The sequence below is a fragment of the Burkholderia sp. Tr-20390 genome, from assembly GCF_017104595.1.
Lineage (GTDB): Bacteria > Pseudomonadota > Gammaproteobacteria > Burkholderiales > Burkholderiaceae > Burkholderia.
This window is the reverse complement of record NZ_JAAGPC010000008.1, coordinates 1-57,164: the sequence shown is the minus strand read 5'-3', so window position 1 is coordinate 57,164 and position 57,164 is coordinate 1. Positions and strand designations below refer to the sequence as shown.

Below are 57,164 nucleotides of genomic sequence, written 5' to 3'. Positions count from 1 at the left end.
CGTCGAAAATCAGCAGGATGTCGTGCGCGGTACAGATGTCGCGCAGGCGCTTCAGATAGCCCTTCGGCGGCACGACCACGCCCGCCGAACCGGAGAACGGCTCGACGATCACGGCCGCGATGTTCGATGCGTCGTGCAGCGCGATCAGCTCGAGCAGGCGGTCGGCCAGCTCGGCGCCGTGCTCGGGCATCCCGCGCGAGAACTTGTTTTCGGCGAGTTGCGTGTGCGGCAGGAAGTCGGCATCGAGGCCCTGGCCGAACAGCTTGCGGTTCGGCCCGATCCCGCCGACCGAGATGCCGCCGAAGTTCACGCCGTGATAGCCCTTCTCGCGGCCGATCAGGCGCGTCTTCGTGCCCTTGCCCTTCGCGCGCCAGTAAGCGCGGGCCAGCTTCAGCGAGGTATCGGCCGCTTCCGAGCCCGAACCCGTGAAGAACACGTAGTCGAGGCCGGCCGGCGTCAGGTCCTTGATCTTGTTCGCCAGCTCGAACGATTTCGGATGGCCGAACTGGAATGCCGGCGCGTAGTCGAGCTGCGCGACCTGGCGGCTCACGGCTTCGACGATTTCCGTGCGACCGTGACCGAGGCCCGTGCACCAGAGCCCCGACAGGCCGTCGAAGATCTTGCGGCCTTCGGCGTCCGTGTAATACGCGCCCTTGCCCGACACGATCATGCGCGGATCGGCCTTGAACTGGCGGTTGGCCGTGAACGGCATCCAGTGCGCGTCGAGCCACGCGGCGTCGGTGCGGAGGTTGGTTTCGTCGTGCTGGGCGGTGGTGATGTCGGTCATGTCGGTCGGCGCGGGGCGCCCCTCCTCCTTATGTTGATATTGCGCATTGTCGGGAGGCCAATTAGTCTTTTGAATATCGCAATATCAATGTTCACTTGCGCATCTATGCAAGCAAAGCAACCGAAGAGTCGCGCGCTGCTCGGGCAGCTCAGCGACATGGATCTCCGCCTGCTGCGGGTCTTCAAGGGCGTCGTGCAGTGCGGCGGGATGGCCGCGGCCGAACTGGAACTGAATATCGGCATCTCGACCATCAGCCGGCATGTGAAGGATCTGGAAACGCGCCTCGGCCTCGTGCTGTGCCGGCGCGGCCGCGCGGGCTTCACGCTGACGCCCGAGGGCCAGACGGTGTACGAGGAGACGTTGCGGCTGCTCGCGTCGATGGAAGCATTTCGCAGCAGGATCGACGGCATTCACGACCGGATGGGCGGCGAACTGCACATCGCGGTATTCGACAAGACGGCCACCAACGCGAACGCGCGGCTCGGCGACGCGATCCGCCAGTTCGCCGACGAAGCGCCCGACGTCGCACTGAACCTGCATGTCGCGTCGATCAACGAGGTCGAGCGCGGGATCATCGACGGCAGCTATCAGGTCGGGATCATTCCCGCGCACCGCAACTCGGGCAGCCTCGTGTATTCGGAGCTGTTCGACGAACGGATGCTGCTCTATTGCGGCCGCCAGCATCCGCTGTACGATGCGCCGCACGGCAAGCTCACGTGGACGACGATCCGCAATCATGCGTTCGCGGGCCTCGGCTTCCATTCGCCGAACATGGAGCTGAGCCATCGCGCGAAGCTCACGCGCAGCGCGACCGCGTCGGACCAGGAGTCGATCGCGACGCTGATCCTGTCCGGCCGCTATCTCGGCTTCCTGCCCGACCATTACGCGGAAAGCTTCGAAAACAAGGGGCTGATGCAGCCGATCGCGCCGCACCGGTTCAATTACCGGTGCCGGTTCGTGAGCCTGCTGCGGCGCTCGCCGCGGCCGTCGCGGGCTGCGTTGCTGTTCCAATCGTGCCTGGAAGCCGCGCATGCTGCGGCGCGGCCGGCGGCGTAACGACTGCCGCGGCTGAGTGGCTGAGCGGCTGAGTGGCTGAGTGGCTGAACGGCTGAGTGGCTGAACGGCTGAACGGCTGAACGGCTGAACGGCTGAACGGCTGAACGGCTGAACGGCTGAACGGTCGGGCAGCCTACGTCGGTTTCACCGCCGGTCAAGCGCCATCGCCCGGGCCCGCCTGCGCACGCATCCGCTTCATGAAATGCGTCGCGACGAGCGCCGCGGCAAAACCGGACATCGCGCCGACACCGAGCGCCCAGCGCGGGCCGAGATGATTCGCGACCCAGCCGGCCACCGGCGCGCCGATCGGCGTGCCGCCGAGCGCCACCGCGAGACGCAGCGCCATCACGCGGCCACGCATCGCCGGCTCGGTCGATAGCTGCACGAGGCTGTTGGTCGAGTTCATGAAGGTGATCGCGGCGATCCCGGTCAGCACGAGCGCGGCGCCGAACAGCCAGTAACCCGGCGCCAGCGCGGCCAGCGTGCAGCCGAGTCCGAACAGCGCCGCGCCGATCCACAGATGCCGGAAACGCGGCCGGTCGCGGCGCGCCGCGAGCAGCGCACCGGTAATCGTGCCGACGGCCATCATCGACGACAGCACGCCGAAGCCGCGCGCGTCGACGTGAAACACGCTGGCCGCCATCGTCGAGATGAACAGCTGGAAATTGAGCCCGAACGTGCCGATCAGGAACAGCATCACGAGGATCGCCTTCAGGTCCGGGCGCTGCCATACATAGCGGAACCCGTCGAGCAGGCTCCCGCGCGTGCGGTCGGCTCGCGCATGCGCGCGCAACTCGTCGGCACGCAGCATCGACAGCGACGCCAGCACCGCGACGAAGCTGAGCCCGTTGAGCAGGAACGCCCAGCCGGTGCCGACCGACGCGATGATGAAGCCGGCCGCCGCCGGCCCGATCATCCGCGCCGCGTTGAACGACGTCGAGTTGAGCGCGACGGCGTTCGCCAGTTCCCGATCGGCGACCAGCTCGGCAACGAACGTCTGCCGCACCGGCGCATCGAACGCCGACGCACAGCCGAACAGGAACGCGAACAGATACACGTGCCACAGCTGCGCGACGCCGGTCACCGTCAGCAGCCCCAGCAGGAGCGCGAGCCCGCCCATCAGCGCCTGCGTTGCCATCAGCAGCTTGCGCTGGTCGAAACGGTCGGCCGCGTAGCCCGTCCACGGCAGCAGCAGAAGCTGCGGGCCGAACTGCAGCGACATCACGATGCCGACGGCCGACGCGTCGTGATGCGTGAGCTGCGTGAGGACGAGCCAGTCCTGCGCGGTGCGCTGGATCCACGTGCCGATGTTCGACACCAGCGAGCCGATCGCCCACACGCGATAGTTGAAGCTGCGAAGCGAGCGGAAGACGCCCGCCGCCGGCACGCTCATGGCCGCTCCCGGTCGGGCTCGTTGCCGCCGTGCAGCTCACCGAAGCGCCGCGCGAGGAACAGGCCGAGCGCGAGAATGCCGAGGCCGAACGCCGCCGCGTCTGCCGTGATGCGGAGATCGAAGTCGCCGACCCTGCACACCAGCACGTAGGCAATCACGAGGTTCGCGACACCCCACAAGACATTCACCGTGGACGACGACAACCCGCGCCCGGGCGGATTCGCGAACGGCGTCTGGAACGGCTCGCCGCGCAACCCGCTGACGAGATGCGGCACGACGTTCGCGAGAAACGCGCCGCCGAAGAAATACGACACGAGATGCGGGAGATTCATGTTCGGGCTGTCCTTTCGGCGAGCGGGGCGGTTTACGGACGCGGCGGTTCCTGAAATTCGGCGAGCCGCTGCAGCAGTTTCACGGCCGACGCGAGCTCGGCCTGCTCGGCCTCCGACAGTTGCGCGTGCAGCGCGCGGAACAGCCAGTCGTCCTTGGCCGCGCGGTTGGCCTGCAGCGCCTTGCGGAAACCGGGCGTGAGCGCGATCAGCGTCTGCCGGCCGTCGGTGGGATCGGGCTCGCCGCTGACGGCGCCCAGCGTCTCGAGCGTCGCGACCGTCACGCGCATCGACTGCGGCCGCACGCTTTCGGCGCGCGCGAGCGCCGACACGGTCGCGGGGCCGTCGCGGTCGAGCCGCAACAGCACCGATTTCTGCGATGACGTGAGGTCGTTCGGGTGGACCTGTTCCCGCATCCGCCGCATCAGCTTGCCGACCGAGATGCGAAGTTCGCCGGCGAGACCGGCCAGTGGGAGCGCTTCGGAAGGAGGCAATGGCGTGTTCATGAATTCAAGATAGCAGATATACAGTCAAACTGTACAGTTTAGCTGCATATTTCAAGCTGTAAGGATCGCCGCGTCGCATGTGCTCGAAAGCCCACGCTATACGTCCCGCTCGGCTGCACAAGCCGTGCTCTGCGATAATGCGGGCTCCCCATTTCCGCTCCGCCGCCCGCCATGACGCAGCCGTCCGCCCCGCTCTCCACCGACCTGCCGCCGATCTCGTGCCTGCCCGGCGACGCGCTGCCGTGGCTGCCGATGAGCGCCGACCTGCCGGGGCTGGCGATCAAGTACCTGCACATCAATGCGGCCGAAGACACACTCACCGCGCTGCTGAAGATGCCGGCCGGCGGCACGCTGCCGCGCCACCGTCATGAAGGCGAGGTGTTCGTCCATACGTTGCAGGGGGCGTGGCGCTACCGCGAATACGACTGGGTGGCGCACGCCGGCTCGACGGTGCTCGAACCGGCCGGCTCGGTGCATACGCCGGAAACGCTCGGCGCGCCGGGTGAGGACGTGATCACGCTCAACGTGATGCGCGGCGATCTCGTGCTGCTCGACGATGACGGCCGCGAGACCGCGCGCGAGAACTGCCGCGTCGCGCTGCTGCGCCAGCGCAAGCATGCGCGTACGGCACCGGACGACGCCGCGCCGTTCGTCACGCGCTAAGGCAGGCGCCACCGTCGCGTCACGATCCGCGTGGCGCCCGCACTCCCTGTCGACCGGATGGCCGCCGGTGCGCGTCGCCGGCCGCCCCGATCGTCACCGAAAGCGCCGGAAAAACGTCCGAATATCGTCGGCCAGCCGATCCGGCTCTTCCATCGCCGCGAAATGGCCGCCGCTCGGCATGTCGGTCCATTGCACGACGTCGAACACGCGTTCGAGCCAGCTGCGCGGCGGACGGCTGATTTCCTTCGGAAAGCGCGCGAACGCGACGGGCACCGTCACGCGTTGCCCGGCCGCGAAGCGCATGGGCTGCAGGCGGTTTTCCCAATACATCTGCATCGATGAGCCGATGCAGCCGGTGAACCAGTAGAGCGAGATGCCGGTCAGCAGCGCATCGTGCGAAAACCGCCGTGCGACGTCGCCGTCGCAATCGCTCCACGCGCGGAATTTCTCGGCGATCCAGGCGGCCAGTCCGGCCGGCGAATCGTTGAGCGCGACGGCCAGCGTCTGCGGCTTCGTCATGTGCACATGCGCGTAGCCGCCTTCCAGCGCGGCCCACTCGCCGCGCTGCGTCACGAAGGCCCGTTCGTCGTCGGTCAGCGGCACGGCCGCGTCGGCCGGAGGTTCGTAGCTGCCGGGCAGGTAGTTCAGATGGATGCCGTCCACCCGGTCGGCATGCCGCGCGCCGAGCGCGATCGACACGCCTGCGCCGAGATCGCCGCCTTGTGCGCCGAAGCGTCGATAGCCGAGGCCGGACATCAACGCCGCCCAGCAGTCGGCGACCCGCAATGCCGACACGCCGGGTGCCGTTGGCGCGGGCGAGAACAGGAAGCCGGGCAGCGACGGGACGACGACATCGAACGCGTCGTCAGGATCGCCGCCGAATGCCGCCGGATCGCACAGGCGCTCGATCAACGCGGCGAATTCGAACACGGAGCCCGGCCAGCCGTGCGTGATGACGAGCGGATAAGGTTTCGGTCCCGCCCCACGCCGATGGATGAAGTGCACGCGCTGCCCGCCTGCGTCCGCGACGAACTGCGGCAACCGGTTCAGCGCACGTTCCACCGCACGCCAGTCGAAGCGCTCGGCCCAGTAGTCGGTCAGTTCGCTCAGCCACGCGCCGTCCACCCCCTGCTGCCACGGCTCGGCGGGCGTGAGCAACGGCGGGCGGCGGGCGCGCAGGCGCCGGCGCAGGTCATCCAGCGCGTGATCGGGTATCGCAATCTCGAACGGCTCGGCGTGCATGGTGTCTCCTCGCGAAACGTGCCGGAGATTCTGCGCGATTTTTCCGACGCGCGCTGGCGTCCCGCGCCCGCGGGCATCAGCCCGCTTCCCGCTCGTCCGCACGCGCGTCGCGCCGCATCGCCTGCGGCGGGACGCCGAACCCGCGCACGAACGCCTCGCGCATGTGGCGGCGGTCGCGAAAGCCGTTTTCCTTCGCGATCACGTCGAGCGAATGGCGGCTCTGCTCGATCATCAGTCGCGCGCCCTCCAGCCGCAGCCGCTCGATCGCCTTCGCCGGCGACTGCCCCGTTTCGAGCGTGAACACGCGGCTGAACTGGCGCGGGCTCAGGTGGACGGCTTCGGCGAGATCCTCGACGGTCAGCGCGCGGCCGAGATTCTGCCGCGCGTAGTTCAGCGCGTTCTGGATCCGGTCGGATTTCGGCGCGAGCTCCAGCATTTCGGAATGCTGCGACTGGCCACCGGCGCGCCGCTGGTGCATCACGAGCTTGTGCGCGACCGAGCGGGCCGCATCGGCGCCGAGATCCTTTTCCACCATCGCGAGTGCGAGGTCGAGGCCGGCCGTCATCCCGGCCGACGTCCAGATCGGGCCGTCGACGATGTAGATCCGGTCGTCCTCGACGCGGATCTCCGGATAGCACCGCTGCATGTCGCGGCCGAACGCCCAGTGCGTCGTCGCGCGGCGCTGCACGAGCAGCCCGGCTTCGGCCAGCACGAACGCGCCCGTGCAGATGCCGGCGATCCGCCGCGCGCGTGCGTTGGCGCGGCGCAGGAACGCGACGACGCCGGCCGGCGCCGGCGAAGCGAGCGGATCATTGACGCCCGCGACGATCCACGTATCGACGGCGATCCGCCCGCGCAGCGCGTGCGTGGCGACCGGCAGCCCGAGCGACGAGCGCACGTCGCCGCCGTCGACGGAATAGATGGCCATCCCGTAGAACGGCTCGCTCATGCCCATGTTCGCGTACTCGAACACCGATTGCGCGGCGAGCGCCATGATCTGGAAGCCGTCGCTGATCAGAAAGCCGATGCGGTGCATGTGGGTTCTCCCGTCCCGGGCGAAGGGGTCGACCCGATGTCCTGAATCATACCCATCTACGTCATTTGTGTCGCAACGATTCGGGACCAGAATGGCTTCACGCCATCCGGCCATTTCCCTCGAAACGGAGCACATCATGACGCAAGCACATCGCGGTACCGCCCTCATTACCGGCGCCTCGTCGGGCATCGGCGCCGTCTACGCGGACCGCCTCGCGCGCCGCGGCTACGACCTGATCCTGGTCGCGCGCAATCGCGACCGCCTGGCCGCCCTCGCCGACCGCATCACGAACGACACGCAGCGCAGCGTCGAGATCATCGACGCCGACCTCAACGACCGCGCGGCACTCGCCGCCGTCGAGGCGAAGCTGAAGCAGGATGCGAGCATCACGCTGCTGGTGAACAACGCGGGCATCGGCACGCACACGCCACTGCTCGACAGCGACATCGATGCGATGACGCGGATGATCGACCTCAACGTGACCGCGCTCACGCGCCTCACCTATGCGGCGGTGCCCGGCTTCGTCGCCCGCGGCAACGGCGCGGTGATCAACATTTCGTCGATCGTCGCGATCTCGCCGGAAACGCTGAACGGCGTGTACGGCGGCAGCAAGGCGTTCGTGCTCGCGTTCAGCCAGTCGCTGCATCACGAACTCGCCGACAAGGGCGTGCAGGTGCAGGCCGTGCTGCCCGGCGCGACCGCCACCGATTTCTGGCAAACGGGCGGCCTGCCGCTCGAGCACCTGCCGAAGGAAATCGTGATGTCGGCGACCGACATGGTCGACGCGGCGCTGGTCGGCTTCGATCGTGGCGAACTCGTGACGATCCCGTCGCTGCACGCGGGTGACGAATGGGCCGCGTACGAGGCCGCGCGCCGCACGATGGCACCGCACCTGTCGGCCGATACGCCCGCGCCGCGTTATTCGACGGCGGGCTGACCACGCGACGCTCGCAGGTCGAAAGCAATAGCCGCGTCGAACCCCGGGAGGTGCTGCGGAACACGGTGATACGTGGCGAATCGCCCGTCATCATCCGAAGTTCGGCGGCACCTTTCCGGGCATCTGCGGATTGATGAATTCGTCCGCGGGAACGCACACCGGATTGTTTCCCGATCTGCCTGGCGTCCCGCCGCCCCGTTGCTCGACATATTCGGGACGGATCGTGTAGGCTGGCGCCCCTGCCCCTACACACCCCGACTCGCCATGGACAATGCCAAACGAACCGCGCGCATCGCGTCAGTTCTTCTCGTCGTCGCGCTCATCGAGCTGCTGGCGCTGCTGTTCGGCTACGGGTTCGCCAGTTCGATGGACGATCCGTACATGGGCCTTCGCGTGTTCATCACCGCGCTCTTCTGGGCGGCAGGCCTGTCGGTCATCGGGGTCATGGCGGCGATCGCGTGCCTGTCGATCGACCAGCAGGCGCGCGGCGGCACGATCAGCTGGGCGCTGGCGCTGCACGGGCTGATCGTCCTGCCCGGGCTGTTTATGTACTTCAACTGAACCGCACCGCCGAACCACGCCGCCGCCCGCGTCACGCCGATTCCGCACGCGGCACCGCCCGCACGCCCAGCAGCATCGCGACCGCGCATGCCGCCAGGAGCGCCGCGATCATCAGCATCGCCGGGTCCATGCTGCCGGTTCTGGTGCGGATCAGCCCGACGAGCCACGGCGTGATCATGCCGCTCGACACGCCGATGCTGCTGATCAGCGCGATCCCGCCCGCCGCGCCCGCGCCGGAGAAATACGCGGACGGCACGGCCCAGAACACCGGATGCGCGGCGAAGATCAGCATCGCCGCGACCGACAGCAGCGCCATCATCGCGACGATGCTCGACAGGTGCAGCGTCAACAGCGCGAGCGCCACCGCGCCGCCAAGCGCACATGCCGCGAAGTGCCAGCGCCGTTCGCGCTTGCGATCGGAGCGCCGCGCGATCGCGATCAGGCCGGCCGCGCCGATCGCGTTCGGCACGACCGACAGCAGGCTGATCTGCACGACGTCGTGAATGCCGAATTCGCGGATCATCAGCGGCATCCAGAACAGCAGCATCAGGAGCGCGGTGGTCAGCGAGAAATAGATGAATGCGAACAGGTAGGTGCGCGGTTCGGCCAGCACCTGCCGCAGCGAATGCGGCGCCGGCGTCCCGGCACCGGCGCGGTCGGCGGCGAGGTCGGCCGCGAGCCGCTGGCGGTCGGCGTCGGACAGCCAGCTCGCCTGCTCGGGGCGATCGCACAGCCAGAACCAGGCCATCACGCCGAGCAGGATCGCGGGCGCGCCTTCGATCGCGAACATCCACTGCCAGCCGTGCAACCCGAGCACGCCCGACATCCCGCGCATCAGCCAGCCCGACAGCAGCCCGCCGACCATCCCCGCCACCGCGACGCCCGCGTAGAAGATCGACAGCACCGACGCGCGCCGGCGTGCCGGATACCAGTACGTCAGGTAGAACACCACGCCCGGAAAGAACCCGGCCTCGAACAGCCCGAGCAGGAAACGCAGCACGTAGAAATGCTTCGCGCTGTCGACGGTGATCATCGCGACCGACACCGCACCCCACAGGAACATGATCCGCGCAAACGTGCGGCGCGCGCCGAAGCGGCGCAGCAGCGCGTTGCTCGGCACCTCGAACAGCACGTAGCCGACGAAGAACAGCACCGCGCCGAGGCTGTACATCGCGTCGGTCAGGCCGAGATCCTGCCGCATCTGCAACTGCGCGAAGCCGATGTTGCTGCGATCGAGGATCGACACGATGTAGCAGACGAACAGGAACGGCACGATTCGCGCACCGATGCGGCGGTACAGCGCGTCGTCGTCCGTTGAAGCGATACCGGACGCGACGGCACGCGCGGCGTCCGCTTGAAGAGGGGCTGACATCGATCGTCTCCTCGCTGGGTTCGGGTACGGGACTCACACGTCGTGCCAGTCGCCACCGCCCGCGAGCGGCGACCGGCCGTGGCTCGCTCAGTCGCGCGGCGCGGCTTCGCCTTTCACGCCGAGCATCAGCGCGACGCCGCTCGCCACCAGCAGCGCGGCCAGCAGATACACGGCGAGATCCATGCTGCCGGTGCGCGTGCGGATCATCCCGATCACCCACGGGCTGACGATCCCGCTCGTGATCCCGATGCTGCTGATCAGCGCGATCCCGGCCGCGGCGGCGTTGCCCGACAGGTAGCGGGTCGGCACCGCCCAGAAGATCGGCAATGCGGCGAAGATCAGCGTCGCCGCGACCGACAGGCACGCGAGCATCGCCGCGAAGCTGTGCAGATGCAGCGTCAGCGCCGCGAGCGCGAGCCCGCCGCCGATCGTGCAGCACGCGAAGTGCTTGCGCCGCTCGCCGGTGCGGTCCGAACGACGCGCGATCAGGATCAGCCCCACCGCACCGACCGCGTTCGGCACGACCGTGTACAGGCTCACGGCCACGACGTCGGTCACGCCGAAGTCGCGGATCATCAGCGGCATCCAGAAGTTGAGCGTCAGCGACGCGCAGGTCAGCGAGAAATAGATGAACGCGAACAGGTACACGCGCGGGTTCGCAAGCGCCGCCACGAGGCTGCGCCCGTCGTGCGCGTGGCCGTGGCCGCCGCCGTCGGCGCACAGCGCGGCGACCCGCGCCTTTTCATCGGGCGTGAGCCACGTGGCGTCCTGCGGCCGGTCGACGAGCAACGTGAACGCGGCGAACGCGAGCAGGATCGCCGGCGCGCCTTCGATCGCGAACATCCACTGCCAGCCGTGCAGCCCGAGCACGCCGCTCATGTCGCGCATGATCCAGCCCGACATCAGGCCGCCGAGCACGCCGGCCACCGCGACGCCCGCGAAGAACACCGAGATCGCGGCCGCGCGCCGGTTCGCGGGGAACCAGTAGGTCAGGTACAGCACGATGCCGGGAAAGAAGCCCGCTTCGAACACGCCGAGCAGGAAGCGCAGCACGTAGAAATGCGACGGCTGCGACACGAACATCATCCCGGTCGACGCGATGCCCCACAGCAGCATGATCCGCGTGAAGGTGCGGCGCGCGCCGAAACGCGCGAGCAGCAGGTTGCTCGGCACTTCGCAGAACACGTAGCCGACGTAGAACACCGCGGCGCCGAGGCCGTACATCGCATCGCTGAAGCCGAGATCGTGCTTCATCTGCAACTGCGCGAAGCCGATGTTGATGCGGTCGAGGAACGAGATGACGTAGCAGAGGAACAGGAACGGCACGATCCGCCACGCGATCTTGCGGAACAGCAGCGCGTCGTCCCTGGCGGCGGAAGCGGAAACCGAAGCGCTCGCGTGCGCGAGCGTCGCTTCGGCGGGAAGCGATTGGGGCATGTCTCTCTCCAAACAGGCTGCGCGATTCGAGCGCGCAGCCGTCTCCCAGGGCGTACGTGCGCCCTGCTTTCTTGTGAGATCGGATACGGTGGACGGAAAGCCGGCAGGAAGCCGTGGCCCGTCGCCGCGTCAGAAAAAAGGCGGAGCGCCCTGCCGGACACCCCGCCTGTGCAAGCCGCTCAGTCCTGCAGCGCGGCCCACATTTCCTTGTCACGCTGCGCGGTCCAGATGCGCGGATGCGTGATGCCGCTCGCTTCGTCGAAGGCACGCGACACGTCGAACGGCAGACAGTGCTCGTAGATGAACACGTGGCCGAACTTCGGATCCATCGCTTCGCGCGTGAGCGCCATCGACGCCTTCAGGTCGAGCTTCTGCTCGACGGCCTTGCGGCCCTGCGCGAGCAGCGTCGTGACGAAATCCTTCGTGTAGTCGAGGCCCTTGTTCACGTCGGCCGGGTTCAGCAGCGCGGGGCCGCGGCCCGGCACGAGCTTCTCGGCGCCGAGCGCGCGCAGCGCCTCGAGCGTGGCCGGCCATTGTTCGAGCTGGGCGTCGCCGCAGTAGCACGCAGCGTCGTATTCGACGAGGTCGCCCGAGAACAGCACCTTCTGCGACGGAATCCAGACGATCGTGTCGCCCTTCGTGTGGCCCGAGCCGACGTGCATGATCTTCACTTCGAGCTTGCCGAGGAACAGCGTGATCTCGCGCTCGAACACGAGCGTCGGCCAGGTCAGGCCGGGCACCGTCTCGACACCCGCGAACAGGCGCGGGAAGCGTTCGATCTCCGACTTCATGTCGGCCTCGCCGCGCTCGACGATCATCTCGTACGTGCCGCGGCTCGCGATCACGTGCTGCGCGCCTTCGTCGAAATACGCGGACGCGCCGAGCACGCGCACCGCGTGGTAATGCGACAGCACCACGTGCTTGATCGGCTTGTCGGTCACGCTGCGGATCTTCGCGATCAGGTCCTGCGCCATCGCGGGCGTCGCGGTCGTGTCGACGATCAGCACGCTGTCGTCGCCGATGATCACGCCCGAGTTCGGGTCGCCTTCGGCGGTGTACGCGTAGGCGTTCTCGGACAGCTTCGTCCAGGTGACTTTCTTCTCTTCCAGATCGGCTTGGGAGGCGAATGCTTTGGCCATGTTGCGTTCCGTGGCTGCGAGCCATGTGTTGAGGGGAGTGAGCGGATCATCTTCCCGCGCCGAATATTTGTCAATGACAAAGTCACTTGCTATTGTCTAATACGGGTAAACCTGCGGGCTGGCGCGATAAATGGCGTCGGATACCATGCGGGGTTTCGTCAACGGAAGAATCATCGCGTGCAGAACCACGAAGTCAGCGCAGACGACGCGCCGCCCAAGGCGCAGCGCGGGATCCAGAGTGTCGAGGTCGGCGGCCGGCTGCTCGACGCGCTCGCGCGCCGGCGCAAGCCGCTCGGCCTGTCCGAGCTGGCCGCGGCGGCCGACCTGTCGACCGCGCAGGCGCACACCTATCTCGTCAGCCTGACGCGGCTCGCGCTCGTGAAGCGCGATGCGATCACCGGCAACTACGAGCCGGGCCCGTTGTCGCTGCGGCTCGGGCTGATGTCGATCGAGCGCCAGCCGGCCTATCGCGCGGCGCTGCCGCACGCGGCGCGGCTCGCGGAAGCGGTCGGCCTGAGCGTCGCGCTGTCGGTGCCGGGCGTGCTCGGGCCGACGATCGTGCGCATCGAGCACGGCGGCTATCCGCTGCACGTGAATCTGCATGTGGGTTCGGTGATGTCGCTCGACACGACGGCCACCGGCCGCGTGTTCCGCGCGTTCGGCGATCCCGCGCAACTCGATGCGATGGCGGCCAGCCAGGCCGGCGCGGGCGCCACGCTCGCGGGCGCCGAGCACCCCGCGCCGGACGCCGGCGTGCCGCAGGCGGAACTCGACGCGATCCGCGCACGCGGTATCGAGCGCGGCGTCGACCTGCCGAGCCCCGGCGTCAGCGCGATGTGCGTGCCGGTGTTCGACGCGCAAGGCACGCTGCAACTCGCGTTGACGGTGATCGGTTCGACGGGCTCGATCGACGTCGACTGGGACGGCCCGATCGCGGCGGCGTTACGCGACGCGGCTCTTCAGGCAACTGCATCGCTCGGCGCGGCGCACGATGCGCCTCCGCCGGCGTCCACCTCGACGCCGACCGCCCCGCGCGTGCCGCCCGCACTGGCCGACGATATGAAGACGCAGCGCGGGATCAATGCGCTCGACAGCACCGGCGAGCTGCTGCTCGCGCTGGTGTCGGCGGGCCGCGCGCTGCCGCTGCGCGATCTCGCGGCAGCCGCCGGCATGCCGGCCGCGAAGGCCTTTCCGCATCTCGTCAGCCTGCAGAAGATCGGCCTGCTGAGCCGCGACGACGCCGGCTGCTTCGGCGGCGGCCCGCTCGGGCAGGCGCTCGGCCTGATCGCGATGCAGCGCGTGTCGCCGACACGCGACGCGGAAGCCGAAATCGTCGCGCTGGCCGGCGCGACCGACATGAGCGTCGCGGCCGCGACGCTCGGGCCGCTTGGCCCCACGGTAATCCGCCTGGAGGAATCGGCACGACCGCAGCACGTGAGCCTGCAGGTCGGCACGGTGATGTCGCTCGTCAATACGGCGATCGGACGAATCTTCGCGGCCGGCATGTCCGACGACGTGCTGGCCGACCTGCTCGCCAACGAGCCCGTGCGCCTCGCGGGCCGCGCCGCCGCGCCGGTCGACGCGGCCTTCCGCGCGCGGCTCGCCACGATCCGCGCGGACGAACTCGATTTCGCATTCGACGCGCCGGTGCCGGGCATCGGGACGGTCGCCGCGCCCGTGTTCGATCACACCGGCAGCATCCGGCTCGTGATCGCGATCATCGGCTCGTCGCGCGGCTTTCCGCGCGGGCCGGACAGCGACCTCGCGCAGGCGCTGCTCGCCGCGACGCGACGGCTGTCGTGGCGGTTCGGGTGGATCGGCGGATAGCCGCCCCCCTTTTTTCTCTTCTTCCCCCCGCCAGACCGCGCCGCGAGGCGCAGCCTCGTCACGCCCGCGCGCCAGGCCTTTCCGGGGCGGGATGGCCGTACTAAATGACATCGCTATGAACCCGTGTGCGACCACCGTTCATGTTGCATCGCGGCAACATAAACTGTCAGGAATTCTCATATAACGAAATCGCATTTCACAAAGCGGAGGTGTTTCGCTATGATTAGGGTTATCCCTAACTCGCCACCTATATGGGGCATCGTCATGCAAACGTCTAACACCTCCGACCGTTCCACCGAATCCGCTGGCTGGCTCGCACGTATGGGCGAGCTGATTGCAGAAGCTTGGGCACTCCACCTCGAGAACTGCGAAGTCATCGCTGAAGCACACGCACGCCTGCCGCGCTGAGCGCGGAATGGCCGGCCGCCAGCCGGTTGGCCCCACGATACCCTGCCTGATCCGCTTGCCCGGACGCGCGCCATGAGGCCGCCGCGTCGGGCAACGGATTGCAAGGCAAGTCGTCGGAAACAGGCCGGGTAGTCCCGTTGAATGCGCGCCGTGTTTCAGGCGCGCTTTGAAGCTGCTCTGAAGTTGCTTTAAAGCCGACGCCGGCGCCGCGATCAACCTCGGCGCGGTTTTGTCTGCCGGTTGCCCGGGCAGGCAGTTGTTATCTCGCCAGCGCGAGCGGAAGATTCATCCGCGTTGCGGACCCAGGCGCCGAACCCCGCCTGATGCCTGCCCCCTCTCCCGATTGCCGGCTTGCTCCGCGCAAACGCGCAGCCTCATGCGCCGTCGTTTCAACGACGGCCGCACACGCTTCCCCGTCCCCCATCACACCTGAATCGACGGCACGTCCTTCATGCAGCGCAGTGCGAACATCGAGCGGCTGTGACGGATGCTCGAAATCTTGTACAGCTTTTCGCGCAGGAACCGCTCGTAGCCGGCCGTGCCGTCCACCGCGACCTTGATCCAGTAGTCGTACTCGCCCGACACGAGATAGGCCTCGAGCACCTCGGGCAGCGCCGCGAGTTCCTCGCCGAAGCGCGCGAGCGCGTCGTCCTCGTGGCGATCGAGCGTGACTTCGAGGATCACGATGTCCGCATAGCCCAGCTTGCGCTGATTGACGAGCGCGACGTAACCGTCGATGTAGCCGTCCACCTCCAGTTGCCGCGTGCGATTCCAGCACGCGGTGGTCGACATGCCGATCTGTTCGGCCAGTTCGGCGTTCGACAGACGCGCATTTTTCTGCAGGGCGCCGAGGATCTTGCGGTCCTGGCTATCGAGCGTTTTCGGCGAGCGTTCACGTGTGGCCATGGCAAAAAGAATCATCTACTGGAAACCGGGATTCTATCTGAACGACATTCCGGATATGTGTCGGTTTGTGTGGAAAAGCGGAAGCCTTTTAATCCGGCCCCTTGATATATTTTTACCCATGCCTGCTGTCCGGCACGTTCCCGCGACAACCCTTCGCACCGGGACGCACGGCCGCAATCACGAGTTGCGGTGCCGGCCGGCAGGCATGCGATTCCCCGCCGCCCGCGCGCCTATCCGGCCGCGCGGCTTCGGCGCCCGTGTTCCTGTTCCTGCCCTACCCGTCATGTCGTTCAGGCTTTACCTGTCGTTTCTCGCGGCTTCCGCCGTTCTCGTCTACGCCCCCGGCCCCGTCAACCTCCTCACCATGAACCAGGCGCTACGCGCCGGCTGGCGCCGCGCGCTGCCGTGCGTCTGGGGCGGCACGCTCGCCGTGCTGCTGCAACTCGCGCTGACCGCGCTGTGCCTGAATTCGCTCGTGCATCTCGACGAGCGCGCGCTGACCGTACTGCGCTGGGCCGGCGCGGCCTACCTCGTGTGGCTCGGCTGCAAGCAATGGCTCAGCCGTACGCCGGCTGGCGCACCCGCCGCCTCGGCAGGGCCGGCCGGAACGGCCACGCCGGACACCGACTCGCACCGCGCGCTGTTCTGGCGCGGCGTGGCGACCTCGGGCCTGAATCCGAAGACGCTGCTGTTCTTCCCGTCGTTCTTTCCGCAGTTCATCAGCCCGAGCGCCGACTGGAGCCTGAACCAGCAGTACCTGCTGCTCGCGGCGACGTTCGCGGTGCTGTTCGCGGGCGGCGTCGCGTCGATGGCGCTGTTCTCGCACCGGCTGAGCCGTGCGCTGCAGCGGCCCGCTCGGATGCGCGCGATGAACCGCGTCACGGGCGGCCTGCTCGTCGGCATGGGCGCGATCATGGTCGGCTGGAACTGAAGAAAACGCAAATTCTCTTATCAACATTTCAATCGGCACGACCTTGCCCGGATAAATCGACATCTTTAAGAAAACTTCCTTAAAATACACACTTACTTTCTTTTTTTCTCAATCAAATGCACCTCAACCTTAAACCCCATCCTCCCTATGCGCTCCGCGATCGGCTGAAAGCTTACTTTGCTAAAAAATGGCAAATCCAATCCCTTTGACCTCGCCTTTTTTGATACATATGCGGTCCGCATAATTCCATAAACAACGGAATAATTAGCAGTCACGGGCTGATCACCTTTTCTGGGCAATAGCTTCACGAATCCAGCTCGACCGTACTTGATTTGGCGAGCCTGCACATTATCCCTGAATTGCTGACGAAACTCGCCATCACTAACCAAACACTCGGCCGATACCAGGCCCTGATTCCAAAGATGACTAATTGGAGCAGAATCATGCCCATCCTTCAAATGAATAAATTGCCTACTTTTAGAAAAAAAATCACAAGGCTCAAGATTTGCACCAGATGCATTTAATGGAGACAATTTAACCTGGTCTAAATTCAACAATTCCTTACGGGCATTCAATTCACCAATAAAATCCCTTTCATTAATGGAGTTGGTCGCCTTTATAAATGGCCTTTTTGATACATATTTCTCAAAATTCGCAACCACTCGCACATAATATTCACCATCAATTCGATACCATGATCCAGCGAATAGCACATAAGTTGCACCGCCATATTTTGCCTCGAAGATAAAGCAATCATATAATCTCTGCCGCTGACGCTTATCCCCCTCACCATTGACAATTACACGAATTTCGTGACTAGCCTTCAATTCCGACATGTCAGCAATATCCGCCATACGTCCAGATCGAAGCTCCGACACATAGTCTTCAATTTCAACATCCGGATATGTCACCTTACTCCCCGATCTAAGTCCACTCCCGTAATATCCAATTTCAAACGCATCCTCCGGGTTAATCATCTCAGGAATCGCAATATGAAGGCTTGACGACTTTCCATCAACCATCGATTTCAATGAATCAAACACCTTCCTATCAAGAACCTTTATAACATTTTGGCTATTTTCCGGAACTATATAATCAATAAATTTAAAATCTCTCTCGTAATGTTTTTCACAATATAAATCAAATGCTTCTCTACATTTCTCGGCAATCTTTACAGGATCTATTTTTGCCGTGAGAGACAAGGCATCCTTCCCAACCAGCGCGCGAGCAAACTCTCTATCAGTAGGGGCCCCACCGGCCAGGCGCAACAAATCACTCTGCTCATCAATACCAAAATCGCGCAAATCAGATTTTCTACTTGCCTGAATTCTCTTCTGAATAAGAGTGGTATCCAATAGAGCGACATCCACATTGCGCAAATTACTTCGGGCCACCGCATTGAGCGTCACACGCAATCCGAAATTTTTGACGTAAGAGTCCGGATTAAGGAAAAGGTGACCACTACCAAACGTTATCGCAAAAAATCGTTTACTCATCCGCAGATCAGAAGGAGTAATCTCCAAAAACAGAACTGCCGAGCAGTGACGATTGGTCAAATCTGGAAGATCTTCTGTAGAAAATTCGCGGACAATTTTGACCCAGCTTGGCGGGGCGTCTTCAGACTGTGCCGTATACAGATATCCACCGTCGCTTTCTCGCTCGATCATTGTGTGCCCCGAGCGCAAGCCATCTTTGACAGAAGCCCCTTTGTTCATTAGGCGAATCGAAAGGGTACTAGATCGCCCACTTGACTTACTGGTCTCTTCGCTCTTCTTTTTCATTTTAGAATCCAAAATTTTATGTGATTCTCAACATCCAAATCGAAATCATGACATTGAGGTGAAACTCCATTCTATGTCAAAAAAGGCAAATCGAAATCAGACGGATCGAGCTATGATTTCCCGAACCGAATTGCCCGCCGCTCCTTGCAATGAAAGGATACTAGGCGCCAATGCGATTTATCTTCGCTCAACTTCGTTAAAGAATGTCGCCCGGATTTTGTTCGCGGCCAGTTCGAAGGTGCCTTCACGCGTGAATGCTTCCTTTGCCTGTGGCGAACCTTTGGAACTGCCAAGGACAAGTCGGCTACCTACTCTGCTTACGTGAGGAGCCTAGAGTGTGCCCGGTACAATCGCGCGATGTCCGAATTGCTCACTTACGGCGGCCTGTTCGCCGTGTCGATGGTCGCCGCGACCCTGTTCCCGCTCCAGTCCGAAGCCGTCCTCGCCGGCTTGCTGCTCGCCGGGCGCGAACCCGTGTGGGCACTCGTGCTCGTCGCGAGCATCGGCAACGTCGCCGGCTCGGTGATCAACTGGGCGCTCGGGCGCGGCATCGAGCACTTCCGCGAGCGCCGCTGGTTTCCCGTCAAGCCCGCCGCACTTGCGCGCGCCGAGCGCTGGTATGCGCGCTACGGCCGCTGGTCGCTGCTGCTGAGCTGGGCGCCCGCGATCGGCGATCCGCTGACGATGATCGCCGGCGTGCTGCGCGAGCCGCTGCCGTCGTTCCTCGCGATCGTCACCGTCGCGAAGGTCGCGCGGTATCTCGCGATCGCGTGGCTCGTGACGCACTGACTCCCGCCTCTCGTCGCCCGCCCGCGCGACGGCCGCACCTGCCGGCACCGCCATCGACCACGCGCCGCTAAAGATTTCGCCGAAGTTGCCGTATTAACCGGACGACTAGCGGTGACGCGTGCGTTCCGCCTCCTCTCCCTCCCCACTCAGGATGTTCCATGAGATTGACTCAATTGGGCCGGGTGAGCGTCGGCGCGCGTCTCGCGGCGCTGGCGTGCGCACTCGTCGCCGTGCTGTTTACCGTGTTCGCGTGGACACTCGCTCATTTCGCCGGCCAGCAGCTGGCTGAAGAAGCACACATGCGGATCGTCGACAAGGAACAGTCGATCCGCGCGATGGTCGACCTGTTCGACAAGGCGCTGTCGGCCGAAGCGAACCGCTCGATGTCGCTGTTCGCGAGCTTCCTGCCGCCCGATTTCTCGCTCGACCCGGCGCGCACCGTCGACATCGGCGGCGTTGCCGCGCCGACCCTGCTCGCGGGCGGCCAGCCGCTCGACCTCGACTATTCGATTCCCGACCAGTTCCTGAAGAAAAGCGGCGCGATCGCGACGATCTTCGCGCGCGACGGCGACGATTTCGTGCGCATCACGACGTCGCTGAAGAAGCAGGACGGCGCGCGTGCCGTCGGGACGAAACTCGACCGTGCCGGCCCCGCGTACGCACCGCTCGTCGCCGGACGCAGCTACACGGGCCTCGCGAAGCTGTTCGGCCGGCCGTACATCACGCAGTACAAGCCGGTGACCGATGCGACCGGCCGCGTGATCGGCGCGCTGTTCGTCGGCCTCGACATCGGCGCCGAACTCAAGCTCGTCGAGGACGGCATCCGCTCGCTGAAGATCGGCGACAACGGCTACTACTTCGTGCTCGATGCGTCGCAGGGCCCGTCGCGCGGCACCTTCGTCGTGCATCCGGACGCCGACGGCCAGCGGGCCGACGACACGCGCGCGCCGTACGCGCAGATGCTCGCAACCGGCCAGGGGCGGCTCGCGTACACGTCGACCGACCCGGCCGCGCACGATGGCGGCCCGACCGCCAAATTCGTGTCGTTCACGACGATTCCGCAGTGGCAGTGGCTCGTCGGCGGCATCGCGCTCGACGACGAACTGCTCGCCACCATGCGCGCCACCCGCAACCGCTTCCTGATGATCGGCGCCGTGCTCGTCGCGGCGTTCGCGACGCTGTTCGTCATCGTGGTGCGCCGCGTCGTGAGCCGGCCGCTCGATGCGGCGGCACGGGCCTCCGAACGCTATGCGGCGGGCGATCTCAGCGTGCGCATCCGCGATGGCGCGGCCACGCGCGGCCAGGCCGGCGACGACGAGATCGGCCGGCTCGTGCAGGCGGTCGACGGGATCGGCGACGGCCTCGCGCGGATCGTCGCGCAGGTGCGCAACAGCTCCGCGGACATCGCGCGCGGCACGGTCGACATTGCCGCCGGCAGCAGCGACATCGCCGCGCGGATCGCGACGCAGGCGAGCAGCGTCGAACAGACGGCCGCCAGCATGGAACAGATCACCGCCGCCGTGCAGCAGAGTGCCGAGCACGCGGCGCAAGCCAATGCGCTGGTCGCGGACGCGTCGGCCGCCGCGACGAACGGCGACGCCGCGGTGCAGCGCGTGGTCGCGACGATGGACGACATCGGCCGCGCGACGCGCCGGATCGCCGAGATCACCGGCGCGATCGAAGGCATCGCGTTCCAGACCAACATCCTGGCGCTGAACGCGGCCGTCGAGGCCGCGCGCGCGGGCGAACACGGCAAGGGCTTCGCGGTGGTCGCGGCCGAAGTGCGCGCGCTCGCGCAGCGCAGCGCGGCCGCGGTCAAGGAGATCGACGCGCTGAGCGCCGAGTCGTCGACGACCGTCGAACAGGGTTACCGGATCGCGGAGGCCGCACGCGGCACGATGCGCGACATCGTCGCGCGCGTCGACCAGGTCAGCACGCTGATCGGCGAAATCAGCGCCGCGTCGCGCGAACAGTCGACCGGTATCGAGCAGGTGAACCTGGCCGTCACGCAGATCGGCGACGCGACGCAGCAGAACGCGATGCTGATCTCGGATGCCGAACGCGCGGCCGTCGCGCTGCGCGACCAGGCCGCGCACCTGTCGGATGCGGTCAGCGTGTTCCGGCTCGAACGGAAGGCGTGACGGAGAACGGCTGGCCGGCGACGGCCGGCCCATCGCCTACTTCTTGTTCTTGTCGTCGCCTGCCAGATCGATCGCCTTGTCCGATCCCACCGCGTTGCGCAGCTGGAACTTCTGGATCTTGCCGGTCGACGTCTTCGGCAGTTCGCCGAACCGCACGGCCTTCGGCACCTTGAAGCCCGCCAGCAGCGCCTTGCAATGCGCGACGATCTCCGCCTCGGTCACGCTCGCGCCTTCGCGCAGCTCGACGAACGCACACGGCACCTCGCCCCACTTCGGGTCGGGCATCGCGACGACGGCTGCCACCGCCACCGCAGGGTGCCGGTACAGCGCATCCTCGACCTCGATGCTCGAGATGTTCTCGCCGCCCGAGATGATGATGTCCTTCTTGCGATCCTTGATCCGGATATAGCCGTCCGGCATCAGCACCGCGAGATCGCCGGTATGGAACCAGCCGCCGTGGAACGCGTCGTCGGTCGCCTTCGGGTTCTTCAGGTAGCCCTTCATGCAGATGTTGCCGCGGAACATGATCTCGCCGAGCGTCTCGCCATCGGCCGGCACCGGCGCCATCGTGTCGGGATCGAGCACCGTCGCGCCCGCCTCCAGGTGATAGCGCACGCCCTGGCGCGCGTTGAGCCGCGCGCGCTCGTCGTCGCTCAGTGCCTCCCAGTGCGACTGCTTCGCGCAGACGGTCGCCGGGCCGTAGACCTCGGTCAGTCCGTACACGTGCAGCAGGTCGAAGCCGATCTCCTTCATCTTCGCGATCACGGCCGGCGCGGGCGCCGCACCCGCGACCATCGCGTGCACCGTGTGGTCGATGCCTTCACGGAATTCGGCCGGTGCGTTCGCGATCGCGCTCTGCACGATCGGCGCGCCGCAGTAATGCGTGATGCGTTCGCGGCGGATCAGGTCGAACACCGTCTTCGCATCGAACTTGCGCAGGCAGACGTTCACGCCCGCACGCGCCGCGACGGCCCACGGGAAGCACCAGCCGTTGCAGTGGAACATCGGCAGCGTCCACAGGTAGACGGCGTGCTTCGGCATGTCCCATTCGAGGAGGTTGCTGACCGCCGCGAGATACGCGCCGCGATGGTGGTAGACGACGCCCTTCGGATCACCGGTCGTGCCGGACGTGTAGTTCAGCGCGATCGCCTCCCATTCGTCGGCGGGCGGCGTCCATGCGTAGTCGGCGTCGCCGCTCGCGACGAGCGCCTCGTAGTCGGTCGCGCCCGCGAAGCGTGCGGGGTCGGCCGGCATCGCGTCGGCCACGCTGACGATCTTCAGGCCCGGCACCTCGAGCGCCGCGCGATGCGCGAACTCCGCGTATTCGGTGTCGACGATCAGCACCTTCGCCTCGCCATGACGCAGCATGAACAGCACCGACGACACGTCGAGCCGCGTGTTGATCGTGTTCAGCACCGCGCCGGCCATCGGCACGCCGAAGTGCGCCTCGACCATCGCCGGAATGTTCGGCAGCATCGCCGCGACCGTGTCGCCGCGCTCGACGCCGAGCCGCGCGAGCGCGCTCGCCAGTTGCTTCGCGCGCGTGTAGGTCTCGCCCCAGGTGCGGCGCACGTCGCCGTGCACGATCGCAAGGCGCTCGCCGTAGACTTCGGCCGTCCTGACCAGGAAGTCGATCGGGGTGAGCGGCACGTAATTCGCGTCGCGGCGGCCGAGTCCGGCCTCGAACATCTGCGTCATGATCCTGTCTCCCGTGTCCTGTCGACCGGGGTGCATCCACCCCGGATCGTTTTGATGTGGTTCAATTGCCGACAGCCTAACGGGCGCTATTGTGAGCCGTCTGTCATCGAAACGACAGAGTGCCTTTCACGCGCTGCGCGTTATCCCTATCCTCGCAAACCCGCACCCATGCACGACCCTCTCGCTGCCCCGCCCGACGCGCCCGCTCATCCCGCCGACGCGCTGCCCGAACCGGGCCCGCTGCCGGCGCTGGCCACGCTGTTCGGCCAGTGCGCGTGGTTCCGCACGCTCGCGCCCGAGCACCAGGCGCTCGTGCTCGCGCAGTCGCGCGTCGAGCAGTGCGAGGCCGGCGATGTGATCGCGCATCGGCTCGCGCCATCCGAATACTGGATCGGCGTGCACCGCGGGCTGCTGAAGCTCGCGATCTTCAATGCGTCGGGGCGCGGCTGCACGTTCTCCGGCGTGCCGTCGGGCGGCTGGTTCGGCGAAGGCAGCGTGATCAAGCGCGAGTTGCGCAAGTACGAGGTCGTCGCGATCCAGCGCTCGACCGTGCTGTTCGTGCCGGTCGACACGTTCCATGCGTTGCTCGATACGAGCCTGCCGTTCACGCGCTTCGTGATCCATCAGTTGAACAACCGGATGGGCGAGTTCATCGCGTCGATCCAGAACAGCCGGCTGCTGGATGTCGACGCACGCGTCGCGCAGGCGCTCGCGCAGCTCTTCAACCCCGACCTGTACCCGGACACCGGCCCGTCGCTGTCGATCTCGCAGGAGGAACTGGGGATGCTCGTCGGCGTATCGCGACAGCGCATCAACCAGGCGCTGCAGCAGCTCGAGAAGCTCGGCGCGCTGCGGCTCGCGTACAACCAGATCGACGTCGTCGATCTCGGGGCGCTCGCGCGTGTCGGGATGGAGCAGATCTGAGCGCGCGCCGATGAACGGAATCGCCATCGACGCAGCGCGCCCATCCGGTATCGCAGCCGTTTTCCGGCCATCGCGCCGCGCGGCGTTTCCTCTGCTGAATCGGCAATCGGCCGCCCCGCCCCCACCTGACAATTCCGCCAGTTTCGCGACAGTAACCCGTTCCACGCCGACGCCTATCATTCGGGTGCCCTTTACCCACGCCTGATCACCGCCCGCCCCGCTGCCTCCATGTGGATCGTCAATCTCGCGCTCAAGCGCCCCTACACGTTCATCGTGATGGCCATCATGATCGTGCTGGCCACCCCGCTTGCGCTGATGCGCACGCCGGTCGACGTGCTGCCCGCGATCAACATTCCCGTGATCAGCGTCATCTGGAATTACAGCGGCTTCTCCGCGACCGAGATGACGAATCGCATCACGTCCGTGCATGAGCGGATCCTGACGACGACCGTCAACAACATCCAGCACGTCGAATCGACGTCGTTGCCCGGCATCGCGGTCGTGAAGGTGTTCCTGCAGCCGGGCGCGAACGTGCAGACGGCGATCGCGCAGACGGTCTCGTCCGCACAGGCGATCGTGCGGCAGATGCCGCAGGGCGCGACGCCGCCGCTCGTGATCACCTATTCGGCGTCGAGCATCCCGGTGATCCAGCTCGGGCTGTCGAGCAAGACGCTCAGCGAACAGTCGCTCGCCGACATCGCGCTCAACTTCCTGCGCCCGCAACTGATCACGGTGCCGGGCGTGCAGATCCCGTTCCCGTACGGCGGCCGCACGCGCGTGGTCGCGATCGACCTCGATCCGCAGGCGCTGCAGGCGAAAGGGCTCACGCCCGCCGACATCGTCAACGCGGTCAACGCACAGAACCTCGTGCTGCCGACCGGCACCGCGAAGATGGGCCAGACCGAATACCGGATCGACACGAACGCCTCGGCCGACACCGTCGCCGACATCAGCAGCCTGCCGGTCCAGACCATCAACGGCGCGACCACCTACCTGCGCGAGGTGGCGTCGGTGCGCGACGGCTTCGCGCCGCAGACCAACGTCGTGCGCCAGAACGGCCAGCGCGGCGTGCTCATCTCGATCCTGAAAAGCGGCGATGCGTCGACGCTCAAGGTCGTGTCGGACCTGAAGGCGCTGCTGCCGAAGGTGATCCCGACGCTGCCCGAAGGGCTCACGATCACGCCGCTGTTCGACCAGTCGGTGTTCGTCAACGCGGCCGTCCAGGGCGTGATCCACGAGGCGTTGATCGCCGCCGTGCTGACCGCGATGATGATCCTGCTGTTCCTCGGCAACTGGCGCAGCACGCTGATCATCGCGATCTCGATCCCGCTGTCGATCTTCACGTCGCTGATCGCGCTGTCCGCGCTCGGCGAGACCATCAACATCATGACGCTCGGCGGGCTCGCGCTCGCGGTCGGGATCCTGGTGGATGATGCGACGGTGACGATCGAGAACATCGAGCGGCACCTGCATCTCGGCACGAACCTGCACGACGCGATCCTCGAAGGCGCGGGCGAGATCGCGGTGCCCGCGTTCGTGTCGACGCTGTGCATCTGTATCGTGTTCGTGCCGATGTTCTTCCTGACGGGCGTCGCGCGCTTCCTGTTCGTGCCGCTCGCGGAAGCGGTCGTGTTCGCGATGCTCGCGTCGTACGTGCTGTCGCGCACGCTGGTGCCGACGCTCGCGATGCTGCTGTTCCGCCCGCAGCAGGCGGGCACTGGCGCCGGCCATGCGACGTCGCGCTTCGCGCGCATCCATCATGCGTTCAACGCGGCGTTCGAGCGGCTGCGCGCGTGGTACATCGTGCTGCTCAGCATCCTGCTGGTGCGCCGCCGCTTCTACGCGATGTGCTTCCTCGGCTTCTGCGTGCTGTCGACGGGCCTCGTGTTCGTGCTCGGCCGCGACTTCTTCCCGAATGCGGATTCCGGCAACATCCGGCTGCACATGCGCGCGCCGACCGGCTACCGGATCGAGGAAACCGCGCGCCTCGCCGACCAGGTCGAGCGCGTGATCCGCGACACCGTGCCGCCCGACGAACTCGGCGCGATCGTCGACAACCTCGGCCTGCCGGTGAGCGGCATCAACCTGTCGTACAGCAACGCGGGCACGATCGGCACGCTCGACGGCGAGCTGCTGATCGCGCTGAAGCCCGGCCACCGCGCGACCCAGCACTACGTGCAGGCGCTGCGCCAAGTGCTGCCCGAGCGCTTCCCGGGCGTCGAGTTCTTCTTCCAGCCGTCGGACATCATCACGCAGATCCTCAACTTCGGCCAACCGGCCGCGATCGACCTGCAGGTGCTCGGCAACGATCTCGCGAGTAACATGACTATCGCGAGCAGCCTGATGAAAAAGATCAGGCAAATCCCCGGCGCCGTCGACGTGCACGTGCTGCAACGTAACGACGAACCGACCCTGCTGGCCGACATGGACCGTACGCGCATGCAGCAGCTCAATCTCTCCGCGCAGAACGTCGCGCAGAACATGCTGATCTCGCTGTCCGGCAGTTCTCAGACCACGCCGTCGTTCTGGATCAACCCGCGCAGCGGGGTCCAGTACCCGCTGCAGATCCAGACCCCGCAATACAACATTTCGTCGGTCGACGACCTGCTCGGCACGCCGATCTCGGCGAGCGGCCGCACGGGCATGCCGCTGCAACTGCTCGGCAACCTCGTGCAGGTGCGCAGCACCGCGAACCCGGCCGTGATCACGCACTACAACATCCGCCCGGCGATCGACGTGTACGTGAGCGTCGAAGGCCGCGACCTCGGCGCGGTGGCCGGCGAGATCGACCGCATCGTGTCCGGTGCGCGCGCGGCGCTGCCGCGCGGCACCGAGCTGACGATGCGCGGCCAGATCGAGACGATGCGCACGTCGTATATCGGCCTCGGCGCGGGCGTCGCGATGGCGATCGTGCTGGTCTACCTGCTGATCGTCGTCAATTTCCAGTCGTGGCTCGACCCGCTGATCATCATCAGCGCGATGCCGGCCGCGCTCGCCGGCATCGTCTGGATGCTGTTCATCACCGGCACGCACCTGAGCGTGCCCGCGCTGACGGGCGCGATCATGACGGTGGGCGTCGCGACCGCGAACAGCATCCTGGTCGTGTCGTTCGCGCGCCAGCGCCTCGCGGACGGCGCGCCGCCGCTCACGGCCGCGCTGGAAGCCGGCGCGACACGGATCCGGCCGGTGCTGATGACGGCGCTCGCGATGATCATCGGGATGGTGCCGATGGCGCTCGGCCTCGGCGAAGGCGCCGAGCAGAATGCGCCGCTCGGCCGCGCGGTGATCGGCGGGCTGCTGTTCGCGACCGTGTCGACCCTGCTGTTCGTGCCGCTGGTGTTCGGCGGCGTGCATGCGCGGCTGGCCCGCCGGCGTGCGCGCCAGGCCGGCCACTGACTTTCGTCCCACTACCCGGTTGATTTGGTTGAATTCATGGAAGAGAAACATCACAGCGCCGTCGGCATCCAGGTGGACGAACACGGCATGCACCTGCCGACACGGTCGTCGGTGTCGCGACGCGGGAAAATCGTCCTGGTCGTGATCGGCGTGCTGCTGGCCGCCGGCGCCGCGCGCACGGTCGTCGTCAACGTGCTGAACCACAACCGGCTCGACGCGGTCGCCGAGCAGAACACGCGTCAGTACGTGACCGTCGCGCATCCGGTCGATGCGGCCACCGGCGGCAAGCTGACGCTGCCCGGCACGCTGCGCGGCTTCGTCGAGGCGCCGATCTATGCCCGCGCGAGCGGCTACGTGCTGCGCTGGCAGGCCGACATCGGCGCGCACGTGAAGCAGGGCCAGACGCTCGCCGAACTCGACACGCCCGAGCTGAACCAGGAACTCGCGCAGGCCACCGCGCAGCGCCAGCAGGCGCAAGCCGCACTCGCGCTCGCGAAGACGTCGTTCGACCGCGCGCAGCAATTGCGCCAGCGCGATGCCGTCTCGCAGCAGGAACTCGACGACCGGCAAGGCGCGTTCAACCAGGGCACCGCGAACCTCGCCGCGGCCGATGCGAACATGCGCCGCCTCACCGAACTGAAGGGCTTCCAGCGGATCGCCGCGCCGATCGACGGGATCGTCACGCAGCGCAACGTCGACGTCGGCGATCTCGTCAGTTCCGGCAACGCGGGCCGCTCGCTGTTCACGGTCGTGCAGGCCGACCGGCTGCGCCTCTACGTGCAGGTGCCGCAGGCGTACGCGCAGCAGGTGAAGGTCGGCCAGCACGTGAGCGTCGCGCAGGCCGAGCTGCCGGGCCGGACCTTCGACGGGACGGTCACGCGCACGTCCGAGGCGATCGACGTCGCGACGCGCTCGCTGCAGATCGAGATCACGCTGCCGAACCCGGACGGCAAGCTGCTGCCCGGCGCGTACGTGCAGGCGACGTTGCCGATGACGCCGGTCGGCCGCCTGCAGGTGCCGGCCAATACGTTGCTGTTCCGCGCCGAGGGCCCGACGGTCGCCACCGTCGATGCGAACGGCCGGGTGCGGCTGAAGCAGGTGACGGTCGTGCGCACGATCGGGCAGACGCTCGAGGTCGACGGCCCGCTCACGCCGAATGACCGCCTCGTCACGAACCCGAGCGACGCGCTCGCGAACGGCGACCCGGTGATCGTCACGGCGCCGGCCGCGAAGCCGGCCTCCGGCGCCGCGGAGGCGAAGTCGTGATCGCGCTGCGCGTCCGCCGGCGGCCCGCCGCCGTCTCCATCACGTCGGTTGCGCTCGCCGCCGCGCTCGCCGGCTGCACGGTCGGCCCCGATTACAGGCGGCCCGACGTCGACACGCCGGCCGCGTGGCGGCTCGACCCGGCGGATGCGTACTGGCATCCGGCCGCGCCGGCCCGCGCGCCGCTCGACCCGGCATGGTGGACCGCGTTCGGCGATCCGCAGCTCGACGCGCTGGAAGCCGACGCGCTGCGCAACAACCAGAACCTGAAAGCCGTCGCCGCGCGCTACGACCAGGCGAAGGCGACGCTCGCGTCGGTCGCCTCGGCGCAGTATCCGGCCGTCGGCCTGAACGCGAGCGGCCAGCGCTTCAAGATCTCCGCCGACCGGCCGCAAACCAACTACGCGACGAAAAGCACGTCGACCGTGCAGAACGAGATCCAGGTCGGCGCGGCCGTCAGCTACGAACTCGACCTGTTCGGCCGCGTGCGGCGCACCGTCGAATCGGCGCAGGCGACCACCGAGCAGGCCGGCGACGATTTCGCGAACGCGCGCCTGGTGCTGACCGCCAATCTCGCGTCGAGCTATTTCGCGCTGCGCGAATTCGACACCGAGATCGACGTCGTCAAGCGCTCGATCGACCTGCAGCAGAAGGCGCTCGACTACGTGAGCGCGCGCCACGACCTCGGTGCGGTGTCGGGCCTCGACCTGCTGCAGCAGCGCGCGCAGCTCGACGCGACGCGCACGCAGGCGCAGTTGCTGCTCCAGCAGCGCGTGCAGGTCGAAACCGCGATCGCGACGCTGGTCGGCACGCCGGCCCCCGCCTTCTCGATCGCACCGCGCGTCGTGCCGATCAACGCGCCGGCGCTGCCGACCGGCCTACCGAGCGACGTGCTGCAGCGGCGCCCCGACGTCGCGTCGGCCGAGCGCGCGATGGCCGCCGCGAATGCGCAGATCGGCGTCGCGCGCGCCGCGTATTTCCCGCGCATCACGCTGTCGCCCGATATCGGCTGGGATGCGACGCGCTTCGCCGGCCTGTTCAACGTGCCGGCGTTGCTGTGGTCGGTCGGCGGGTCGCTCAGCCAGCCGCTGTTCGAAGGCGGCAAGCTGAAGGCCGGCGTCGATTTCGCGCAGGCCGGCTATGTCGCCGCGCAGGCCAGCTACCGGCAGACCGTACTCACCGCGTTCCAGGAGGTGCAGAATGCGGTCACGGGCCTGTCGGTGCTCGCCGAGGCGGCGCAGCAGGCCGCCGCGGCCGTCGACGACGCGCGCAAGCTCGTGTCGCTCGCGCAGGATCGCTACGCGGGCGGCCTGACGCCGTTCATCGACGTGCTGACGGCCCAGCAGCAATTGCTGACGAGCGAGCGGCAGGCCGTGCAGATCCAGGGCCAGCGCGCGGCGCTCGTCGTGTTTCTCGCGAAGGCGCTGGGCGGCGGCTGGGATGGCCAAGCCGCGGGCGGCCCCGCGCCGGCCGAGGTCGCCACGGCAGCGCCGGTGCCCGCCCCGGCCCCGGCGCACCCGAGCCCTTAACCGGATTACCCGGACAACGGATTCGAACATGAAAGTCCTGATCGTCGAAGACGAACCGAAAGTCGTTGAATACCTGAAGAGCGGCCTGACCGAGGAAGGCTGGGTCGTCGACACCGCGCTCGACGGCGAGGACGGCGCGTGGAAAGCCGTCGAATTCGACTACGACGTGGTCGTGCTCGACGTGATGCTGCCGAAGCTGGACGGCTTCGGCGTGCTGCGTGCACTGCGCGCGCAGAAGCAGACGCCCGTCATCATGCTGACCGCGCGCGACCGTGTCGACGACCGCGTGCGGGGCTTGCGCGGCGGCGCCGACGACTACCTGACCAAGCCGTTCTCGTTCCTCGAGCTGATCGAGCGGCTGCGCGCGCTGACGCGCCGCGCCCGCGTGCAGGAATCGACGCTGATCTCGATCGGCGACCTGCGGGTCGACCTGATCGGCCGCCGCGCGACGCGCGACGGCACGCGGCTCGACCTGACCGCGCAGGAATTCCAGCTGCTCGGCGTGCTCGCGCGGCGCAGCGGCGAGGTGCTGTCGAAGACGACCATCGCCGAACTCGTGTGGGACGTGAACTTCGACAGCAACGCGAACGTCGTCGAAACGGCGATCAAGCGCCTGCGCGCGAAACTCGACGGCCCGTTCACGGACAAGCTGCTGCACACGATCCGCGGCATGGGCTACGTGCTCGAGGCGCGCGAGGACGGCGACACCGAGAGGCCGGCATGAAACGCTCGATCGTCCTGCGGCTGTCGGCGATGTTCGGCATCGTGTCGCTGCTCGTGTTCACGCTGGTGGGCTGCGGGCTGTTCGTGATGATGGAGCGCCAGTTGTTCGCCGAGCTGCGCGCGACGCTCGATACGCGCACCAAGGTTGCCGAGATGATCGTGTCGCATGCGACCACGGCCATGCGCGGGCGTCTCATGCAGGAAAAGCTCGCCGACCTCGAACCGCCCGACGGCTCGACGCACTACCAGGTCGACAGCCCGAATCCGGATTTCCGCTTCGGCACGCCCGTCGACGGCGTGCCCGTCGGCGCACCGTTCGGCGCGTTCCAGCGCTATGCGCTGAACCACAGCACCTACGACGTGATGACGAAGACCGTCATGGTGGCCGGCAACGGCGAGCGGCCGCCGCTGAAGCTGACCGTCGCCAGCTCGTGCGAGCGCACGCAGCGGATGCTGCGCCGCTTCGGCTGGACGCTCGCCGGGCTGATCACGATCGCCACGATCATCACGCTGCTGCTGAGCCGCGCGGTGGCCCGCTTCGGGCTCGCGCCGCTCGACCGGCTGTCGCAGGACGCCTCGGCGATCAGCCTCGCGAATCGCCGCCAGCGGCTGCAGACCGACGCGCTGCCGCCCGAGCTGCGCGACCTCGCCACGTCGTTCAACGGTGCGCTCGACCGCATCCAGCAAACCTACGCGCGGCTCGAGGCGTTCAACGCGGACGTCGCGCACGAGCTGCGCACGCCGGTCAGCATCCTGATCGGCCAGACCCAGGTCGCGCTGACCAGCCGCGACCGCACGGTCGAGCGGATGGAGCGGACGCTGCAGTCGAACCTCGAGGAATTCGAGCGGCTGCGCGTGATCATCAACGACATGCTGTTCCTGTCGCGCAGCGACCGCGGCGAACGCGCGACCGACCTGAAGGACGTGTCGCTCGCCGACGAAGTGCGGCGCATGCTCGACTTCCTCGAAATCCCGCTCGACGAAGCGCAGTTGCGCGCCGAGCTGCACGGCGACGCGCGCGCGGCCGTCGATCCGTCGCTGTTCCGCCGCGCGATGACGAACCTGCTGATCAACGCGATCCAGCACTCGGCGCCCGGCGCGACGGTCAGCGTGACGATCGTGCGCCGTGACACGCTGGTCGAAATGTCCGTCGCGAACCCCGGCGAGCCGATCGACCCCGCCCGGCGCTCGCACGTATTCGAGCGCTTCTACCGGCTCGAGGAAGCGCGCGCGAACAGCAAGGAGAACCACGGGCTGGGGCTGTCGATCGTCAAGGCCGTGGCCGAGATGCACGGCGGCAGCGTATTCGTCGCGTGTTCGGGCGGCGTCAACACGTTCGGCTTCTCGGTCTCGACGAAACCCTGCGCCGGCGGCCCGCTGCCTCCGGCCGACCGGCACGAGACCCGGCCGGCGCACGCGCCGAGCGCGCTGCACTGACGGCGGCCGCGCCAGTCGACGTCCCGCCGCGCTTCCGACCGGCGCTTGACTGCCGCGAACGCCGCCCGGGACGGGTTACGCGTGCGGTTTGCCGCCCTGCTCGCGCCACGCCCGCGGCGACATCGCAAACCGCTCCCGAAACACGCGACTGAAATGCGACATGTCGTTGAATCCCCAGCGCAACGCGATGTCGGACACGCGCAGCATCGCGCATTGCGGATTCGCAAGATCCTGTGCGCACCGTTCGAGCCGCAGGTTCAATACGTAACGCATCAGCGACGTGTTTTCGGCCTCGAACAGCTTGTTGATGTACCGCGACGACATCCCGATCGACCGCTCGATCATCATCGGGCTCAGCTCCGGATCGTGCAGGTGCTCGACCAGATGCCGTTTGACACGCGTCAGCGTCAACGCCTTCATCCTCGATTGCGCGAGGTCGTTGCGCTGCATGCCGCCGAGCGTCATCGCGATCAGCGAGATCGCGGTATCCGACAACTGCCGCATCTCGTCCTCGGTCACGCTGCGGATCTGCGACGACATCTGCTCGAGAAACGCACGCATGACGCTGCCGACGCCCTCCCCGGTTTGCGTCGGGCAGGCCGTGCGGTGCTCCATCCCGATGACGAGCTGGTTCAGGGTCGCGCGGGGAATGCTGACGACGATCTCGCGCCACGACTGGCCGAACTGCAGGTGGTGAGGCCGGGTCGCATCGTAGATCGCAAAATCCCCGGGGCGCAGCGTGACGATCTTGCCGTCCTGCTCGACCGACTGGCTGCCCTCGAGCATCAAGACGCCGAAATACTTGTCCTCATACTCGCTCCGCGCCTGGCGATAGCGCCGGATCACGGCCTGCTCGCTGGCGTAGATTTCCGAGATTCGCATCTTTTCGCATTTGCGCTGCCGCACCTGGCCGAAGAAATCGGCTTTCTGCACGGCCGCGATCTGCACGTCCGCGAACAAGCGCAGAATCGTCTCGCGCCAAAACTCGATACGCTGGCTGACCGAGCCGTCGGTCGCCACCTCGATCGCCGAATTCGTCCATTCGACCGGCGGGCTGCCGGACGCCGGGCCGGGCGCGTCGCAGCTCGCGGCGCGCGGGAAAGGACGCATCGTCATGGTCGTGCCCCACATGGGTTAGCCAACACGCAGCCGGTAGCGTGCCCGTTCAAAAGCGCCTTGTCCAATCGGCAACGGTGCAAGCCGCGTTGCCGGTCGGACCGACATGCGGCGCGGCGGCGAAGCGCTGCCGCGCCGGGCATGTCATGCGAATGCCGCCTGACGCCAGTCGGAAGACTGTTCATACGCATAGGCGCAGCGGTAGATCGTCGCCTCATCGAAGCGGCGCCCGACCAGTTGCAGCCCGATCGGCAGATCGTCAGCCACCCCGCACGGCAGCGACATGGCCGGATGCCCGGACACGTCGAACGGCGCCGTATTCGCGAGCATCTCGAACGCCCGCGTCAGCGATTCGGACACCGCACAGCCAGGCTTCGGCAGTTCCGACGCGCGCACCGGGACGGTCGGCATCAGCAATACGTCATACGTCTGCAGGGCCGCATCGTAAGCCGATCGCAAGCGTCGCGCGAGATTCTGGCACTTCGCGTAGTAACGCCCGCGATATCGGCTCGTGAAATATTCGCCGAGCAGCATCGTCACCTTCACGGTATCCGGCAGTTCGTCGGCGCGCTCACGCCAGCCCGCGTGATGATCGATCATGCCGGTCACGTACAGGCCGCCCCAGTTGAAACCGTGGCTGTTGCCTTTCATCATCTGCTGCGTCGCCCCCTCGGCCGCGATCGGCAGCCAGATGGCGGTGCCGGCCGCATGCAGCGGCACGGACACTTCGTCGACGCTCGCGCCCAGCTTGCGCAACTGGCGCGCGGCGACCCGCACGGCCTCGTCGACCGCTTTCTCCGAATTCGCGAGCCCGAACGCCTCGCGCAGAACACCGATCCGCAGGCCCGAGATGCCGTCGCGGATCGCACCGAGATAATCGGCGCGCGGCGGCAACATCCGTTGGCGCGGATCGAGCCCGTCGTCGCCCGCGATGACGTCGAGCAGCAGCGCGTTGTCGAGCACGGTGCTCGTCATCGGCCCGAGATGATCGACGGTCGCCTCGATCGGCATCGCGCCGGTGTATGGCACGAGCCCGTGCGTCGGCTTCATCCCGTAGATGCCGCAATAGGCGGACGGGATTCTCACCGAGCCGCCCTGGTCGCTGCCGAGCGCCATGTCGACCTCGCCGCTCGCGACCAGCGCACCACAGCCGGACGACGAGCCGCCGGCCGAGTGTCCTGCCTTGCGCGGATTGTGCACCGGCCCCGACGCGCTCGTGTGCGAGCCGCCGGAAAAGCAGTAGTACTCGCAGGTCGCCTTGCCGGCGATCGTCGCGCCGGCGTCGAGCACCCGCGCGACGACGGTCGCATCGATATCGGGCACGTAGCCCTCGAACGTGCTTGCGCCGTTGCGCATCGGCACACCGGCGACGCAGATGTTGTCTTTGATGGCCACCGTCCTGCCGCGCAGCTTACCGTCGGCGGCGCCGTGGATCGTGCTCTTGCGCGCCCATGCGCCGTAACGGTTCTCGTCGCCTTCCGGGCGGTCGCCGGGCGTGCGCGGATACGAGACGGTGGGCAGATGGTCGGGCAGCGCGTCGATCACGTCGTACGCGTCGAAGTTCGCCTGCAGCGCATCGTCGTATTCGGCGAGTTGGCGGGAATCGACATGAAAGCCGAAACCGGCTGCGATGTCGGACAGTTGTTCGCGAGTCGGGCGTTTGATGGCCATCGACATTCTCCAGTTTGGTAAGCGGCACCGCCAGCGGTGGCTGGCGCCGGCGGGGGTCAGCGGGCGATGGCGACGGCGTCGCGCATCAGTCCGGTGCGCGGATGGCAGTTCACGTATTCGTAGACCTGATGTTTTGCGTCGAAGACGGAAACCTCGTGATACAGCCGCAGTTTCGACAGCCCGGCGACGACGCGGAAGAACGTGACGAAGATCCGCAGGTGCGTCGGATGGGATTCGGCCCACCGCTCGAGGCGGTCGAGCGAGCGCCAGTGGCCGATGTTGTAACTCTCGTCGAGCACGTTGCCGTCGAGATCGATCGAGCGCACGTAGCGATTGCTGTAGCAACCGACGTCCTTGCCGTTGTCGCGCAGGAACTCCATTCCGCTGCGCAGCGTCGGCTCGATCTCCTCGAGATACAGTCGGCGCTCGTCGTTCTCCGCCGCGCGCCAGTCCTGACCGGACCGAATCAGCGCGATGTTGTCGTGTGCAAGTACGACCACGCGGCCGCCGCGCGCCGGATCGCCCTCGACGATGCGCAACTCGCCGTTCGCGTTCATCCAGTCCGTCTGCGAGATCGGGAACCGGTCGCGCATCGATCCCCAGTAGCCGTGCTCCTCGATCTCGCCGCTGACGCCGTCCATGATCGCGCCGACGCCGGGGAAATCGCTCGTAAACGCGTAAAGCGTCTCGAACTGCTCGGCGCGCGGCGCGACGATTTCCCGGAAGTAGCCGATCCCGTCCGCGAGGCGTGCGTCGGAAGCCCACCATTCGACGATGGCCGGCGACGCAATCCAGCGCGCATACGCGGCCGGATCGCGCCAGTAGCCGACGGCAATCAGGTTCTCGTAGCCCTGGTCGTCGGTGTGTTGTGTCAGGTCGAAGTTGTTCGGGCCGTCCTGCGCACCGAAATCGGCGACGATCCGGCGCAATGCGGCCAGCGCCGCTGCGCGCTTGCCGGCGCCGCTGTATTGCACGCCGAAATAGCCCATCACGACCTGGCTCAGGTCTTCGGCGGCCCGGGCGACGTACATCGGGAACGGCGGCTGGTAATCATCGGCGACGCGGCGTGACAACGTCCGCGGGCAAATCAGGTGTTTGTCGATGGCGGATTCCATGCGTGACCTCTCTGGAAAGGGAATCGGGTGTCGAGGTATCGACGTGGGGAGACACGTAGCGACTTGCACCGGGCATATCCCGGCGCATGCGGGTTGTCAGAAGATGTGCGCGTAACGCAGGCCGGCGAGCAGGCTGTTCTTCGGGCCGTTGCGCACGCTCAGGTCGGTGCCGAGCTGGATTTGCACCTGGTCGGCCTTCGTCACGAACTTCGCCGCGGTGATCCGCAGGCGCGTCGTGCGCAGCGCGTCGTTGTTGTCCGCGCCGTCGACGCTCGTTTCACCGCCCCAGAGCTGGGTGATGCCGATCCCGAGCGACGTGCCCGGATCAGGCATGTAACGCACCATCGCCTGCGCGCTGTAGCTCATCCGCTGGTGCAGCGTCGCACCGTTCGCGCCGTACGACGTGTTGTTGCCGTACCAGATCGCGTCGCCGACGAGATCGAGTGCCCACTGCGGCGAAAAGTGCTTGACGTAGGCCGCCTGGAAATCCAGCGACCAGCGATTGGCGCCGAGATTGAGACCACGGTTCTGGTCGTAACTCCCGGTCGGCGCGTAAACGTAGACCGTCGCGGCGACGACGTCCTTCGCTTCGTTCAGGCGGAACTTCAACGGCGCGGTCAGGATCACGTCGCCGATACCGTTCGTACTGCCAAGCGCTCCGGCGTTGCCGAAGCTGCTGATGTGGCCGAACGGCAGCAACACCTGCGGATCGATCGTGAGCCTGTCGGTGAGCTGGAACACATGCAGCAGACGGGCGATGCCGACATTGGACTGCAGATCGAAATCGGATGTCCGGTGGCCATTCGCGTAGTACGCATTCGTCGCCGAATAGTTGTAGTACAGCACGCCGATCGTCGCGCCGATCGGATACTGCTCGTAGTCGCCCGGATCGACCTCCACCGCGCCTGCGTAATGCGATGCGACGACCATCAGCGACAAGCCGATCCATCGCGCGATTCGCTTCAGTTTCATTCTGTTGACGCTGTCCATCATGCTCCTCACCTGGATGCGCAGGCACCGCCACGTTCGACGTACGACCAACGGGAACGGTGGCCGGACGGTGGCATCGCGGGGTGCTGGCTGACTGTTATTCCGCCGGTCCTCGGGAGAGTGCCGACGATTCGCGACACCGGACGGCCATCGCTTGAGGGTGAGAATAGAAAGGCAAAATCCGCATTTCTGTTTTCCGACGGAACAAGAAATAGGCTGTGGCGGACCTCCGTAGCCGGTGCCATACGGCGGTCGTCAAACGCGCGCCGGCTGCCGCCTCTGCGTACCGGACGCCCGGTCGATGCCGTGAATCGCCGTGCATCCGGTGCGCGTCGGCGCCTGCCGCCCACGGGGGCCGTCTCGGCACAGTTTCCGATCCGTGCCGGCAAAGAACCGCGCTTTTTCTCTTCTTACCCTGCTCGTCGAGCGTGACCGACATGGCGCGCCCCCACCCCGCCACGGCAGTCGCAACGCCGTGGCGGCGGTCGCCCCGAACCACGACAAGGAGCCCCACGATGAACCCGATTCCTTCCGAGGAAACACCCTCGACGCCCGGCGAACGCGCCTGGGCGCTGTTTCGCGTGATGAAAGAGAAGAACCTGATTCCCGACGGCTATATCGAAAATCTGACCGAGCTGATGTCCACGACCTGGGATCCGGCCAACGGCGCGCGCATCGTCGCGCGCGCGTGGGTCGACCCGGCGTTTCGCGAACTGCTGCTGACGGACGGCACGGCCGCATGCGCGCAGTTCGGCTACACCGGCCCGCAGGGCGAATACATCGTCGCGCTCGAAGACACCCCCACGCTGAAGAACGTGATCGTCTGCAGCCTGTGCTCATGCACGAACTGGCCGGTACTCGGGCTGCCGCCCGAGTGGTACAAGGGCTTCGAATATCGTGCACGGCTCGTCCGCGAAGGGCGCACGGTACTGCGGGAACTCGGCACCGAGCTGCCCGACGACGTCGTCGTGAAGGTCTGGGACACGACCGCCGAAAGCCGCTATCTCGTGCTGCCCGTGCGGCCGGCCGGCAGCGAGCACATGACCGAGGAACAACTGCGCACGCTCGTCACCAAGGACGTGCTGATCGGCGTTGCGCTGCCGCGCGCGCACTGACTCGCCCCCCGTTTCGCTCTCGACCTTCATCTCGGAGATCACATATGGACGGCTTTCACGACCTCGGCGGATTCCAGGGTTTCGGCCCGGTGCCGCATACGATCAACAGTCTCGGCTACAAACCGGTCTTCAAGGAAGACTGGGAGCATCTCGCGTACAGCCTGATGTTCGTCGGGGTGGACCAACTGAAAAAATTCAGCGTCGACGAGGTACGTCACGCAGTCGAACGCATCGACGTGCGCCAGCACGTCGGCACGCGCTACTACGAGCGCTACGTCATCGCGACCGCAACATTGCTCGTCGAAACCGGCGTGCTCGCGCAGGATGAACTCGACCGCGCGCTCGGTTCGCATTTCCGGCTCGCGAACCCGCCGCGATCCGGCGGCCGCGCGGCCCCATCCGAGTCGACGCGGTTCGAGGTCGGCGATCGCGTCGTCGTTCGCGACGAATACGTCAGCGGACACATCCGCGCGCCGGGCTACGTTCGCGGCAAGGCAGGCGTCGTGTTGCACCGGACGACCGAATCGTGGCCGTTCCCGGATGCGATCGGCCACGGCGACGCCGGCGCCGCGCATCAGCCGACCTATCACGTCGAGTTCCGCGTGAAGGATCTGTGGGGCGACGCCGCCGACGACGGCTATGTCGTGGTCGACCTGTTCGAAGGCTACCTGGATCGCGCGTCCGGGCAGAGCGCATGACGACGCCGGCCAATCGACACGTGCCTGCGGCCCCGGCGCCGAGGATTCCGGTCACCGTGCTGTCCGGCTTCCTCGGCGCCGGAAAAACGACGGTGCTGAACCACATCCTGCGCAACCGCGCCGGCCTGAAGGTCGCCGTGATCGTCAACGACATGAGCGAAGTGAACGTCGACGCCGACGACGTGCGGCGCAATGTCGAGCTGCATCGAGGCGAGGACGAACTGGTCGAAATGACCAACGGTTGCATCTGCTGCACGCTGCGCGCCGATCTGCTCGAGCAGATCAGCACGCTTGCGCGGCAGCGTCGCTTCGATTATCTGCTGATCGAGTCGACGGGTATCTCGGAGCCGATGCCGGTCGCGGAGACGTTCGCGTTTCTCGACCGGGACGGTTTCAGCCTCAGCGAGCTCGCGCGGCTGGACACGCTCGTCACGGTGGTCAACGGCGAGACGTTCGAGGACATGATCGCGTCGCCCGAACCGGTCGCGCGCGACGCTCCGCTCGCGAACGACGGCGATGCCGATCCACCGCGCAAGTTGTCGGATCTGCTGATCGAACAAGTCGAATATGCGAACGTGATCCTCGTGAGCCGACTCGACCGGATCGGCCATGCGGGTTTCGAGCGGCTGCGCGCCATTCTGGCGTCACTGAATCCATCGGCGCGCATCCTGCCGATGCAGCACGGCAAAGTCGACCCGTCGGACGTCCTGGATACGCGGCGCTTCGATCTACCGGCGCTCGTCGAATCGCCGGGATGGATGCAACGCATGCAGGCCGACGAACGCCCATCGGAATCGGATGCGTACGGGGTCCTGTCGTGGGTCTATCGCGAACGTGCGCCGTTTCATCCGGCGCGTCTGCTCGCGTGGCTGAATCGCCCCTGGACCAACGGCCGACTGCTTCGCTGCAAGGGATATGTCTGGGTTGCGCACCGATATGCGGAAACCGCCATGCTCGTGCAGGCCGGCGACGCGTTCCAGTGGGGTTACGTTGGCCGATGGTGGCGGTTTACCCCACCGTCGGACTGGCCACACGACGACTATCGTCGCGACGGCGTGCTGAAGAAATGGGAGGAACCGGCTGGCGATTGCCGGCAGGAAATCGTGTTCATCGGGCAGTCGATCGATTACGTCCAGTTGCGCCGCGAACTTGATGCGTGTCTGCTGACGGTCGCGGAAATCGCCTCAGGCCCGGCGTCGTGGCGCCAGTTTCCGGAAGCTGACAGGTTCGACGCGCTCGCGACTCCCGCCCATCCGTGAAGGGGGGATTCGACGGCGTCGGTTGCAACGCCTGCGACCGACGACTTTCGATCGGCCAGTGGGCGTTGCGCCCGGTTCAGCGTGACGTGAATCCCGACAGCGGCGCCAAGGGCAGTTTTCTTCAATACGGGCCCGTGCGGCTCCCGTAGTCTCGATGCGACTTTCGACCTTTCGCATGGAGACATCCAATGAGCATGCTGGTTTCGATGGCCGCGTTCGCGCTCGCCTCGTCGATCACCCCCGGCCCCGTCAACATCGTCGCGCTCAGTGCCGGCGCACGCCACGGCCTCGGCGCGAGCCTGCGCTATGCGGCCGGCGCGACGCTCGGCTTCGTCGCGCTGTTCCTGCTGATCGGCCTCGGGCTGCACGCGGCGCTCGCGCGCTGGCCGGTGCTGACCACTGTCACGCAGTGGTCGGGGATCGCGTTCCTGCTGTATATGGCGCTGCGGCTCGCGCTCGACGACGGCCGGCTGTCGGCCGACCCCGACGTGGCCGGCCCGTCGGCGGCGGCCGGCGCGGCAATGCAGTGGCTGAATCCGAAGGCGTGGCTCGCGTGCGTGGCCGCGATGGGCGCGTATGCGGCCGATGGCGACCGCACGCAGGTCTGGCAGTTCGCCGCGCTGTACCTGGTGATCTGTTTCGCGTCGATCGCGTGCTGGTCGTATGCGGGCGCGTCGCTGCGGCACCGGCTGGCGAACGCGCGGCACATGCGCGTGTTCAACCGCCTGATGGCGCTGCTGCTCGCGGGCAGCGCCCTCTTCCTGCTCGATGTGTAGCGCCTGCCGTTCAGCTCGTCGCGCTGCGGTACTGGCCGGGTGTCGCGGCTGCGATCCGCCGGAACGCGCGCTGGAAATGCGCCTGGTCGGCGAAGCCCGCGTCCAGCGCGACGTCGGCGATCGGCCGGCCGCGGCGCAGCTCCGTGCGGCCGTACTGCACGCGGCGATCGATCAGGAACGCATGCGGCGTCATCCCGTAGCGGGCGTTGAACGCGCGGATCAGGTATGACGGCGACAGATCGGCCGCCGCGCAGATCGCATCGAGCGTGACGCCCTCACGGCAATGCGCGGCGATGTAGTCGGCCGCGCGTGCGAGCCGGGCGTTGTCGTCCCCGGCGCGCGGGCCGGGCAGGTCGCGATCGAGCGCGCCGTGCAGCGCCGTGAAGAACTCGACCGCCGCGCTCTCCTTGCCGAGCGGATCGACGCCGGGTGCGACGAGCGTGCGGTAGAAGCCGCCAAATTGCGCGAACAGGTCGTGCCGCTCCGTCAACTTCTGCGAAAAACCGTGAAAATCGCTGTTCGGATCGCGGCCCAGTGAATGCTGAAGCCGCGCGAGCCACGGCACGTCGACATAGACCATCCGGTACGCCCATGCGTCGGGGCCATACGGATTGCACGCATGCACCTGTTCCGGATCGATGATCACGAGCACGCCGCGCCCGACGTGCGCGTTCGTCGCGCCGTTTACGTAGGTGCTCGTGCCGCCGACGATCGCGCCCACCGAAAACGTGTCGTGCGTGTGCTTCGCGTAACAGATCGCGCGGCCGTCGTCGACGGTGCGCGCCTCGATGAACGGCAGCGCGGCGTCACGCCAGAACGGCGACGGGACGACGGATCGGTTGGCGGTACGGCTCACGCGGCGGGCTCCCGGTTCGGATGGCGAACGCTCACCGTACAAGACTGTGCAGCGCCGCGCAACCGGATCGGCGGATTGCAGCTTCAATACCGGATCGCGCCGTTTCGCCTAAGCTTTGAATTCCGTCCGCCGCGGCACTCGCAGCGATTCCGTTCATTCCTCTCCCGTCACGCACATGCATATCGATCTGAAAGGCAAGACCGCGGTCGTCACCGCCTCCACCGCCGGCATCGGGCTCGCGATCGCCGAAGGGCTCGCACGCGCCGGCGCGCGCGTCGTCGTCAATGGCCGCAGCGATGCGTCGGTGCAGTCCGCGCTCAAGCACCTGCGCGCCGCCCTCCCCGATGCGGACTTCGACGGCGTCGCAGCCGACCTGTCTGATGCCGCCGGCGTTGCGCGCGTCGCGCAGCACACGAGCGCGGCCGACATCCTCGTCAACAACGCGGGCATCTACGGCCTGAAGGCGTTCTTCGACATCGACGACGCCGAGTGGGAACATTACTTCCAGATGAACGTGATGTCCGGCGTGCGCCTCGCGCGGCATTACCTGAAGGGGATGATCGAACGCAACGCCGGGCGCGTCGTGTTCATTTCGTCGGAATCCGGCCTGAACATCCCGGTCGACATGATTCATTACGGTTTCACGAAAACGGCGCAGCTGTCGATCGCCCGCGGCCTCGCGAAGCTCGCGGCCGGCACGAACGTGACGGTCAACTCGGTGCTGCCGGGGCCGACGATGTCGGACGGCGTGCGGGCGCTGCTGAAGGAAACGGCCGACGAAACCGGCCGCAGCGTCGAGGACGTGGCCGTGGATTTCGTGCGCAACCACCGCTCGAGCTCGATCATCCAGCGCCCGGCGACGCCGGAGGAAGTCGCGAACCTGGTCGTCTACGTGTGCTCGCCGCTCGCGTCGGCGACGACGGGCGCCGCGTTGCGGGTGGACGGCGGCGTGGTCGACACGATCGCCTGACGGCAGGCGGGCACGGCCGCCGCCGCGCTAGCGCGACGCGGCCTTGCCCGGCTGGAGCGTGCCCTTGCGGTCGGCGTTCATGCAGGAATCGAAGCCGGATTGCGTGACGACGCCGGCCCGGTCGAACACGACGAAATACTCGCGGTGATCGTTGCCGTGCTCGATGAAGTAGTTGTAGCAGACGCCGTTGCCGTTGCGGACCATCCATACGCTGCGCGGATTGCCGGCGGCCCGGACGACATCGGCGCGCGTCGCGCCGTGCCGCGACGCGGCCCTCGCGAGCGGCGTGCGCGAATACGAGAATGGCAGCCACGCGTCGAACCACGCGCAACCGTGCAACATCAGGCAGCTGGCGGCCAGCGACAGCGTCGCTGCGGGACGGGACATCGTAATCAATCGCATGCTTGGTGAAATCTGCTGCGCCATGCCGGCGTGATCGAAAGCGCCATGCTACTCGACCTTTGGGTCCGGATCGAAAAGAAATGTAGAGATCTTTATCCGAATCCTTGCATTGCATGCTCCGGCACCCGGCTGATCGGCGGCCGATGCGCGCTTGAACACGCATCGGTACCGGCGCTTCATGCCGCCGCCCCGGCGCACATCGTCACGCAATCCACTCGGCCCACAGCATCGTCAGCACCGTCATCAGCGCGGGGCCGACGAACAGCCCGATCAGCCCGAACGTCTCGGCGCCGCCGAGGATGCCGAACAGCACGAGCAGGAACGGCAGCCGCGCGGAACTGCCGATCAGCACCGGCCGCACGAAGTGCTCGGCGACGAACACGACGACGAAGCCGAGCACGGCCACGACGATGGCCCACATGGTCGCGCCCTGCACGAACAGCCAGAGCGCGGCGCCGCAGAACACGACGGGCGCGCAGAACGGCAGCATCGCGGCGATGGCCGTGACGAGGCCGAGCAGCGCCGCATGCGGGACGCCGGCCAGCGCATACGCGATACCGAGCAGCGCGCCCTCGCCGAGCCCGACGACGACGAGCCCCGTCACCGTGCCGAACACGGCCGCGACCATCCGCTCGATCAGCTCCGCGCCGCTGCGCCCGAACGCGCGCCGTGCGCCCTGCAGCAACGCTCCCGACAGCTTGTGGCCGGCGCGCAGGATCACGAACAGCGTGACGAGCATGAAGCCGAATTCGAGCAGCGCGTGCGCGAGCTTGGTACCGAACTGCCGGCCGAACGCGAGGAATTTCTCGCTGTTGACGCCGTGCATCGCGGTGGCCGCATGCAGCGGATGGGCGAGGTTGGCCTGCCACCATTCGGTGATCTGCGCCGCGCCGTAAGGCAGCCTCGCGACCACGTCCGGCACCGGGATGCCGTTTTCCTGGATCGTGCGCAGCCACTCGCGCAGGTCATGCACCTGGCCGATCGCCTGGGTCGCCGCGACGGCCACCGGCAGCACGACCAGCAACGAGATCGCCGCCGTGATGACGACCGCGGTGAGCGTCGGGCGGTTGCGGAACAGCCGGTGCGATTCGAAGCGCTTCAGCATCGGCCACATCGCGATGGCGATCACGCAGGCCCATGCGATGGCGGGAATGAAATCGCGGATCACCCACAGCGCGATCACCAGCAGCGCCGCAACCAGCACGGCGCGGGAAACCTGCTGCGTGCGCGGCCGTGCGGCGGGCTCGGGAGACGACGGGACATGTGCGCCCATGGCACCTCTGTCGAAATGAAAAAATGGCGGTTCGCGCAGGCAACCGGCCTGCGCGAACCGCCATTCTATCCATCGGCGCCGGATCGGCGGCGCATGGGATGCGCGCGCCGCCCCGGCGCCCCGCCCGCTCAGGCCACCTTGTCGGCGCTCCGGTAACGCTCGAGCCAGTGCGCGTACGGTGCGGGCAGCGTCCACGACGGACGCTCGACGCCGAGTTGCTTGGCCGCGTAGTACGGCCAGTGCGGGTCGGCCAGATGCGCGCGGCCGACCATCACGAGATCGAGCTGCTCCTCCGCCACCACGCGGTTCGCGAGTTGCGGCGTGTCGATCCCCCACGCGGACGACACCGGCAACCCGGCCTCGCGGCGCACGCGCTCGGCGATCGGCGCGAGGAACGCCGGGCCCCACGGGATCTGCGCGTCGGGCGTCGAGAATCCGATCGACACGCTCAGCATGTCGAGCCCTTCCCGCTTCAGCCGCTGCGTGAGCGCGATCGACTCGGCGAGCGTCTCCTCGTCGCGGCCGTCGTACTCGATCACGCCGAAGCGCGCGGTCAGCGGCAGATGCTCCGGCCACACCTTGCGCACGGCCGCCAGCGTCTCGACGAGGAAGCGGGCACGGTTCTCGGCCGAGCCGCCGTATTCGTCGTCACGCTGGTTCGCATGCACCGAGAAGAAGCTCTGGCCGAGATAGCCGTGCGCGAAGTGCAGTTCGAGCCATTCGAAGCCCAGGTCGCGCGCGCGCTTCGCCGCCGCAACGAAGTCGGCCTGCACGCGTGCGATGTCGTCGCGCGTCATCGCGCGCGGCGTCTTCGGCAGATGCGCGCCGAACGGCACGGCCGACGGCGCGATGGTTTGCCAGCCGCGCGGATCGCCGTCGGCGATATGGTCGTCGCCTTCCCACGGGCGGTTCGCACTCGCCTTGCGGCCCGCGTGCGCGATCTGGATGCCGGGCACCGCGCCGGCCGCCTTGATCGCCGCGACCGACGGCGCGAACGCTTCGGCCTGCGCATCGTTCCACAGCCCCGCGCAGCCCGGCGTGATGCGCCCTTCCGGCGACACGGCCGTCGCCTCGGCGATCACGAGGCCCGCACCGCCGCGCGCGATGCCGGCTAGGTGCACGTGATGCCAGTCGTTGACGACGCCGTCCTCGGCGACGTACTGGCACATCGGCGGCACCGCGATGCGGTTGCGCAGCGTGACATCCTTGAGTTTGAACGGTTCGAACAGGGCAGACATCCACGGCTCCTTTGCTTGGTTCTGCAAAACGACGGGAAACGCGTCGTGCAACGTGCACGACGGATCGATTCGGGCCGTCGACGGGCCGGCCTGCGCCCGGCGACGGATACGGGGATGGCGCCGGCCGGGCCGGCGCCCATGGCTCAACGGCGGCCGAGCTGCGCGAGCAGCGCCTCGGCGGCAGGCTCCGACGACGCGGGGTTCTGCCCCGTGATCAGCAGCCCGTCGGTGACGACATGCGGCGCCCAGTCGGCGCTGCGCTCGAACTCCGCGCCGTTGGTCTTCAGCATGTCCTCGACGAGGAACGGCACGACTTCCGTCAGTTCGACGGCCGCTTCCTCGCTGTTGGTGAAGCCCGTCACACGCTTGCCGCGCACGACCGATTCGCCGGTCTGCGGGTTCTTCACGTGACGCAGCACGCCCGGCGCGTGGCACACCGCCGCGACCGGCTTGCCGGCCGCCAGTGCGCGCTCGATCAGGCCGATCGAATGCAGATCCTCGGCGAGATCCCACAGCGGGCCATGGCCGCCCGGGTAGAACACGGCGTCGTAGTCGTCCACGGACACGTCGGCCAGCTTGCGCGTCGACGCGAGTTCAGCCTTGGCCGCCGCATCGGCGTCGAAGCGGCGCGTCGCGTCGGTCTGGGCCGTCGGGTCATTGCTTTTCGGGTCGAGCGGCGGCTGGCCGCCCTTCGGCGACGCGAGCGTCAACTCGACGCCCGCGTCCTTGAACGTGTAGTACGGCGCGGCCAGTTCCTCGAGCCAGAAGCCGGTCTTCTTGCCGGTGTCGCCGAGCGTGTCGTGCGAGGTCAGGACAACCAGAATCTTCATGATCGGACACTCCTTCGAAAAATGGATGACGGGAACGGGGCCGCTCGACCGGCAAATCCGGCTGGTGGGCGCGGCACGCCTGTGGGTTAGTCAGCTGTGACGCGTCAACGTGCGACCCGTGTATCCGAATGCGGCTTGCGCCTATTAGACCAGTCGTCTAGAGCAATTCGAAATGAAACGACGGCGTCTCGCTGCACCATCAGCATCGCAGCGCGAAATGGCATTCAAATGGCATTTTCGCGTCTTCGTTGCCTGCGCCGCGGACGTCGTCGCATTCATGGGAACGGATGATAGCCCCGGATTAGACCGGTCGTCTAGTAACCCCTGCCTTCGTCATGGCCTTTCGGTGGAGCACGATCCGCCGGCACCTGCCGTCGCTCGCGCCCTCACCCGCGCCGCCGCGGCTAGCCGCGCAACGGGCCGTCCGTGTCACCCGCCTCGATCGCCGGTGCTTCGAGCCGCTGCTCGCGGACCCCGTCGCCCAGCAGCCGCAGCATCAGTTCCGCCAGTGCGCGCCCCGACGCGTGGCCGGTCGGCTGCACGACCGCCGTCACGCGATACGGATGCGCGAGGTTCGGCGGCACGCCGTCGTAGACGATCAGCGACATGTCCTCGCCCAGGCGCAGCCCGCTGTCCACGAGTGCCCGAAACGCCCCGCCGCCCGCGATATTGTTGTCGACCAGCAGCGCCGTCGGCCGCTCGGTGCGCGCGAGCAGCGCCCGCGCCACCTGCCACCCGCCGTCGTGCGTAAACGGACACTCGACCATCAGCGCCGGATCCGGCTCGATGCCGGCTTCGTGCAGGGCCGACAGATAGCCGGCACGGCGCTGCGCGGCGAAATTCAGCGCCAGCGGCGCGCTGATCATCGCAATGCGCCGGTGCCCGAACGCCGTCAGTCGACGCACCGCGTCCCGCGCGCCGGCCTCGTTGTCGAAATCGAACCACGCATACGGCTCGGCCACCTGCGTCCGACCGTAGGCCACGTACGGAAACGCGCTCGCCTGCAGGTACGCGATACGCGGATCGTCGACCCGTGTGCGCGCGACGATCAGCCCGTCGACGAGCTTGCCGTCGACGATGCGCCGATAGGTGTCCAGTTCCGCGTTCGGCCGCGCCGACGCGATGATGAAATCGAGATTGCGTTCCGCGAGCCGCTCGGTGATGCCCGCGACGACCTCGCCGAAACGCGGATCGCCGAGATCCCCCGCGCCGAACGGATAGACGATCCCGATCACGTCCGCCCGCCCGGTCGCGAGCCGGCGCGCGGTCGGATCCGCCACATAGCCCATTTCCCGCGCGGCCCGCGCCACGCGCTCGCGCGTCGCCTCGCTGACGTCGTCGTAACCGTTCAGCGCGCGGCTGACCGTCGTCCGCGACAGCCCGAGCGCGTCCGATAGCGCCTTCAGATTCACCTTCACCGTCGTTCCTCGCATTCGCCGATCCGCCCGGCCGCCCGATGTCCGGGACGCACCGACCGGGTAATTATTTCCAATTGGTAACGATTACCGTCAAATAAATATCTTTTGCGTTCCAAACCGGTTTGAAATAGCATCCAAACCGGTTTGGACATCGATGCCCACTCAGCCGTTCACTTTCACTTTCCCAGGAAACGACGACGAGATGACATACTTTTCCCTTTTCCGCCCGACGGCGGCCCAACGCTTGTTCCTCGCTGGCGGCGCACTTGCCGCCTTCGCGTCCGTCGCGCACGCGCAGTCCAGCGGCACGGGCGCGCCCCTGCCCACGCCCCATACGCAGCAGGCCTACGATCCCGAAGGCAACTTCACGATGCGCTGGACGCGGGCGGACATCCGCCAGATCGTCGCGCAGTCGCATACCGCCGGTGCCGACAAGAACTCGCTGCCGCAAGCGCTGACGATGCCGGACATCCCGCAGGATTTCCCGCTGATCAACTCGAACGTGTGGGTGTGGGACACATGGCCGCTGGCCGACCTGCGCGCGAACCAGCTCAGCTACAAGGGCTGGGAGGTGATCTTCTCGCTCACCGCCGATCCGCATGCGGGCTACACGTTCGACGACCGTCACGTCCATGCGCGCATCGGCTTCTTCTACCGTCGCGCGGGCATCCCCGCGTCGCAGCGCCCCGCGAACGGCGGCTGGACCTGGGGCGGCCACCTGTTCCCCGACGGTGCCAGCGCCAAGGTGTTCGGCACCGCGCCGATGACCAACAACGCCGAATGGTCGGGATCCGCCCGGCTCACGCACGGCGACAACGTCAGCCTCTACTACACCGCGACGTCGTTCAACCGCTCGGCGCCCGGCGGCGCCGACATCACGCCGCCGCAGGCGATCATCACGCGCGCCGACGGCCACATCCACGCCGACGCCACGCACGTCTGGTTCTCCGGCTTCGACGATCACAAGGCGCTGCTGCAACCGGACGGCAACTACTACCAGTCCGGCCAGCAGAACACCTACTTCTCGTTCCGTGACCCGTTCGTGTTCACCGATCCCGCGCACCCGGGCAAGACCTACATGGTCTTCGAGGGCAACACGGGCGGCCCGCGCGGCGCACGCACCTGCACCAACGCGGATCTCGGCTACGCGCCGAACGATCCGTACAAGGAAGATCTCAACGCGGTGATGAATTCGGGCGCAGTGTATCAAAAGGCCAATGTCGGCCTCGCGATCGCGACGAACCCGCAATTGACCGAGTGGAAGTTCCTGCCGCCGATCCTGTCGGCGAACTGCGTCGATGACCAGACCGAGCGCCCGCAGATCTACCTGAAGGACGGCAAGTACTACCTGTTCACGATCAGCCACCGCACGACGATGGCGGCCGGCGTCGACGGGCCGGACGGCGTGTACGGCTTCGTCGGCAACGGCATCCGCAGCGACTTCCTGCCGCTGAACGGCGGCAGCGGCCTCGTGCTCGGCAACCCGACGGACTTCTCCGCGCCGGCCGGCGCGCCGTATTCGCAGGATCCGAACCAGAATCCGCGTGAATTCCAGTCGTATTCGCACTACGTGATGCCGGGCGGGCTCGTCGAATCGTTCATCGATGCGATCGGCGCGCGCCGCGGCGGCACGCTCGCGCCGACGGTGAAGGTCAACATCAACGGAACGTCGACGGCGGTCGATCGCGCCTACGGACGCGGCGGGCTCGGCGGCTACGGCGACATTCCCGCGAACCTGCCCGCGACCGGTGGCGGCAACAGCCAGGGAAATCAGGATAACCAACAATAACGCACGCTGGTAAAGGCACGGGGTTAAGGAGGCGTGTATCGCGCGTGTCGCGTGCGCGCCTCCTCTTTTTTCTTCCATCCATCGCGCACACCGCCGTTGAAAGCGGCAGTGCCCTCCTTTCCCGCTTTGCACGGCGGAGCACGGGACCCCGCATGATATCGACGTCTTTCCGCTTTTCCGTCCGGGTCGCCCGGTTGCTGCTCGCCTGCGTGGCCTGCTCCCAGGTCGCTGCCGCGCCTTGCCACGCACCGGCCGAACATGACACGCCGCAATGGCGGCCCGCGCTCCACTACACGCCGCAGCGCAACTGGATGAACGACCCGAACGGGCTCGTCTACGACAACGGCCGCTATCACCTGTTCTATCAATACAATCCGCTCGGCCGCGACTGGGGCAACATGTCGTGGGGCCACGCGACGAGCACCGACCTCGTCCACTGGCGCGAGCAGCCGGTCGCGATGCGCGCGAACGCGACGGAGGAAATCTTCTCCGGCTCGATCGTCGCCGACACGCTCAACACGTCCGGCCTGGGCCAACCGGGCCACACGCCGCTCGTCGCGCTTTACACGAGCGTGTACCAGGCAGGCTCCGGTCACGCGCCGGGCATCCAGGCGCAGTCGCTGGCGTACAGCCTCGATCAAGGCGCGACCTGGCAGCCGTACGCACACAATCCGGTGCTGACGCTCGATCCGGAATCGAAGCAATTTCGCGATCCGAAAGTGTCGTGGTATGGGCCGGGCGGCTACTGGCTGATGACGACGGTCGTCGCCGACGCGCACGTCGTGAAGCTCTATCGCTCGGACGACCTGATCCACTGGAATTTCCTGAGCGACTTCACGCGGCCGGGCGTGCCGCACGACGGCGCCCTGTGGGAAATGCCCGACCTCGTGCCGCTGCCGCTCGACGGCGATCCCGCCCGCATCCGGTGGGTCATGATCGTCAACGTCAATCCGTGGTCGATCGCCGGCGGCTCCGGCGCGATGTACTTCGTCGGCGACTTCGACGGCCGCACGTTTACGCCGGATCGCATTGCGCCCGCCGGCTCCGATCCCGCGCAATTCCGCTGGGTCGACCATGGCGCGGACTTCTACGCAGCCGGCACCTTCTCGGGCGCGCCCGGCTCACGGCCGGTCGCGATCGCTTGGATGAGCAACTGGGATTACGCGGCAAAAGCGCCGACCACGCCGTGGCGCGGCGCGACGACCCTGCCGCGCGAACTGTCGCTGAAAACGATCGACGGCGAACCGACGCTCGTCGTCGCGCCGGCCGCCGCGTTCGACGCGTGGGCGGACGGCAGGCCCGCCGTGCACGAAGGCGATCTCGCGGTCGATTCCACGATACGTGCGCTGTCGGCCGCGACGCGCGGCGTCGTCCAGCGCATTACGGTCACGCTCACGCCGCAGCACGCGGCGCGTGCCGGCCTGATCGTCCGGCGCTCGGCGGACGGCGCGGTCGGCACCCGGATCGTGTACGACACGGCAAAGCGCACGCTGACGCTCGACCGCTCGCAGTCCGGCGAAACCCATTTCGCCGACACGTTCAGCAAAGAGCACATCGTGGACCTGCCGCTCGAGCATGGGCAGTTGCGGCTCGAGATCGTCGTCGATCGCGGTTCGGTGGAAGTGTTCGCGAACGGCGGCCGTGTCGCGCTCACCGACCTGATCTTCCCGCCGCTCGATGCGGACCGCGTTGCCGTATTTGCCGAACACGGCCGCGCGATGTTCTCCGGGCTCACGGTGACGCAGCTCGAAGCTGGTGGTGATGGGCCTGGCGACTGTGCGGCGCGATAGATGCGATGGGCGGACGGCCGTTGGTCCTGCATGTGACGGGGGCTGTCCGACCGGCATCACGCCGGCCGGTTGCAGCCCCCGCCGGAGCCCCACCGATCAGAGCAAGCCCATCCCGCCCGACGCGATGATCTCCGCGCCGACGATGAACGCGGATTCCGGCGCGCTGAGGTGCAGCACCGTCGACGCGATCTCGTCCGGCGTGCCGAACCGGCCGACCGGGACGAGGCCCTTGATCTTCTCTGCCGTTTCGTCGAGCGTGGCCGCGTCAAATCCGAGCTTGCCGTAGAGCGGCGTCTGCACGGGCCCGGGGCTCACGACATTCACGCGCACGCCGTGCGGCAGCAACTCCGCCGACAGCGTCTTCGCGAACGAATTGACGGCCGCCTTGCTCGCCGCATACACCGACGAGCCGGGCATCCCGATGTGCGCGTTGATCGAGCCGTTGATCACGATCGACGCGCCGCGGTTCAGCAGCGGCACCAGCGACTGGATCTGGAAATACGCGCCCTTCACGTTGGTGTTGAACACGAGATCCCACATGGCCTCGTCGCTGTCGGCGAACGGCGCGAGCTTCGCAACCCCCGCGTTGATGAACACGGCGTCGAGCCGTGCCCCCGCCGATGCGATCGCATCGGCCAGCGCGCGGGCCGACGCGACGCTGCCGGCCTCGTTGCGGATCGCCAGCGCGCCTTCACCGAGCGTTTGCCGCGCGGCCTCGAGCGTCTGCGCATCGCGCCCGGTGATGATGACGCGTGCGCCTTCTGCCGCGAATGCCTTGGCGGCTGCCAGGCCGATACCGCTGTTGCCACCCGTGACGAGGACCGTCTTTCCTTCGAAGCGTTGCATGATGTTCTCCTGTGAACCGGTGAGTTGACCGTGAACACAGGATGCGCGCCGCGCCCGGTCATGCCGTACGACGGGCGTGACGAACATGTTCGAAATCGTCGAACGTGTTTGGGCGGATGGACTCGAACGCCCGGTTCCGTCCGGTTCCGCGCCGCGTCAGCCGGCCACGTCGATGCCGTCGAGCAGGCGCTGCGCGAGCCGCGGTTCGCGCAATTGCTCGAGCCACCATTGCAGCGCGCGGCCGTCCCGGTCGCCGTGCCATGCGACATACAGCAGGTTCGGCTCGCGCGGATCGGCCGTCTGTTTTTCCACGAGTTCGCCGCCCGCGAGCAGCGACGCCACGCGCCGGCGCGGCACCCAGCCGACGCCAAGCCCGTCGCGCTGCGCGAGGATCTTCGCGCGCATAGACGGCACCGCCAGCACGGCCTGCCCGCCGAGCAGGCCATATGCGCGGCCGGCCGCGCGCCGCGACGAATCGGCGACGACGACGGCCCGGTGCGCGCCGATCGCGTCCCGCGTCAGCGCGCCGCTCACGGCGGCCAGCGGATGGCGCGGCGACACCGCGAACACCCATTCCATCGCGCCCAGCTCGAACCACTTGAAGCCGGGAATCGCCGGCGGCTCGTTGGTCGCGCCGATCACCAGGTCCGCGCGCCCGTCGCGCAGCGCTTCCCAGGTCCCGCCGAGCACTTCGTTCGTGAAACGCAGCGACACGCCCGAGTCGAGCGCATCGAACGCGCGGACGACCGGCAGCAGCGTGTCGAACTCCAGCACCTCATCGCTGACGATCCACAGCCGGTCCTCCCAGCCGCTCGCGACCTGCCGCACGCGCTGCGTCAGCCGCGCGACGTCCAGTGCGAGCCGCGCCGCTTCGTCGGTCAGCAACTGGCCGGCCGGCGTGAGCTGCAGCCGGTAGCCGCGGCGGTCGAACAGCAGCGCGTCGAAGCGCGTTTCCAGCTGGCGCGCCGCGTGCGACACCGTCGACGGCGCCTTGCCGAGCCGCGCGGCCGCGCGCGACAGGCTGCCGGTGGCGCGGATCGCGTCGAGCAGCGCAAGTTCGTCTTCGGACAGCATGGGCACGCTCCGGTGTGGGGTTGTCGTGGATCTGTCGTGGATCGTAAGGCAGCGGCGGGCCGAGGTCCAATCGCGCGACGGGGCTGCGTCGTCTGGCGATGCCCGTCACCCCTGACGAATGCCGCCGGGCCAGCGTTGCACGATGCACGGGTTCGCCGGCCGCCCGCGTCGCCCTGCCGGGATGCCATGCACCGTGCGGCCGGTTCGTGCATCGAGCGAAACCCGCGAAGCCGTCACGCCGCGCGGAACCACCCATTCGTTCATCGCCTCCGGTATGCTGATCGGCACGAAATTTCGGCAATCGAGGTAACCACTGCGATGGACATCGCGATCCGCATCGAAGGCCGTCACGACCTGACCGGGCAGATCTTCCGGCAACTGCGCACCGCGATCGTCGACGGGCGGCTCGCCGGCGGCGCGCGGCTGCCGTCGACGCGCGACCTCGCGAAACAGCTCGGCGTATCGCGCAAGACGACGCTCGACGCGTTCGAGCGTCTCGTCGCCGAGGGCTACCTGAATACGCGCGCCGGTGACGGCACGTTCGTCGCCGACGGCCTCGCGCGCGTGCCGCACGCCGCGGCCATGTCGGCGCCCTCCCTCGTCGAATACACACCGCGCATCGACGCGGTCGACGCGCGTGCACTGTGGGACGACCTGCCCGACGCGCTCGCGATGCCCGCGCCGCAGGACACACCGGGCTTCGACTTTCGCGGCGGCGTGACCGACAAGGCGCTGTTCCCGTTCGACGCGTGGCGGCGCTGCCTGCATCACGCGCTGCGCCAGCAGATGCGCGGCCCCGCCGGGTACCACGACCCGGCCGGCGATCCGCAATTGCGCGGCGCGATCGCGCGCTACGTCGCGTTCAGCCGCGCGGTCGCGTGCGGCTGGGACGACGTGCTCGTCACGCAAGGCGCGCAACAGGCGCTCGACCTGATCGCCCGCGTCGTCGTGCGGCCGGGCGATGTGGTCGCGGTCGAGGATCCCGGCTATCCGCCCGCCCGCGCCGCGTTCGCGTCGCTCGGCGCGACGGTGATCGGCGTGCCGGTCGACGCGCAGGGGCTGGTGACGGAACGGCTGCCCGACGACGCGCGCCTCGTCTACGTGACGCCGTCGCATCAGTTCCCGCTCGGGATGCCGATGACGCTGGACCGGCGCGTCGCGCTGCTCGAATGGGCACAGCGCCGCCGCGCGGTGATCATCGAGGACGACTACGACGGCGAGTTCCGCTTCGAGGGCCGGCCGGTGGAATCGCTGAAGAGCCTCGACCGCACGGGCCTCGTCGCGTATGTCGGCACGTTTTCGAAGACGATCTTTCCGGAGCTGCGGATCGGCTACGCGATTCCGCCGCGCGCGCTGCGCGGCGCGCTGACCAAGGCGAAGCAGATCGTCGACTGGCATACCTGCACGCTGACGCAGGCGGCGCTTGCGCGCTTCATGCTCGAAGGCGATTTCGCGCGGCACCTGAAGCGCGTGCAGAAGCACTACGATGCGCGCCGCAAGATGCTGATCGCGCATCTGCGCGGCGAACTCGCGCCGTGGTTCGACGCGATCGTGCCGACCGCCGGCATCCACCTGGCGGCCTACCTGAAGCCGGGGCTCGACGAAGCGGCACTGGTCCACGCGGCCCGCGCGCACGACATCGGCCTGTACGGCATCTCGGCGTTCCACGTCGGCGTGCCGGTCCGCGCGGGGCTGCTGTTCGGCTATGGCGGGATCGACACGCCGCGCATCGACACGGCGCTCGCGACGCTGGCCGGCCTGCTGGGTTCGGACGCCGTTGGCGGCTCGGCACTGGTTACCTGAATTTACCGGAAATTGGCCATTCAAGCAGGCCAGCATGCGTCCTAAAGTAGGTCCTGTCGCGCCACCGTGCGCTCCCACCGAAAAGGACCTGCCATGCAACCGCGCCTGAACTTCTACGCCGCCAGCCCGAATGCGATCAAGGTGATGCGCAACGCCGAGGAATTCCTCGCGAAGAGCTCGATCGAAAAGCCGCTCGCCGAACTCGTCCGCCTGCGTGCATCGCAGATCAACGGCTGCGCGTTCTGCGTCGACATGCACACGACCGACGCGCGCAACGGCGGCGAAACCGACCGCCGCCTCGCCACCGTCGTCACGTGGCGCGAGACGCCGTTCTTCACCGAGCGCGAACGCGCGGCGCTGGAATGGACCGAGGCGCTGACGCTGGTCGCCAGCAACCACGTGCCCGACGCCGTCTGGGAAGCCGTGAAGCCGCACTTCACCGATGAGGAGCTGTTCGACCTGTCGATGCTGATCGCGACGATCAACTCGTGGAACCGCTTCGCGATCGCGTTCCGCAAGATGCCCGAGTAAGGAGACGACGATGATGGACGCCACGCTCCGTCGCGCCGCCCTGTGCACCTCGCTCGCGGCCGGCGTCGCGCTGCTGCCGGCCGCTGCCCGGGCGCACGACACCGGCGACAACGTGCACACGATCCTGCAGCAGGCCGTGCCCGAAGCGCCCGTCAAGCTCGCGGTCGTCGCGACCGTCGACTATGCGCCCGGCCAGGCTTCCGAAGGCCATCGGCACCTCGGCTCGGTGTTCGCGGTCGTGTCGAAAGGCGAAGTGCTGTCGCAGGTGAACGGCGGCCCGCTGCACCGCTACCGCGCCGGCGAAGGCTGGTACGAGGCGCCCGGCTCGCGCCACCCGGTGTCGCGCAACGCGAGCGCGACCGAGCCGGCTCAGCTCGTCGTATTCGGGTTGACCGGCGAACACGTGCCGCTGACGTCGCCGATCGATCAGTAACCGCTTTCCGGGGGGCGTGCGATCGTCCAGGCGCGCGCCCCCGCTTCGCGACCGGTTTTCCATACCGTGGGTCAGCCACGCCTCCCGCTTCTCCATTAGCTGCTCCCTACACTCCGCCACCGGCTTGCCGTACCGCGCCACGTCACGTCGCCTCCTCGCCCACCCGCGTCCCCCTTCGACGCTCGCCTGATCGCGATCAACTCGGGCGGAAACCCTTCCTTGAAATTAACTAACTCATCAATTAGCGTCGATTTCATGAACGCGAAATCCACCGTCGCCAGGCCGCGCGGGCGCCGCCCGTCGGTCGACGATTTCGACCTGCGCGACCACATGCTCGACGTCGCGATCCAGCTGTTCGCCGAACGCGGGATCGCCGCGACGACCGTCGCGCAGATCGCCGCCGCCGCCGGCGTCACGTCGGCGATGGTTCACTACTACTTCACGAATCGCGAGCAGTTGCTCGACGCGATCGTCGAGGAACGGCTCGCGCAGGTCATCGCGTTCGTGTGGCGGCCGACCGAGCCGCAGATCGAAAACGATCCGTTCGCGCTCGTCGCCGAACTCGTCGACCGCTTCTTCGACGTCACGCACCGCATGCCGTGGCTGCCGTCGATCTGGCTGCGCGAGATCATCCATGAGGGCGGATTGCTGCGCGAGCGGATGGTCCGGCGCATTCCGCTCGAACATGTCGGGCGCTTCGCCGAACGCATCCGCGGCGCGCAGCAGGCCGGTACGCTGAACCCCGCGCTCGAACCGGCGTTCCTGTTCCATTCGATCATCGCGCTGGTGATGCTGCCGCTCGCGACCGCAAAGCTGTGGCAAAGCGCGCGCGGCGGCCTGCCGCCGATCGAGCGCGACGTGCTGCACCGGCACGTCCGCGCGCTGCTCGGGTCGGGCATGCAGCCGCCGGCTGTCGCGTCGCGTGCACGGGTCCGCTCGCCCTCGCCGCGGAGGCCGTCA

50 protein-coding genes (1 of these 50 running past the window's edge) are annotated in these 57,164 nt (G+C 67.2%); 25 read left to right on the top strand and 25 right to left on the bottom strand.

All coding sequences use genetic code 11. The features are described from left to right. On the bottom strand, nt 1-787 hold the 5' portion of the coding sequence (locus G3N98_RS04400) for an aspartate aminotransferase family protein (RefSeq protein WP_089427569.1). It extends 569 nt beyond the left edge of the window; only the first 787 of its 1,356 coding nucleotides appear in the window; it begins with the start codon at nt 785-787; its stop codon lies beyond the left edge, outside the window. Nucleotides 788-892: 105 nt separating this feature from the next. On the opposite strand from G3N98_RS04400, the gene G3N98_RS04395 reads away from it, so the two are divergent. After that, nucleotides 893-1,843, top strand: a complete 951-nt coding sequence (locus G3N98_RS04395) for a LysR family transcriptional regulator (protein ID WP_089474797.1) — start codon at nt 893-895, stop codon at nt 1,841-1,843. Between the two features lie 154 nt (nt 1,844-1,997). Here G3N98_RS04395 and G3N98_RS04390 read toward each other — a convergent pair whose 3' ends face one another. Genes G3N98_RS04390 through G3N98_RS04380 form a run of 3 tightly spaced genes read right to left on the bottom strand, consistent with a single transcriptional unit; the run spans nt 1,998 to nt 4,071 of the window. Continuing rightward, a complete protein-coding gene (locus G3N98_RS04390) occupies nt 1,998-3,236 on the bottom strand; it encodes an MFS transporter (RefSeq protein ID WP_206147352.1) in 1,239 nt (412 codons plus the stop codon). Continuing rightward, nucleotides 3,233-3,568 carry a hypothetical protein gene (locus G3N98_RS04385; RefSeq protein WP_174974429.1) on the bottom strand — a complete coding sequence of 112 codons (336 nt, stop codon included), beginning with the start codon at nt 3,566-3,568 and terminating at the stop codon, nt 3,233-3,235. The genes G3N98_RS04390 and G3N98_RS04385 overlap by 4 nt, the downstream gene beginning before the upstream one ends. A 32-nt stretch (nt 3,569-3,600) precedes the next feature. Further along, nucleotides 3,601-4,071 (bottom strand): MarR family transcriptional regulator, encoded by a 471-nt coding sequence (locus G3N98_RS04380; protein WP_175038635.1) that lies wholly within the window; start codon nt 4,069-4,071, stop codon nt 3,601-3,603. A 171-nt stretch (nt 4,072-4,242) separates the two neighbouring features. Here G3N98_RS04380 and G3N98_RS04375 point away from each other — a divergent pair, with 171 nt between their 5' ends. Then, complete coding sequence (locus G3N98_RS04375; protein ID WP_047850045.1) at nt 4,243-4,734, top strand: 2,4'-dihydroxyacetophenone dioxygenase family protein; 492 nt, start codon at nt 4,243-4,245, stop codon at nt 4,732-4,734. A gap of 93 nt (nt 4,735-4,827) precedes the next feature. Here G3N98_RS04375 and G3N98_RS04370 read toward each other — a convergent pair whose 3' ends face one another. Together G3N98_RS04370 and G3N98_RS04365 are read right to left on the bottom strand one after the other, a co-directional pair. Continuing rightward, a complete protein-coding gene (locus G3N98_RS04370; protein ID WP_206147351.1) occupies nt 4,828-5,976 on the bottom strand; it encodes an epoxide hydrolase family protein in 1,149 nt (382 codons plus the stop codon). A 76-nt stretch (nt 5,977-6,052) separates the two neighbouring features. Further along, nucleotides 6,053-7,012, bottom strand: a complete 960-nt coding sequence (locus G3N98_RS04365; RefSeq protein WP_206147349.1) for a helix-turn-helix domain-containing protein — start codon at nt 7,010-7,012, stop codon at nt 6,053-6,055. Between the two features lie 136 nt (nt 7,013-7,148). Between G3N98_RS04365 and G3N98_RS04360 the strand changes: the two genes are divergently transcribed. Together G3N98_RS04360 and G3N98_RS04355 are read left to right on the top strand one after the other, a co-directional pair. Beyond that, nucleotides 7,149-7,949 carry an SDR family oxidoreductase gene (locus G3N98_RS04360; protein WP_089474791.1) on the top strand — a complete coding sequence of 267 codons (801 nt, stop codon included), beginning with the start codon at nt 7,149-7,151 and terminating at the stop codon, nt 7,947-7,949. A gap of 264 nt (nt 7,950-8,213) precedes the next feature. Continuing rightward, the gene (locus G3N98_RS04355; protein WP_206147347.1) at nt 8,214-8,510 is read left to right on the top strand and encodes a hypothetical protein; all 297 of its coding nucleotides are present in this window, start codon (nt 8,214-8,216) and stop codon (nt 8,508-8,510) included. Nucleotides 8,511-8,541: 31 nt separating this feature from the next. Here G3N98_RS04355 and G3N98_RS04350 read toward each other — a convergent pair whose 3' ends face one another. From G3N98_RS04350 to G3N98_RS04340, 3 genes are all read right to left on the bottom strand, one after another. Next, nucleotides 8,542-9,882, bottom strand: coding sequence for an MFS transporter (locus G3N98_RS04350; protein ID WP_206147345.1), 1,341 nt, complete (start codon nt 9,880-9,882; stop codon nt 8,542-8,544). 87 nt (nt 9,883-9,969) lie between these two features. After that, nucleotides 9,970-11,319 carry an MFS transporter gene (locus G3N98_RS04345; protein WP_206147343.1) on the bottom strand — a complete coding sequence of 450 codons (1,350 nt, stop codon included), beginning with the start codon at nt 11,317-11,319 and terminating at the stop codon, nt 9,970-9,972. A 179-nt stretch (nt 11,320-11,498) separates the two neighbouring features. After that, a complete protein-coding gene (locus G3N98_RS04340; RefSeq protein WP_089427583.1) occupies nt 11,499-12,458 on the bottom strand; it encodes an MBL fold metallo-hydrolase in 960 nt (319 codons plus the stop codon). Between the two features lie 177 nt (nt 12,459-12,635). On the opposite strand from G3N98_RS04340, the gene G3N98_RS04335 reads away from it, so the two are divergent. Beyond that, a complete protein-coding gene (locus G3N98_RS04335; RefSeq protein ID WP_206147341.1) occupies nt 12,636-14,285 on the top strand; it encodes an IclR family transcriptional regulator C-terminal domain-containing protein in 1,650 nt (549 codons plus the stop codon). Nucleotides 14,286-15,116: 831 nt separating this feature from the next. On the opposite strand, the gene G3N98_RS04330 is transcribed toward G3N98_RS04335, so the two are convergent. Then, nucleotides 15,117-15,599, bottom strand: a complete 483-nt coding sequence (locus tag G3N98_RS04330) for an Lrp/AsnC family transcriptional regulator (RefSeq protein ID WP_021159229.1) — start codon at nt 15,597-15,599, stop codon at nt 15,117-15,119. A 283-nt stretch (nt 15,600-15,882) separates the two neighbouring features. Here G3N98_RS04330 and G3N98_RS04325 point away from each other — a divergent pair, with 283 nt between their 5' ends. Next, nucleotides 15,883-16,530 (top strand): LysE family translocator, encoded by a 648-nt coding sequence (locus G3N98_RS04325; RefSeq protein ID WP_206147339.1) that lies wholly within the window; start codon nt 15,883-15,885, stop codon nt 16,528-16,530. Between the two features lie 92 nt (nt 16,531-16,622). On the opposite strand, the gene G3N98_RS04320 is transcribed toward G3N98_RS04325, so the two are convergent. Beyond that, nucleotides 16,623-18,311 (bottom strand): DUF6119 family protein, encoded by a 1,689-nt coding sequence (locus G3N98_RS04320; protein WP_206147338.1) that lies wholly within the window; start codon nt 18,309-18,311, stop codon nt 16,623-16,625. Between the two features lie 357 nt (nt 18,312-18,668). Here G3N98_RS04320 and G3N98_RS04315 point away from each other — a divergent pair, with 357 nt between their 5' ends. Together G3N98_RS04315 and G3N98_RS04310 are read left to right on the top strand one after the other, a co-directional pair. Then, the gene (locus tag G3N98_RS04315; RefSeq protein ID WP_206147337.1) at nt 18,669-19,100 is read left to right on the top strand and encodes a YqaA family protein; all 432 of its coding nucleotides are present in this window, start codon (nt 18,669-18,671) and stop codon (nt 19,098-19,100) included. A gap of 158 nt (nt 19,101-19,258) precedes the next feature. After that, the gene (locus tag G3N98_RS04310; RefSeq protein WP_206147335.1) at nt 19,259-21,241 is read left to right on the top strand and encodes a methyl-accepting chemotaxis protein; all 1,983 of its coding nucleotides are present in this window, start codon (nt 19,259-19,261) and stop codon (nt 21,239-21,241) included. A gap of 36 nt (nt 21,242-21,277) precedes the next feature. Here the strand turns inward: G3N98_RS04310 and G3N98_RS04305 are convergent, their stop codons facing one another. After that, nucleotides 21,278-22,939, bottom strand: a complete 1,662-nt coding sequence (locus G3N98_RS04305) for an acyl-CoA synthetase (protein ID WP_089474783.1) — start codon at nt 22,937-22,939, stop codon at nt 21,278-21,280. Between the two features lie 168 nt (nt 22,940-23,107). Between G3N98_RS04305 and G3N98_RS04300 the strand changes: the two genes are divergently transcribed. The 6 genes from G3N98_RS04300 to G3N98_RS04275 all read left to right on the top strand — a co-directional run bounded on the left by G3N98_RS04300 (nt 23,108) and on the right by G3N98_RS04275 (nt 32,211). Next, nucleotides 23,108-23,863 (top strand): Crp/Fnr family transcriptional regulator, encoded by a 756-nt coding sequence (locus G3N98_RS04300; RefSeq protein WP_179257726.1) that lies wholly within the window; start codon nt 23,108-23,110, stop codon nt 23,861-23,863. Between the two features lie 228 nt (nt 23,864-24,091). Continuing rightward, nucleotides 24,092-27,259: an efflux RND transporter permease subunit gene (locus tag G3N98_RS04295; RefSeq protein ID WP_206147333.1), complete on the top strand. Its 3,168-nt coding sequence runs from the start codon at nt 24,092-24,094 to the stop codon at nt 27,257-27,259. A 36-nt stretch (nt 27,260-27,295) separates the two neighbouring features. Further along, complete coding sequence (locus tag G3N98_RS04290; protein WP_089432620.1) at nt 27,296-28,525, top strand: efflux RND transporter periplasmic adaptor subunit; 1,230 nt, start codon at nt 27,296-27,298, stop codon at nt 28,523-28,525. A gap of 5 nt (nt 28,526-28,530) precedes the next feature. Continuing rightward, complete coding sequence (locus G3N98_RS04285) at nt 28,531-30,051, top strand: efflux transporter outer membrane subunit (RefSeq protein WP_206147399.1); 1,521 nt, start codon at nt 28,531-28,533, stop codon at nt 30,049-30,051. A gap of 28 nt (nt 30,052-30,079) precedes the next feature. Next, the gene (locus G3N98_RS04280) at nt 30,080-30,775 is read left to right on the top strand and encodes a heavy metal response regulator transcription factor (RefSeq protein ID WP_011355331.1); all 696 of its coding nucleotides are present in this window, start codon (nt 30,080-30,082) and stop codon (nt 30,773-30,775) included. Next, on the top strand, nt 30,772-32,211 hold the full coding sequence (locus G3N98_RS04275; protein ID WP_206147331.1) for a heavy metal sensor histidine kinase: 1,440 nt from the start codon (nt 30,772-30,774) through the stop codon (nt 32,209-32,211). Before G3N98_RS04280 ends, G3N98_RS04275 begins: the two co-directional genes overlap by 4 nt. Before the next feature lie 75 nt (nt 32,212-32,286). Here G3N98_RS04275 and G3N98_RS04270 read toward each other — a convergent pair whose 3' ends face one another. The 4 genes from G3N98_RS04270 to G3N98_RS04255 all read right to left on the bottom strand — a co-directional run bounded on the left by G3N98_RS04270 (nt 32,287) and on the right by G3N98_RS04255 (nt 37,106). Then, a complete protein-coding gene (locus tag G3N98_RS04270) occupies nt 32,287-33,327 on the bottom strand; it encodes a helix-turn-helix domain-containing protein (protein WP_089475653.1) in 1,041 nt (346 codons plus the stop codon). Between the two features lie 144 nt (nt 33,328-33,471). Next, on the bottom strand, nt 33,472-34,998 hold the full coding sequence (locus G3N98_RS04265; protein WP_206147329.1) for an amidase: 1,527 nt from the start codon (nt 34,996-34,998) through the stop codon (nt 33,472-33,474). 56 nt (nt 34,999-35,054) lie between these two features. Beyond that, nucleotides 35,055-36,113, bottom strand: coding sequence for a phenylacetaldoxime dehydratase family protein (locus tag G3N98_RS04260; protein WP_089474778.1), 1,059 nt, complete (start codon nt 36,111-36,113; stop codon nt 35,055-35,057). A 96-nt stretch (nt 36,114-36,209) separates the two neighbouring features. After that, nucleotides 36,210-37,106 carry a transporter gene (locus tag G3N98_RS04255; RefSeq protein ID WP_206147327.1) on the bottom strand — a complete coding sequence of 299 codons (897 nt, stop codon included), beginning with the start codon at nt 37,104-37,106 and terminating at the stop codon, nt 36,210-36,212. Between the two features lie 512 nt (nt 37,107-37,618). Here G3N98_RS04255 and nthA point away from each other — a divergent pair. The 4 genes from nthA to G3N98_RS04235 all read left to right on the top strand — a co-directional run bounded on the left by nthA (nt 37,619) and on the right by G3N98_RS04235 (nt 40,951). Then, nucleotides 37,619-38,218 (top strand): nitrile hydratase subunit alpha, encoded by a 600-nt coding sequence (nthA, locus tag G3N98_RS04250; RefSeq protein ID WP_206147325.1) that lies wholly within the window; start codon nt 37,619-37,621, stop codon nt 38,216-38,218. Between the two features lie 44 nt (nt 38,219-38,262). Further along, on the top strand, nt 38,263-38,916 hold the full coding sequence (gene nthB / locus G3N98_RS04245) for a nitrile hydratase subunit beta (RefSeq protein ID WP_124577823.1): 654 nt from the start codon (nt 38,263-38,265) through the stop codon (nt 38,914-38,916). Beyond that, nucleotides 38,913-40,175, top strand: a complete 1,263-nt coding sequence (locus G3N98_RS04240) for a GTP-binding protein (RefSeq protein WP_206147323.1) — start codon at nt 38,913-38,915, stop codon at nt 40,173-40,175. The genes nthB and G3N98_RS04240 overlap by 4 nt, the downstream gene beginning before the upstream one ends. A gap of 188 nt (nt 40,176-40,363) precedes the next feature. Beyond that, nucleotides 40,364-40,951, top strand: coding sequence for a LysE family translocator (locus tag G3N98_RS04235; RefSeq protein ID WP_089474773.1), 588 nt, complete (start codon nt 40,364-40,366; stop codon nt 40,949-40,951). Nucleotides 40,952-40,961: 10 nt separating this feature from the next. Here the strand turns inward: G3N98_RS04235 and G3N98_RS04230 are convergent, their stop codons facing one another. After that, complete coding sequence (locus tag G3N98_RS04230; RefSeq protein WP_206147322.1) at nt 40,962-41,807, bottom strand: AraC family transcriptional regulator; 846 nt, start codon at nt 41,805-41,807, stop codon at nt 40,962-40,964. A gap of 175 nt (nt 41,808-41,982) precedes the next feature. Between G3N98_RS04230 and G3N98_RS04225 the strand changes: the two genes are divergently transcribed. After that, nucleotides 41,983-42,777 carry an SDR family NAD(P)-dependent oxidoreductase gene (locus G3N98_RS04225; RefSeq protein WP_206147320.1) on the top strand — a complete coding sequence of 265 codons (795 nt, stop codon included), beginning with the start codon at nt 41,983-41,985 and terminating at the stop codon, nt 42,775-42,777. Nucleotides 42,778-42,804: 27 nt separating this feature from the next. On the opposite strand, the gene G3N98_RS04220 is transcribed toward G3N98_RS04225, so the two are convergent. The 5 genes from G3N98_RS04220 to G3N98_RS04200 form a co-directional block, all read right to left on the bottom strand. Continuing rightward, complete coding sequence (locus G3N98_RS04220) at nt 42,805-43,179, bottom strand: hypothetical protein (RefSeq protein ID WP_089475652.1); 375 nt, start codon at nt 43,177-43,179, stop codon at nt 42,805-42,807. Nucleotides 43,180-43,381: 202 nt separating this feature from the next. Next, the gene (locus G3N98_RS04215) at nt 43,382-44,452 is read right to left on the bottom strand and encodes an AI-2E family transporter (RefSeq protein WP_206147318.1); all 1,071 of its coding nucleotides are present in this window, start codon (nt 44,450-44,452) and stop codon (nt 43,382-43,384) included. Between the two features lie 128 nt (nt 44,453-44,580). Next, nucleotides 44,581-45,690 carry an NADH:flavin oxidoreductase/NADH oxidase gene (locus G3N98_RS04210; RefSeq protein ID WP_089474770.1) on the bottom strand — a complete coding sequence of 370 codons (1,110 nt, stop codon included), beginning with the start codon at nt 45,688-45,690 and terminating at the stop codon, nt 44,581-44,583. Between the two features lie 143 nt (nt 45,691-45,833). After that, complete coding sequence (locus tag G3N98_RS04205; RefSeq protein ID WP_089432615.1) at nt 45,834-46,520, bottom strand: type 1 glutamine amidotransferase domain-containing protein; 687 nt, start codon at nt 46,518-46,520, stop codon at nt 45,834-45,836. Between the two features lie 404 nt (nt 46,521-46,924). Continuing rightward, nucleotides 46,925-47,953: a substrate-binding domain-containing protein gene (locus tag G3N98_RS04200; protein WP_206147316.1), complete on the bottom strand. Its 1,029-nt coding sequence runs from the start codon at nt 47,951-47,953 to the stop codon at nt 46,925-46,927. A gap of 187 nt (nt 47,954-48,140) precedes the next feature. Here G3N98_RS04200 and G3N98_RS04195 point away from each other — a divergent pair, with 187 nt between their 5' ends. Together G3N98_RS04195 and G3N98_RS04190 are read left to right on the top strand one after the other, a co-directional pair. Then, entirely contained in the window at nt 48,141-49,727 is a 1,587-nt protein-coding gene (locus G3N98_RS04195; RefSeq protein ID WP_175239351.1) for a glycoside hydrolase family 68 protein, read from the top strand. A gap of 152 nt (nt 49,728-49,879) precedes the next feature. Beyond that, nucleotides 49,880-51,517: a glycoside hydrolase family 32 protein gene (locus G3N98_RS04190; protein ID WP_206147314.1), complete on the top strand. Its 1,638-nt coding sequence runs from the start codon at nt 49,880-49,882 to the stop codon at nt 51,515-51,517. A gap of 96 nt (nt 51,518-51,613) precedes the next feature. Here the strand turns inward: G3N98_RS04190 and G3N98_RS04185 are convergent, their stop codons facing one another. The 3 genes from G3N98_RS04185 to G3N98_RS04175 form a co-directional block, all read right to left on the bottom strand. Continuing rightward, on the bottom strand, nt 51,614-52,363 hold the full coding sequence (locus tag G3N98_RS04185; RefSeq protein ID WP_089427602.1) for an SDR family oxidoreductase: 750 nt from the start codon (nt 52,361-52,363) through the stop codon (nt 51,614-51,616). Nucleotides 52,364-52,519: 156 nt separating this feature from the next. Then, entirely contained in the window at nt 52,520-53,437 is a 918-nt protein-coding gene (locus G3N98_RS04180; protein ID WP_206147312.1) for a LysR family transcriptional regulator, read from the bottom strand. Between the two features lie 105 nt (nt 53,438-53,542). Further along, complete coding sequence (locus G3N98_RS04175) at nt 53,543-53,788, bottom strand: hypothetical protein (RefSeq protein ID WP_206147311.1); 246 nt, start codon at nt 53,786-53,788, stop codon at nt 53,543-53,545. Between G3N98_RS04175 and G3N98_RS04170 the strand changes: the two genes are divergently transcribed. From G3N98_RS04170 to G3N98_RS04155, 4 genes are all read left to right on the top strand, one after another. Continuing rightward, nucleotides 53,756-55,240 carry a PLP-dependent aminotransferase family protein gene (locus G3N98_RS04170; protein ID WP_206147310.1) on the top strand — a complete coding sequence of 495 codons (1,485 nt, stop codon included), beginning with the start codon at nt 53,756-53,758 and terminating at the stop codon, nt 55,238-55,240. The genes G3N98_RS04175 and G3N98_RS04170 overlap by 33 nt on opposite strands. Nucleotides 55,241-55,333: 93 nt before the next feature. Next, entirely contained in the window at nt 55,334-55,771 is a 438-nt protein-coding gene (locus G3N98_RS04165; RefSeq protein WP_089427605.1) for a carboxymuconolactone decarboxylase family protein, read from the top strand. Nucleotides 55,772-55,781: 10 nt separating this feature from the next. After that, the gene (locus tag G3N98_RS04160; protein WP_206147309.1) at nt 55,782-56,204 is read left to right on the top strand and encodes a cupin domain-containing protein; all 423 of its coding nucleotides are present in this window, start codon (nt 55,782-55,784) and stop codon (nt 56,202-56,204) included. A 255-nt stretch (nt 56,205-56,459) separates the two neighbouring features. Continuing rightward, nucleotides 56,460-57,164, top strand: a 705-nt coding sequence (locus G3N98_RS04155; RefSeq protein WP_206147308.1) for a TetR/AcrR family transcriptional regulator, incomplete at its 3' end; no start/stop codon positions are given.

Bases quoted from the DNA above. Each gene is read 5' to 3' on its own strand.
- G3N98_RS04355 (WP_206147347.1), top strand. From the start codon at position 8,214: ATGGACAATGCCAAACGAACCGCGCGCATCGCGTCAGTTCTTCTCGTC.
- G3N98_RS04280 (WP_011355331.1), top strand. From the start codon at position 30,080: ATGAAAGTCCTGATCGTCGAAGACGAACCGAAAGTCGTTGAATACCTG.
- G3N98_RS04360 (WP_089474791.1), top strand. From the start codon at position 7,149: ATGACGCAAGCACATCGCGGTACCGCCCTCATTACCGGCGCCTCGTCG.
- G3N98_RS04375 (WP_047850045.1), top strand. From the start codon at position 4,243: ATGACGCAGCCGTCCGCCCCGCTCTCCACCGACCTGCCGCCGATCTCG.
- G3N98_RS04380 (WP_175038635.1), bottom strand. From the start codon at position 4,071: ATGAACACGCCATTGCCTCCTTCCGAAGCGCTCCCACTGGCCGGTCTC.
- G3N98_RS04255 (WP_206147327.1), bottom strand. From the start codon at position 37,106: ATGATGGACAGCGTCAACAGAATGAAACTGAAGCGAATCGCGCGATGG.
- G3N98_RS04185 (WP_089427602.1), bottom strand. From the start codon at position 52,363: ATGCAACGCTTCGAAGGAAAGACGGTCCTCGTCACGGGTGGCAACAGC.
- G3N98_RS04160 (WP_206147309.1), top strand. From the start codon at position 55,782: ATGATGGACGCCACGCTCCGTCGCGCCGCCCTGTGCACCTCGCTCGCG.
- G3N98_RS04170 (WP_206147310.1), top strand. From the start codon at position 53,756: ATGGACATCGCGATCCGCATCGAAGGCCGTCACGACCTGACCGGGCAG.
- G3N98_RS04275 (WP_206147331.1), top strand. From the start codon at position 30,772: ATGAAACGCTCGATCGTCCTGCGGCTGTCGGCGATGTTCGGCATCGTG.
- G3N98_RS04330 (WP_021159229.1), bottom strand. From the start codon at position 15,599: ATGGCCACACGTGAACGCTCGCCGAAAACGCTCGATAGCCAGGACCGC.
- G3N98_RS04295 (WP_206147333.1), top strand. From the start codon at position 24,092: ATGTGGATCGTCAATCTCGCGCTCAAGCGCCCCTACACGTTCATCGTG.
- G3N98_RS04385 (WP_174974429.1), bottom strand. From the start codon at position 3,568: ATGAATCTCCCGCATCTCGTGTCGTATTTCTTCGGCGGCGCGTTTCTC.
- G3N98_RS04315 (WP_206147337.1), top strand. From the start codon at position 18,669: ATGTCCGAATTGCTCACTTACGGCGGCCTGTTCGCCGTGTCGATGGTC.
- G3N98_RS04215 (WP_206147318.1), bottom strand. From the start codon at position 44,452: ATGGGCGCACATGTCCCGTCGTCTCCCGAGCCCGCCGCACGGCCGCGC.
- G3N98_RS04205 (WP_089432615.1), bottom strand. From the start codon at position 46,520: ATGAAGATTCTGGTTGTCCTGACCTCGCACGACACGCTCGGCGACACC.
- G3N98_RS04300 (WP_179257726.1), top strand. From the start codon at position 23,108: ATGCACGACCCTCTCGCTGCCCCGCCCGACGCGCCCGCTCATCCCGCC.
- G3N98_RS04200 (WP_206147316.1), bottom strand. From the start codon at position 47,953: ATGCGAGGAACGACGGTGAAGGTGAATCTGAAGGCGCTATCGGACGCG.
- G3N98_RS04225 (WP_206147320.1), top strand. From the start codon at position 41,983: ATGCATATCGATCTGAAAGGCAAGACCGCGGTCGTCACCGCCTCCACC.
- G3N98_RS04265 (WP_206147329.1), bottom strand. From the start codon at position 34,998: ATGGCCATCAAACGCCCGACTCGCGAACAACTGTCCGACATCGCAGCC.
- G3N98_RS04235 (WP_089474773.1), top strand. From the start codon at position 40,364: ATGAGCATGCTGGTTTCGATGGCCGCGTTCGCGCTCGCCTCGTCGATC.
- G3N98_RS04340 (WP_089427583.1), bottom strand. From the start codon at position 12,458: ATGGCCAAAGCATTCGCCTCCCAAGCCGATCTGGAAGAGAAGAAAGTC.
- G3N98_RS04320 (WP_206147338.1), bottom strand. From the start codon at position 18,311: ATGAAAAAGAAGAGCGAAGAGACCAGTAAGTCAAGTGGGCGATCTAGT.
- G3N98_RS04325 (WP_206147339.1), top strand. From the start codon at position 15,883: ATGTCGTTCAGGCTTTACCTGTCGTTTCTCGCGGCTTCCGCCGTTCTC.
- G3N98_RS04210 (WP_089474770.1), bottom strand. From the start codon at position 45,690: ATGTCTGCCCTGTTCGAACCGTTCAAACTCAAGGATGTCACGCTGCGC.
- G3N98_RS04370 (WP_206147351.1), bottom strand. From the start codon at position 5,976: ATGCACGCCGAGCCGTTCGAGATTGCGATACCCGATCACGCGCTGGAT.
- G3N98_RS04260 (WP_089474778.1), bottom strand. From the start codon at position 36,113: ATGGAATCCGCCATCGACAAACACCTGATTTGCCCGCGGACGTTGTCA.
- G3N98_RS04190 (WP_206147314.1), top strand. From the start codon at position 49,880: ATGATATCGACGTCTTTCCGCTTTTCCGTCCGGGTCGCCCGGTTGCTG.
- G3N98_RS04350 (WP_206147345.1), bottom strand. From the start codon at position 9,882: ATGTCAGCCCCTCTTCAAGCGGACGCCGCGCGTGCCGTCGCGTCCGGT.
- G3N98_RS04220 (WP_089475652.1), bottom strand. From the start codon at position 43,179: ATGCGATTGATTACGATGTCCCGTCCCGCAGCGACGCTGTCGCTGGCC.
- G3N98_RS04240 (WP_206147323.1), top strand. From the start codon at position 38,913: ATGACGACGCCGGCCAATCGACACGTGCCTGCGGCCCCGGCGCCGAGG.
- G3N98_RS04165 (WP_089427605.1), top strand. From the start codon at position 55,334: ATGCAACCGCGCCTGAACTTCTACGCCGCCAGCCCGAATGCGATCAAG.
- G3N98_RS04305 (WP_089474783.1), bottom strand. From the start codon at position 22,939: ATGACGCAGATGTTCGAGGCCGGACTCGGCCGCCGCGACGCGAATTAC.
- nthB (WP_124577823.1), top strand. From the start codon at position 38,263: ATGGACGGCTTTCACGACCTCGGCGGATTCCAGGGTTTCGGCCCGGTG.
- G3N98_RS04310 (WP_206147335.1), top strand. From the start codon at position 19,259: ATGAGATTGACTCAATTGGGCCGGGTGAGCGTCGGCGCGCGTCTCGCG.
- G3N98_RS04290 (WP_089432620.1), top strand. From the start codon at position 27,296: ATGGAAGAGAAACATCACAGCGCCGTCGGCATCCAGGTGGACGAACAC.
- G3N98_RS04395 (WP_089474797.1), top strand. From the start codon at position 893: ATGCAAGCAAAGCAACCGAAGAGTCGCGCGCTGCTCGGGCAGCTCAGC.
- G3N98_RS04390 (WP_206147352.1), bottom strand. From the start codon at position 3,236: ATGAGCGTGCCGGCGGCGGGCGTCTTCCGCTCGCTTCGCAGCTTCAAC.
- G3N98_RS04365 (WP_206147349.1), bottom strand. From the start codon at position 7,012: ATGCACCGCATCGGCTTTCTGATCAGCGACGGCTTCCAGATCATGGCG.
- nthA (WP_206147325.1), top strand. From the start codon at position 37,619: ATGAACCCGATTCCTTCCGAGGAAACACCCTCGACGCCCGGCGAACGC.
- G3N98_RS04195 (WP_175239351.1), top strand. From the start codon at position 48,141: ATGACATACTTTTCCCTTTTCCGCCCGACGGCGGCCCAACGCTTGTTC.
- G3N98_RS04270 (WP_089475653.1), bottom strand. From the start codon at position 33,327: ATGACGATGCGTCCTTTCCCGCGCGCCGCGAGCTGCGACGCGCCCGGC.
- G3N98_RS04180 (WP_206147312.1), bottom strand. From the start codon at position 53,437: ATGCTGTCCGAAGACGAACTTGCGCTGCTCGACGCGATCCGCGCCACC.
- G3N98_RS04345 (WP_206147343.1), bottom strand. From the start codon at position 11,319: ATGCCCCAATCGCTTCCCGCCGAAGCGACGCTCGCGCACGCGAGCGCT.